Annotated in this window: 39 protein-coding genes (2 of these 39 running past the window's edge); 23 read left to right on the top strand and 16 right to left on the bottom strand. The window is 56.4% G+C overall.

The genetic code is table 11. The annotated features are described in order from the left end of the window. Positions 1-231: the 5' portion of a type 1 glutamine amidotransferase domain-containing protein gene (locus OSO_RS0115820; RefSeq protein WP_010584221.1), read on the bottom strand. 306 nt of this gene lie to the left of the window's left edge; the window shows 231 of its 537 coding nt (coding positions 1-231); it begins with the start codon at positions 229-231; its stop codon lies beyond the left edge, outside the window. Between the two features lie 418 nt (positions 232-649). Here OSO_RS0115820 and OSO_RS0115810 point away from each other — a divergent pair, with 418 nt between their 5' ends. Then, a complete protein-coding gene (locus OSO_RS0115810; protein WP_237729290.1) occupies positions 650-1,984 on the top strand; it encodes a neutral/alkaline non-lysosomal ceramidase N-terminal domain-containing protein in 1,335 nt (444 codons plus the stop codon). Positions 1,985-2,104: 120 nt separating this feature from the next. Here the strand turns inward: OSO_RS0115810 and OSO_RS0115805 are convergent, their stop codons facing one another. After that, on the bottom strand, positions 2,105-4,192 hold the full coding sequence (locus OSO_RS0115805; RefSeq protein ID WP_029247071.1) for a hypothetical protein: 2,088 nt from the start codon (positions 4,190-4,192) through the stop codon (positions 2,105-2,107). 576 nt (positions 4,193-4,768) lie between these two features. Here OSO_RS0115805 and OSO_RS0115795 point away from each other — a divergent pair. Continuing rightward, positions 4,769-5,398 carry an esterase/lipase family protein gene (locus OSO_RS0115795; protein WP_040591690.1) on the top strand — a complete coding sequence of 210 codons (630 nt, stop codon included), beginning with the start codon at positions 4,769-4,771 and terminating at the stop codon, positions 5,396-5,398. A gap of 11 nt (positions 5,399-5,409) precedes the next feature. On the opposite strand, the gene glgX is transcribed toward OSO_RS0115795, so the two are convergent. After that, on the bottom strand, positions 5,410-7,572 hold the full coding sequence (gene glgX, locus OSO_RS43735) for a glycogen debranching protein GlgX (protein WP_010584215.1): 2,163 nt from the start codon (positions 7,570-7,572) through the stop codon (positions 5,410-5,412). A gap of 859 nt (positions 7,573-8,431) precedes the next feature. After that, the gene (locus OSO_RS0115785) at positions 8,432-10,036 is read right to left on the bottom strand and encodes an NAD(P)/FAD-dependent oxidoreductase (protein ID WP_010584214.1); all 1,605 of its coding nucleotides are present in this window, start codon (positions 10,034-10,036) and stop codon (positions 8,432-8,434) included. A 255-nt stretch (positions 10,037-10,291) separates the two neighbouring features. Here OSO_RS0115785 and OSO_RS0115780 point away from each other — a divergent pair, with 255 nt between their 5' ends. From OSO_RS0115780 to OSO_RS0115765, 3 genes are all read left to right on the top strand, one after another. After that, positions 10,292-11,311 (top strand): DHH family phosphoesterase, encoded by a 1,020-nt coding sequence (locus OSO_RS0115780; protein ID WP_010584213.1) that lies wholly within the window; start codon positions 10,292-10,294, stop codon positions 11,309-11,311. Positions 11,312-11,606: 295 nt separating this feature from the next. After that, positions 11,607-12,176, top strand: coding sequence for a QcrA and Rieske domain-containing protein (locus OSO_RS43730; protein ID WP_010584212.1), 570 nt, complete (start codon positions 11,607-11,609; stop codon positions 12,174-12,176). Further along, complete coding sequence (locus OSO_RS0115765) at positions 12,173-14,050, top strand: cytochrome b N-terminal domain-containing protein (protein ID WP_010584211.1); 1,878 nt, start codon at positions 12,173-12,175, stop codon at positions 14,048-14,050. The genes OSO_RS43730 and OSO_RS0115765 overlap by 4 nt, the downstream gene beginning before the upstream one ends. 205 nt (positions 14,051-14,255) lie before the next feature. Here the strand turns inward: OSO_RS0115765 and mnmA are convergent, their stop codons facing one another. After that, on the bottom strand, positions 14,256-15,413 hold the full coding sequence (mnmA, locus tag OSO_RS0115760) for a tRNA 2-thiouridine(34) synthase MnmA (RefSeq protein WP_010584210.1): 1,158 nt from the start codon (positions 15,411-15,413) through the stop codon (positions 14,256-14,258). Positions 15,414-15,682: 269 nt separating this feature from the next. Continuing rightward, positions 15,683-16,120, bottom strand: a complete 438-nt coding sequence (locus OSO_RS0115755) for a Fur family transcriptional regulator (protein WP_010584209.1) — start codon at positions 16,118-16,120, stop codon at positions 15,683-15,685. 1,087 nt (positions 16,121-17,207) lie between these two features. Here OSO_RS0115755 and OSO_RS0115745 point away from each other — a divergent pair. Next, the gene (locus tag OSO_RS0115745) at positions 17,208-19,805 is read left to right on the top strand and encodes an FHA domain-containing protein (RefSeq protein WP_157605206.1); all 2,598 of its coding nucleotides are present in this window, start codon (positions 17,208-17,210) and stop codon (positions 19,803-19,805) included. 80 nt (positions 19,806-19,885) lie between these two features. On the opposite strand, the gene OSO_RS43725 is transcribed toward OSO_RS0115745, so the two are convergent. After that, positions 19,886-21,349, bottom strand: coding sequence for a trypsin-like peptidase domain-containing protein (locus OSO_RS43725; RefSeq protein ID WP_010584206.1), 1,464 nt, complete (start codon positions 21,347-21,349; stop codon positions 19,886-19,888). 662 nt (positions 21,350-22,011) lie between these two features. On the opposite strand from OSO_RS43725, the gene OSO_RS0115735 reads away from it, so the two are divergent. The 3 genes from OSO_RS0115735 (at position 22,012) to lptB (ending at position 25,637) form a co-directional block, all read left to right on the top strand. After that, on the top strand, positions 22,012-22,470 hold the full coding sequence (locus tag OSO_RS0115735; protein ID WP_029247066.1) for a response regulator: 459 nt from the start codon (positions 22,012-22,014) through the stop codon (positions 22,468-22,470). A 443-nt stretch (positions 22,471-22,913) separates the two neighbouring features. Further along, positions 22,914-24,755, top strand: a complete 1,842-nt coding sequence (gene lepB, locus OSO_RS0115725; RefSeq protein WP_010584204.1) for a signal peptidase I — start codon at positions 22,914-22,916, stop codon at positions 24,753-24,755. A gap of 96 nt (positions 24,756-24,851) precedes the next feature. Further along, positions 24,852-25,637, top strand: coding sequence for an LPS export ABC transporter ATP-binding protein (gene lptB / locus OSO_RS0115720; protein ID WP_010584203.1), 786 nt, complete (start codon positions 24,852-24,854; stop codon positions 25,635-25,637). A gap of 36 nt (positions 25,638-25,673) precedes the next feature. Here lptB and OSO_RS0115715 read toward each other — a convergent pair whose 3' ends face one another. Next, positions 25,674-26,546 (bottom strand): HAD family hydrolase, encoded by an 873-nt coding sequence (locus OSO_RS0115715; protein ID WP_010584202.1) that lies wholly within the window; start codon positions 26,544-26,546, stop codon positions 25,674-25,676. 241 nt (positions 26,547-26,787) lie between these two features. Here OSO_RS0115715 and OSO_RS0115705 point away from each other — a divergent pair, with 241 nt between their 5' ends. Both OSO_RS0115705 and OSO_RS0115700 read left to right on the top strand, forming a co-directional pair. Continuing rightward, positions 26,788-27,756, top strand: a complete 969-nt coding sequence (locus OSO_RS0115705) for a nucleoside hydrolase (RefSeq protein WP_010584201.1) — start codon at positions 26,788-26,790, stop codon at positions 27,754-27,756. Positions 27,757-27,859: 103 nt separating this feature from the next. After that, the gene (locus OSO_RS0115700; protein WP_010584200.1) at positions 27,860-28,987 is read left to right on the top strand and encodes a hypothetical protein; all 1,128 of its coding nucleotides are present in this window, start codon (positions 27,860-27,862) and stop codon (positions 28,985-28,987) included. Positions 28,988-29,128: 141 nt separating this feature from the next. Here the strand turns inward: OSO_RS0115700 and pstS are convergent, their stop codons facing one another. Next, positions 29,129-31,717, bottom strand: a complete 2,589-nt coding sequence (gene pstS / locus OSO_RS49890) for a phosphate ABC transporter substrate-binding protein PstS (protein WP_010584199.1) — start codon at positions 31,715-31,717, stop codon at positions 29,129-29,131. Positions 31,718-32,442: 725 nt separating this feature from the next. Here pstS and OSO_RS43710 point away from each other — a divergent pair. From OSO_RS43710 to OSO_RS0115670, 4 genes are all read left to right on the top strand, one after another. Next, positions 32,443-32,832 carry a BlaI/MecI/CopY family transcriptional regulator gene (locus tag OSO_RS43710; protein ID WP_010584197.1) on the top strand — a complete coding sequence of 130 codons (390 nt, stop codon included), beginning with the start codon at positions 32,443-32,445 and terminating at the stop codon, positions 32,830-32,832. Then, entirely contained in the window at positions 32,822-34,426 is a 1,605-nt protein-coding gene (locus OSO_RS0115680; protein WP_010584196.1) for a M56 family metallopeptidase, read from the top strand. The genes OSO_RS43710 and OSO_RS0115680 overlap by 11 nt, the downstream gene beginning before the upstream one ends. 101 nt (positions 34,427-34,527) lie before the next feature. Further along, positions 34,528-36,174 (top strand): thioredoxin family protein, encoded by a 1,647-nt coding sequence (locus tag OSO_RS48060; RefSeq protein WP_010584195.1) that lies wholly within the window; start codon positions 34,528-34,530, stop codon positions 36,172-36,174. Positions 36,175-36,354: 180 nt separating this feature from the next. Continuing rightward, positions 36,355-37,680 carry a hypothetical protein gene (locus tag OSO_RS0115670; protein WP_010584194.1) on the top strand — a complete coding sequence of 442 codons (1,326 nt, stop codon included), beginning with the start codon at positions 36,355-36,357 and terminating at the stop codon, positions 37,678-37,680. A 114-nt stretch (positions 37,681-37,794) separates the two neighbouring features. On the opposite strand, the gene modA is transcribed toward OSO_RS0115670, so the two are convergent. The 3 genes from modA to OSO_RS0115655 form a co-directional block, all read right to left on the bottom strand. Next, positions 37,795-38,616: a molybdate ABC transporter substrate-binding protein gene (modA, locus tag OSO_RS0115665; RefSeq protein ID WP_010584193.1), complete on the bottom strand. Its 822-nt coding sequence runs from the start codon at positions 38,614-38,616 to the stop codon at positions 37,795-37,797. 110 nt (positions 38,617-38,726) lie between these two features. Continuing rightward, the gene (locus OSO_RS43700; protein WP_040592442.1) at positions 38,727-39,785 is read right to left on the bottom strand and encodes a substrate-binding domain-containing protein; all 1,059 of its coding nucleotides are present in this window, start codon (positions 39,783-39,785) and stop codon (positions 38,727-38,729) included. Between the two features lie 139 nt (positions 39,786-39,924). Then, a complete protein-coding gene (locus OSO_RS0115655) occupies positions 39,925-40,953 on the bottom strand; it encodes a DUF1559 family PulG-like putative transporter (RefSeq protein ID WP_010584191.1) in 1,029 nt (342 codons plus the stop codon). 1,569 nt (positions 40,954-42,522) lie between these two features. Between OSO_RS0115655 and OSO_RS0115635 the strand changes: the two genes are divergently transcribed. From OSO_RS0115635 to OSO_RS0115600, 8 genes are all read left to right on the top strand, one after another. Then, positions 42,523-43,512 carry an AAA family ATPase gene (locus tag OSO_RS0115635; protein ID WP_010584187.1) on the top strand — a complete coding sequence of 330 codons (990 nt, stop codon included), beginning with the start codon at positions 42,523-42,525 and terminating at the stop codon, positions 43,510-43,512. A 131-nt stretch (positions 43,513-43,643) separates the two neighbouring features. Then, on the top strand, positions 43,644-44,528 hold the full coding sequence (locus OSO_RS0115630) for a DUF58 domain-containing protein (protein WP_010584186.1): 885 nt from the start codon (positions 43,644-43,646) through the stop codon (positions 44,526-44,528). A 278-nt stretch (positions 44,529-44,806) separates the two neighbouring features. Beyond that, positions 44,807-45,853: a hypothetical protein gene (locus OSO_RS0115625; RefSeq protein ID WP_010584185.1), complete on the top strand. Its 1,047-nt coding sequence runs from the start codon at positions 44,807-44,809 to the stop codon at positions 45,851-45,853. A 127-nt stretch (positions 45,854-45,980) separates the two neighbouring features. Beyond that, positions 45,981-47,057, top strand: a complete 1,077-nt coding sequence (locus OSO_RS0115620; protein WP_010584184.1) for a vWA domain-containing protein — start codon at positions 45,981-45,983, stop codon at positions 47,055-47,057. Positions 47,058-47,109: 52 nt separating this feature from the next. After that, positions 47,110-50,001 carry a VWA domain-containing protein gene (locus tag OSO_RS48055; protein ID WP_010584183.1) on the top strand — a complete coding sequence of 964 codons (2,892 nt, stop codon included), beginning with the start codon at positions 47,110-47,112 and terminating at the stop codon, positions 49,999-50,001. Next, complete coding sequence (locus tag OSO_RS0115610) at positions 50,001-51,938, top strand: BatD family protein (protein ID WP_010584182.1); 1,938 nt, start codon at positions 50,001-50,003, stop codon at positions 51,936-51,938. Before OSO_RS48055 ends, OSO_RS0115610 begins: the two co-directional genes overlap by 1 nt. A 3-nt stretch (positions 51,939-51,941) precedes the next feature. Beyond that, positions 51,942-52,709, top strand: coding sequence for a tetratricopeptide repeat protein (locus OSO_RS48050; protein WP_010584181.1), 768 nt, complete (start codon positions 51,942-51,944; stop codon positions 52,707-52,709). A 154-nt stretch (positions 52,710-52,863) separates the two neighbouring features. Beyond that, complete coding sequence (locus OSO_RS0115600; protein ID WP_010584180.1) at positions 52,864-53,808, top strand: aldo/keto reductase; 945 nt, start codon at positions 52,864-52,866, stop codon at positions 53,806-53,808. 25 nt (positions 53,809-53,833) lie between these two features. On the opposite strand, the gene lptE is transcribed toward OSO_RS0115600, so the two are convergent. The 4 genes from lptE to OSO_RS0115580 all read right to left on the bottom strand — a co-directional run. Next, complete coding sequence (lptE, locus tag OSO_RS43685) at positions 53,834-54,463, bottom strand: LPS assembly lipoprotein LptE (protein ID WP_010584179.1); 630 nt, start codon at positions 54,461-54,463, stop codon at positions 53,834-53,836. A 15-nt stretch (positions 54,464-54,478) separates the two neighbouring features. Further along, positions 54,479-56,062 (bottom strand): tetratricopeptide repeat protein, encoded by a 1,584-nt coding sequence (locus OSO_RS0115590; RefSeq protein ID WP_010584178.1) that lies wholly within the window; start codon positions 56,060-56,062, stop codon positions 54,479-54,481. A 37-nt stretch (positions 56,063-56,099) separates the two neighbouring features. Next, a complete protein-coding gene (recO, locus tag OSO_RS0115585) occupies positions 56,100-56,846 on the bottom strand; it encodes a DNA repair protein RecO (RefSeq protein WP_010584177.1) in 747 nt (248 codons plus the stop codon). Between the two features lie 80 nt (positions 56,847-56,926). Continuing rightward, positions 56,927-57,671 carry the 3' portion of a serine/threonine-protein kinase gene (locus OSO_RS0115580; protein ID WP_010584176.1) on the bottom strand. It continues 458 nt past the right edge of the window, so only the last 745 of its 1,203 coding nucleotides appear in the window; the start codon falls outside the window, past its right edge — the gene reads right to left on this strand; it ends in the stop codon at positions 56,927-56,929.

The raw sequence follows: 57,671 nt of genomic DNA, 5'->3' as shown, positions 1-57,671 counted from the left end.
GCAGATCAGTCCATGAAAATCGGTCGACTTGACCTCTTCGATCGCCGCATCAGAGAGACACGGATAACCGTTCTTCCCTTGGTACACAGCCTTGGCGTTCGCACCGGCAACGGTCACTCGGCACCCGGCTTCGATCAGCCGGAGCTTTGGATACCAAAGTTCCAGGTCCTCATAGTCGTCTCCCACAAAAATCAGAATCCGTGGCCCCGATGGTGAAGAGGATGTGGTCATCCGAAACTCCTGTTGAATGCGATTCGTTGAAATGGGATTCCTCGGACGTCGGCTGACTCGAAGCCAGCAGGTCCGACGGGAATTGACGATTCTCGTCGTTGGGCGAACCACTGCTTGCATTGTTCGCCATCGACAAACGCACATCGTTAGTCGGTACCACCTCACGCGTCAATTCTCGCGACCCGTTTGAAATCGGGATCGGGAGGTTTGGAGTGGCCGTGCTCGTCAACGGCGCCGTCACGTGGCAGAATGGCGGTGGCTTCAGTTCGCGATCCAATCAAGAACTCACACCGTCCAGAATGCGAGAACCAAGGACATCATGTATCGACACGACCCTGAATGCGTGCGCCGTTGTTCCGGACGATTTCTGATCACGACGTTTGTCATGATGCTCATGGCGAACTTGTGGAGCGGGGCGATGTCTGGTCTCGTTGGCGCGAGTAACGCGGCGGATGCCCCAACATGGAAGGCGGGTGTGGCCAAGACCGAGATCACTCCAGAACAGTCGGTGTGGCTCGCCGGCTACGGATCAAAGCGTGCCCCAGACGGGAAGTTGCATGAGTTATGGATGAAGGCGTTGGCACTTGAGGATCAGAACGGCCAACGCGTGGTGTTGATCACCAGCGATTTTCAGGGTGTCCCCAAGGTGATGAGCGACGTCGCATTTGCCAAGATCAAGGAAAAATATGGACTGGATCGTCGTCAACTGATGTTCACGTTTTCGCACAATCATTGCGGGCCGCGACTGGGTGACGACTTGATCGACTACTATCCGGTTGATGACGAACAAGAAAAGCTCGTGGCGGAATATACGTCACTAATGATCGAGCGGACGGTCGAGCTGGTGGGCGAAGCGCTCTCAAAACTTGCTCCTGCGACGTTGCAGACCGGAATGGGCAAGGCGACGTTCGCGGTCAACCGCCGCAACAATCGCGAGCCCGAGATTCCCGCCATGATCGAAAAAGGGATTCCATTCGTCGGTCCCGTCGATCATTCAGTGCCGGTGCTGAAGGTTTCGCGGAGCGATGGCAAGGTGGACGCAATTCTCTTTGGTTACGCCTGCCATCCGACCACACTGAGCTTTATGACCTGGTGCGGTGACTATCCCGGATTTGCTCAGATTGAAATTGAACACGCGTACCCAGGTGCGATGGCGATGTTCGTGAATACCTGTGGCGGAGATCAGAACCCTTTGCCGCGCCGTTCGGTCGAACTGTGTCAGAAATATGGGCACATGTTGGCTGTTGGTGTTCAAGAAGGGTTGGCAGGGCCGCTGACGACCGTTTCGCCTGGCCTCAAGACCGCCTTCGAACTGGTTGATCTCGCCTATCTGAAGAATGTCACGCGCGAAGAACTGGGAGAGTATGCCAAGGGCAACAACGGCGTTCGTGGCCGGTGGGCCGTGCGGATGTTGAAGCAACTCGACGACGGGAAAACGTTCTCACCGTCGTATCCCTACCCTGTACACGCCTGGCAACTGGGGAAAGAGATGCTGGTGATTGGGCAGGGAGCGGAAACTGTCGTCGACTATGCGTTGCGATTCAAAAAGGAGTTTGGTCCTGGAACATGGGTGTGCGGTTATGTCGACGACATGATTTCGTACATCCCTTCTCGCCGCGTGTGGGAAGAGGGCGGTTATGAAGGAGGTTCGAACCTTTACGAGTATGGTCGCCCCGCTTTGAGGTGGGCTGGTGACGTCGAAGACCGAATTTGTACTTCAGTGCATAGGCTGGTGAAAGAAGTTCGCGACTAGTCGCAAGACCCATTTTCTCCGGAACGTGGGCTCATGCTTGCGAGTGTGTTGCGGGGTGTCACGCGTCTTCTGCGATGAAAAGAGGCAATCCCCGACTCGAGAATGGTTTTGGATCGCGGATTAATCTTCGGGCACCGGCTGGTTCTTGGGAATCGCTTCAATTTCCATCGACTCGGCGTCCAGCATCTTCTTTGAAAGGATCCCTGTCGCTTCGGCAAGGGTTCTCAACGCCTGCCTTGGGACGACCAAACGAAGTCGGCTCACCCCGGGCTCGAGTTTCAACGAGCAACCGATCATGGCATGTGTTGAGCCAATTTTCTCGATTTCCTTCACCTCAAACTTGGGCACCTGAGTTTCGAAATCGGCGACTTTGATCACTTGCTGAACTGCGATTGGTATGTCGACAGTATCATCGATGGCGATCTCTTGATCGACGATTGGTTCGAGAGGTTTTGCATCCAACTTCGCCGGTGCAGCCGCGTCGGTGGGCATTGCCTCTTCCATCTCGCCATCGATTCTCATGGGCGCCAAGACAATGTCGACCTCGTCCAGTTCCGCATCCTCCATCATCACGCTGACAGCGGAATTCCAGGCATGCATCGCCGATACCGTCAACACACCCGTATCCACCATCAAGAGGAAATTCGGCCGATCATGCAACCTCTTTCGCAGTTTCGTGAACTCACGATCTGGCGCTGACGACCGATCGGATGATTCCGCAACGCGACGGAATGCGGCGGCGGCTCGGACTTTCGATCCGCCCACAGATTCCACGATTCGATCTTTGAGGTAAATCGTGCGAGTTGTCAGGTGCCCTGTCCCGTACAGAATGTTGCTCAGATTGAAAGTGATCTCCGCTGGACCTGCATCGAAGGCTGGATCTGGCGAGGTCACGATGTCTGCAATCAGCGAACCGTACTTTTCTGTGGTCCGAATGGGCTGAATTGATCCCGTCGAATTCGAGGCCAAGAGGATGGTTGCGTCTTTCAGTCGTTGAGCCGCGACCTCGCGAGCAAGCTCTGGAGAGTTTGCCTCCTTGATCGTTACCGATCTGAGAAGCCCCTGATCAAACGGATGCATCGGGTACGCGATCGAAATCGTTCCATAGTTCAGTTGCTGTTCCTGCTCGAGCAGGCTCTGCTTTTCTACGGCGAGACTTGCCGTGAGTTCGGCCTCTGCGTCGGCGATTTTTTGCAGACTTTCAGCCGAGAAAAATTTTGACTTCCAGTCACCATGCAGACCCAGATAGATCGCGCTTGAGGCGGGCAGGTCGCATAGAGCCTTCATCTCTGCCCCTGGATTGCTCTTAAAGAACGTAGCCGTCGCACTATCCGGCTTCACAGTCAGACACTGTTCGATCTGAATCAATTCGTCATCAATGGTGAGGCACACGGCGAATCGCTCACTGTCTGCAAGCACTTGTGCCAAAGCGATCGCGGCTCGAACATAAATGTTCATGATCGCGTTCTCGTTACCTGCTTGCCAATTGATCCCTCCGAAGAAGTCCGAAAACAGTTCGGACGCAAGTTCGAATGGGATGCTCACGAGTTCCAGGCTGATCTCGCTGGGGTCTTTCTTAAGCTCCGTTGCCGCTGCCACGATCGCGTGACTATCGACAAAAAAACCGAGGTCTCCCCGGCAGAATGTTTCCAACGATGTGTCATCAAACCGGCTCAGAATTGAGGGTTTTCTTCCGGCAAGGCACTGTCGGACGGCTTCAATAGCCGGCGTCGATCCTTTGACGACCCAGTTCTTGTAGACGATCGAATCGGACGACATATCCTGTTTCTGTTCTCGCCGTCGGACATCCCTGGCTTGGTATTCGTCGGGATTGGACGTGGGTATGAGCAGGACGAAGCATGCATCGGGGCCGCACACGTTCCAACCGTAGAACCACCAGTCCTGTTCCAGATCGGGACGCGACTCAATCGAATCTTCTTCTTCGATGCCTGACTCTTTCAACAAGCCATCGATGAGCCATGACAGGCTCACGTCTTCCACGTCCGTGATTTGTGTTTCAGGCCGCAACCCGCTCAGCACGCTTTCGACCTTGCCTGCTGTGGTGGTGAAATTGGAGACTCGGAGTACCAGCTCAGCCCCGACAGGAATGGCGGGCAGCGGAGTCTCGGCGGCACCAAGCAGGCATTGCCAGCAGAGAGCGGTGGCGAGGACTGAGACCCATGCGGAGGAGCGTAACGTCAACATCATCGGATCCTTTCGCTGATGATTCCTACGCAGTCAGATCGTGAACGACGATGTCGATTTCATGGACCATCGGGTGTGGTTACGGTGAAGAATTGTGTGCCCCGTGTAAAAGCTGTTCCCACGCTTGAGAGTGCAGTCATCTCAATGCCAAGACCGGACGTCTGATCGCAACCCTGCTTGTCCGTTCTTGTCAGAGCACTGTCACCATACCGTTTCGCTCAAGACAATTGAACTTAGGTTCCTGAAAAACTTGCCAGAAGTCTGGGCGCCCGTCCTTCCGTCGACACTGATTCTGAGACTGATCGGTTCGTATGCCCAAGTGTCGAAGAGCCCAAGTGCGAGAAAAACTTCTCAGAATTCGAAGGCACGAGCGAGACATCATCGCGTCAATCCAAATTGTTGTCGCGGCGTCGAATGGAGCGAAAGTTTCGGCTTTCCAGGGTGATTGACAATTCGTCGCATCTCCGAAGACGCGCCGTACATCCGTTGACCACGGGGGTTTGTGCCCAGAGAATCCATGACAACGCAACTGAATTTGTGAATGCGCATCGGCGGTCGCAGGGATGAGGTGGGTTTGTCATGCAGGTGGTATTCGTTCATGGAATGGGAAGAACACCTTTGTCGGCGTGGCCCCTGCTGTGGCGACTTCGGCAGCGCCACGTGTCCGTGACGACATTTTTCTACTCCGTCACATTCCAGAGTTTTGCGTCGATTGAAGCCCGTTTGCGTGGCCATCTGATCCAGGTCGCCAGCCAAGGTGAGTATGCATTGATTGGCCATTCTCTGGGTGGAGTCCTCATTCGCAGTGCGATTGCGTCCCTGCCGCCAGAGACGCGGTTGCCGGCTCGCGTTTTCCTTTTGGGATCACCCGTACAACCTTCTCGAATTGCGAAGTACCTCAGTCGTAACGTGCTGTTCCGACTGGCAACTCATGATTGCGGACAACTGCTTGCCTCTGACGATCGGATGGGACAAGTGGCCCCGAGCTGCGTTCCCACGACGAGTATCATCGGTACACGTGGCCTACATGGTTCCATCAGTCCGTTCGGTGATGAGCCCAATGACGGTGTCGTCTCCGAATCAGAAGTCGCCGCCGACTGGATCACCGAGGAACTACGCGTCCCTGTGGTTCATTCTTTTCTGCCATCGAACAGGCTGGTGACGGAGTTGATTCTCGAACGGATCGAACCCGTCGCATCGACGCTATAGCCGAGATCATGTCAGGCTTTTCGAGTGGCACGCTTGAAGATGCCGCGGCGCGATCGCGACAGCCGCAAGACCGCCAGCGAATGTCCTTGGAGCGGATATCGTTCGCCCGCATGCATCCGTCGGGCCGTCGTCGTGGTTGCAGTATCGAGTAGTGGTTGCCAGTGTTCGCCATTGGCGTGTGGCGGCATCATGAACTGGATCATGTCGTAGTGCGAATTGAACAGGATCAGCAGCGTGTCGCCTGTAATGTGTCGCCCGCGCTCGTCGATCTCGTCATCCATCTGGCCTTCGAGACGCATCCCCAGGCAACGCGTATAGTGTTTGTTCCAGTCTTCATCGGTCATCTGCTCACCCAAAGGAGTCAGCCAGACGACGTCGCGGATCAGCTCACCCCGAATGAGGCGACCTTGGAAAAACTTTCGTCGCTGCAGGACTGGCTGACTCTTCCAGAGCTGAATCGCCTGCTGCGTGAATTCCAGCAGGCTTTGCTCTTCGTCCGTCAGCTTCCAACGTATCCAACTGATCGGGTTGTCCTGGCAGTACGCGTTATTGTTGCCACCTTGTGTCTGGCTGAACTCATCCCCGCTGCGCAGCATGGCGACGCCTTGCGAGAATAAGAGTGTCGCGATGAAGTTCCGCTTCTGCCGCGCCCGTCGCGCGTTTACGGCCGGGTCGTTTGTCGGTCCTTCGGCACCACAATTCCAACTGATGTTGTGATTGTCACCGTCGTTGTTGTTCTCGCCATTGGCTTCGTTGTGCTTGTGGTTGTAGCTGACGAGATCATTCAGCGAAAAACCGTCGTGCGATGTCACGAAGTTGATGCTAGCGTAAGGGCGTCGTCCGGTCCCTTCGTACAGATCGCTGCTGCCGCACAGACGTGTGGCAAACTCGCTCGCCGTGTTCCCGTCGCCGCGCCAGAACTTGCGAACGCAGTCCCGATATTTGCCGTTCCATTCGGTCCAAAGAACCGGAAAGTTTCCGACCTGATATCCGCCCGGTCCGACGTCCCAGGGCTCGGCGATGAGCTTGACCTGCGACAGCACGGGATCTTGGTGAATGATATCGAAAAATGCTCCCAATTTGTCGACGTCGTGCAGTTCGCGGGCAAGGGCTGCCGCGAGATCGAAACGGAACCCGTCGACATGCATCTCGAGCACCCAATACCGCAGGCTATCCATGATCAACTGCAGCACCCGGGGTGACTGCATATTGAGTGTATTCCCGCAGCCGGTGTAGTCCTTGTAATAGCGAGGTGGATCGGCCAGGCGGTAGTAAGAGGTGTTGTCGAGCCCCTTTAAGGACAGCGTTGGTCCGAGTTGATTCCCTTCGCAGGTGTGGTTGTAGACCACATCGAGAATCACTTCGAACCCATTGCGATGAAGTTGGCGGACCATCCGCTTGAACTCGTTGACGGTCCGTTGCGGGTCTCGTTGTGAGGCGAAGCGAACATCGGGGGCAAAGTAACCGAGTGTGTTGTAGCCCCAGTAGTTTGTCAGCCCACGCTCGCCCAGAAACCGCTCGTCCACATGGTGATGAACGGGCATCAGTTCCACGGCAGTGATCCCGAGTGCGCGCAAATGACGTAATGATCCCTCACATGCGACACCGGCGTATTTGCCGCGCCATTCACGCGGCACCCAGGGGCTTTTGTGAGTGAATCCTTTTACGTGCATTTCATAGATCAGTGTCTTGTGCCACGGCGTGCGCAATGGCTGATCCCCCATCCAGCGAAACGAGGGATTGATGACGGCCGCCAGCGCGGCGGTCTCGGCATTGTCACGCTCATCAAAGCTGAGATCGAATGCCGGATCACCGACGCGATATCCAAATGCGGCATCGCTCCACGTTAAATCGCGTCCGATGGCCTTCGCATAAGGGTCGAGCAAGACCTTGTGCGGGTTGAATCGAAAGCCTTGCTCCGGAGCGTACGGTCCATGCGCACGGAAGCCATAGAGTTGCCCCGGTTTGATTCCGGGCAGATAGCCATTCCAGACGTAGTCCGTCTGATCTGGCAAAGGGATTCGATGCGTTTCCTTCGTGGCAAACGGAGAATCGAACAGGCAGAGGTCAACTTGAGTGGCGTGTTCAGAGAACACGGCAAAGTTGACACCCTTTCCGTCCCAAGTTGCTCCCAAAGGAGCCGGCCGACCCGGCCAAACTCGTAAAACGTGCATCCTGACGAAGTTCTCCGAACGGTCAAAGCACGCGTGCGATGCGAGGGGAAAATCTGCCCCTCGCAAGCGACCGTACGAATGAGCGTTAACTTTCGAAAACCAGTCGGTTGAGTGGTCCGTAACTCAATGCCATCAAGCTCGATCCCAAACTGACCGCAGATCGTGTCGAAACCGGAGTTGCCTGTCGAGGCCGTAAAAGACGCAATCTGGGTATTTCGGGAAGGCGAAGCGTGACTTGGTTGCCGTTTTAGCAAATACGGATCAGATCGAGAATATCACCACGCGAACTGAACATGACGACAGTGTCGCTTGGGCTTTGGGGCGATTGTCAGAATTGCAACTTTTTCAATCGTTCGTGCTTGTAAGCCTTACAAACGCGGGGAGGGAAAATGAGCGCCGTGGAGTTTCGGAAAATTCGAGAGCGTCTCAAAAGCCTATTTTTGAGGGGTTTTTGAATCGCTTCGAAAATTTCCAGGCTCACGTCGCGTGGTCTGGCACGCTGGCTGCTTAAGGGGAAACCATGGAGTGACAAATCACACCTCGATGATTCACGAAATCACCCTTCGGTATTTCGAGACTCATATATCCTGCCGGCCTGAGGGAGACAGGCCAAGCACCTGCCTACAGCACACCTCGAATTTCCGCCTTTTCAGGCCGGAACGTTACCCGCAACGTTCCGGCCTCTCGCCTTCTTTGGGGCTGAGTTTCCTGTCGTCAAAATTTGATTCTCTCCGTATGTCTCGCACGTCCGCTGAGTCCAGTTGAACGCAACGCGTCCCTCGGGCGCACATTGGTGGATTGAGAGACACGGAGCCACAGGGGCGCAGGGAGAAGGCATCACGCGGATGTCGGAACGCGCTCAACCGGGGATTCGGTACTGCTGGACGATGTGGCGAGCGGAACGAAGTCCGTCGACGGCGGCGCTTACGATTCCTCCGGCGTAACCGGCCCCTTCTCCGACGGGGTAGAGGCCTGCGATATTCGGGCACTGGCGCGTTACCAGATCACGGTCGATACGTATCGGTGAACTACCGCGCATCTCGGGGCCAACGAGGATGGCGTGCTTAAGCAGTGCCCCGCGCATCTTCTTATCCATGATGGGCAAGCTTTGACGAATGGCCTGCGCGACGACAGGGGGCAGAACATGATCAAGCTGTGCGGATTGCACGCCTCGCTGATACGAACAGTTGAACTTTGCGGAAAGGTCGGCGGGGCGCCCCTTGACGAAATCGTGGGCCGTTTGAATCGGTGAAAAGTAGTTCCCGCGGCCAATCTCATACGCCAGGGCCTCGTACCGCTGTTGAAGGTGCATGCCGGCCAATGGATGCGTTCCGCCGAACTCTTGCGGTTCCAGGGTGACCATGACGCCGCTGTTGGCGAATGGTGTATCGTGTCGCGAGTTGCTCATTCCGTTTGAGCAAAACATTCTGGGTTCGCTGATGCTGGGCATGATGATGCCACCCGCGCACATGCAGAAGGTGAAGACATCTTTTTCCCCGCGGGCCTGCAGGGTGTAGTCGGCCGCGCCGAGCAGTGATTCGTACTCGGGGCGCCCGTACTTGTGGTGATTGATCTGTACTTGTGGCTGTTCGATGCGTAGTCCCAGTTGAAAGGACTTCTGCACCATGGGTACACCCAAGTCGTACAACATCTGGTACGTGTCGCGGGCGCTGTGTCCGATTCCCAGAATCAATTGATGGCACGCCATGGGCCCGGATGACGTTTCAATTCCGATCACCTGGCCATTGCGAATCTGGAGCCCCTCGAATCGGCAGCCGAATTTGTATTCGCCGCCGAGTGCTTCGATTTTGCGTCGATAGTTGCGGCAGATCATGGGCAGTTTGTTGCTGCCAAGGTGCGGTCGATTCTCGTAGACGAGCGATGGTCTGCCGCCGCATTCCACAAAACTCTGAAGGACCCATTCGACGTCCGGGCCTTCCAGGCGACAGGTCAGCTTGCCATCACTGAAGCATCCCGCCCCGCCCTCACCGAACAGATAGTTGTTTTCGCGATCGAATTCGCCGCCACGATCAAATTCACGTACGGTCGGGACCCGGTTCTTTACCGCTTCGCCGCGTTCCAGAATGATGGGCCGATATCCTTTTAACGCCAGGTAGTAACCCGCGAGCAATCCTGCCGGCCCTGAACCGACGATAATTGGTCGTTCGGACATCGGCTCTGAGCCTGGATCGGCGTCTTCGAACTGCGGCGGCTCGTAGACTTGCACGTCGCTCGGGCGGCTTGCGCTGGCACAAGTCACCTCGGCCGAGGCGTCAGCAAGTTCGACCAACGTGGTATAGACGAATTGAAGATCCGACGACGAACGGGCGTCGAGACTCTTCTTGAGGATTCGCCATCGCTGCAGATCAGTGGAGTTGAGTCCAAGTCGTCGCGCAAGGTGTCTCGGCAGCTCCGTTTCGGGAACCGCGACGGATAGTCGAAGATTGGAAATGCGAATAGGCATTCGATTCAGTCAGCAATGGATTCAAATCCGCTCGATAGCATGCCAGGCGATGGAAGACAAGAGATTCGATGAACCTGGCCCACGTTCATCGCATTCTGTCACGCGATGGTTTGGATTGTGGTCACCCAGAGTGGACTTTTTACCACGACGGTGTACGTGCCCCTTGCGACGAGCGAATGACGGGTTCACGAAACGTTTTGCAACGAGTCTTCATTCGCCTTGCCAATTGGTATTCAACGAACTTACGATGCAGATATGAACATTAATTGGCAACCATTGATTCAGATAATTCACGCTCACCAGCGATTCGTTCTTTCGAGCCATGTTCGGCCCGATGCCGATGCCCTCGGATCGGAAATCGGGCTTGCGAGAATCCTGGAATCGCTCGGGAAGACCGTCTCGATTGTCAATTCATCGGCGACGCCTGGGAATATCCAGTTTCTGGATCCCACTCGGCAGGCCAGGCAACTGGGGACGGCAGCCAAGCCCGAAGAAGTACTGCAGGCGGAAGTTCACATCGTGGTTGACACGAGTTCGTGGACGCAGCTTTCGGATGTCGGGAAATTAATGCGTGAGTCGTCGGCCAAGCGGGTCGTGATTGATCATCATGTCAGTTCGGATGATCTTGGCGCGGCAGAGTTTAAGGATACGACGAGCGAGGCAACTGGTGCGCTGATCGTTAAGCTGGCCGAGGCACTTGGCGTTCGAATCGAGGCCGAAGCGGCCACAGCGCTTTTCGCCGCAATTGCGACGGACACGGGGTGGTTTCGGTTCGCGGCGGTGTCTGCCAGTACGATGCGGATTGCCGGGTATCTGATCGAATGCGGTGCCTCGCCACAGGCGATCTTTCGCGAACTGTACGAGCAAGGGACATTGGCGAAAATGCGTCTGGTCGGCCGCGCACTTGATCGCATGAAAGTCGACTGCGATGGGGAGCTGGCTTACACGACAATCGAATGGAACGAATTCGTCGAGTTGGGTGCCGTTCCCGCGGATACTGAAGACCTTGTGAATGAGTGTCTGAAGGTCTCGGGGACCAAAGGCGCATTCATCGCCATCGAACAGCAGAACCGTCAAGTCAAAGTGAGTTTCCGCAGTCGCCTGGATGCCCTGAACGTGGCCGCCGTCGCGGAAAAGTTCTCGGGCGGCGGACATCGCCTGGCTGCCGGCGCAACCTTGCCGGGTCCGTTCGCCACCGCCGTTCAGCGGGCACTCGATGCCATGAAAGACGGAATTGCGATTGCCCGAAGTTCGCAGCCGAAAAGCGAGGGTTGACCGCAGTGAACGGTGGTAATTTGTGACCGTTTTGCGGCACAATACCGAAGGTTGGGAGAATCGCGGCCCGATCTCTGCGAAGTTTTACGCCCAGAAGACCTGGGGACGTCATCGAAATGGAGTTGTTCGAGGTTTTCCTTCCAGGCAATCGAAACGCGATTTTTCGAATGTCTGATGCAGCCCGCCTGCCTGCCCGCCGACACGACGATGAAATCGTCACCCACCTGGTTCGCCTGCCTTAGAATCGACGCCAATCACTTGTTGGCTTTTCCCGCCCTTTCTCGAGGATCGATCTGTGGAAACCGCTTCTACTCCGACTGACCCTGGGACGCCCCCGCGAAGAACGTTTCTCGCTGCGATCAGTTCGGTCGTCATCGGTGGCTTCATCACGCTCACGCCGCTCGTTTCTGGACTCGCCTTCTTTCTCGATCCCGTCTTGCGGACGCGAACCAAGTTCAAGGGGGGAGATTCCGAAGGTTTCTTGTTCGTCGCCAATTTAAGCGATCTGCCAGACGACGGCACACCGTTGCGATTCCAGATGCGCGCAGACAAGCAGGACGCCTGGAACGTGGTTGCGAACCAGACCATCGGCACGATCTATTTGAGGAAGATGCCTGGCAACCAGATTATCGCCTTCAACGACACCTGCCCTCACCTGGGTTGCAAGGTTGACTACCAAGAGAACAGCAAATCGTTCTTGTGCCCCTGTCATGCCAGCGCCTTTAAATTGGATGGCGAGCGGACCAACAAGATTCCTCCTCGAGGCCTCGACACGCTGGACTCCAAGACGGACACGAGCGGTCGCGTCTGGGTGAAGTACCAGGAATTCCAGTGCGGGGTCACGCAGAAGGGAGCTGTTTCGTGAACAAGATTCTCAACTGGCTGGATGATCGAACCGGCTACAAATTGTTGATGCACGAAGCCCTCAACGAACCGATTCCCGGCGGCGCGAAATGGAAATACGTCTGGGGTAGTACCCTGACGTTCGTGTTTGCCGTGCAGGTCATCACAGGATTCTTTCTGTGGTCGGCATATAGCCCCAGCACAATGACGGCATGGGAAAGTGTCTATTACATCCAGCACGTGATGAGTTATGGTTGGCTCGTTCGCGGCATCCATCACTTCGCCGCACAAGCGATGATGATTTTGATGGGACTGCACTTCATGCAGGTCGTCATCGCGGGGGCCTACAAAGCTCCGCGTGAAATCAACTTCTGGCTCGGCCTGGTCCTGATGCAGGTAGTGCTCGGGTTGTCGTTGACGGGGTATCTGCTGCCGTGGGATCAGAAGGGCTACTATGCCACGAAAGTCGCCACGAACATCATGGGTGTGACACCGATGATCGGCCCGCAACTGCAGCAGATTGCTCAGGGCGGTACATCATACGGACACCAGACATTGACTCGATTTTTCGCGCTGCATGCCGGTGTCTTGCCGGCGACGATGGTCGCGTTCCTTGCTTTGCATATCTATGTCTTCCGCCGTCATGGCATCACAGTTTCAAAGAAGGATGAATCGAAGCCCGTTGGAACATTCTGGCCCGATCAAGTCCTGATGGACGTCGTCGCGTGTCTGGGAGTGCTGACCACGATTCTGTTCTTCACGGTCTGGAAAGGGGCCGAACTGGCTGGTCCCGCTGATCCTTCGGAAGCCTTTTCGGCGGCACGTCCAGAATGGTACTTCCTGTTCCTGTTCCGCTTCCTGAAGTTTGAAGCGGTTGACGAGCTTGGACTGGCTTTCGGGGCAATCTATGTTCCGGGCGCCATCATGGGTGTGATTGCTCTGATGCCGTTTATCGGGAATTGGAAGCTGGGACGAGGGTTCAATATTGGGTTCACGCTGGCGCTGCTCGGCGGAGCCACCTATTTGACGGTCTTGGCGCTGCGGGAGGATGCGGCTGACAAGAACTACGTCGCTGCCGTCAAGGCGGCCGAGTTTGAGGGGCACCGCGCCGCCGAACTTGCACGTGAATTTGGTATTCCCCAAGCAGGGGCGCTCAGTCTGCTCAAAGAAGATGCGTTGGTGCAAGGTCCGAAGCTGTTCAAGCGACATTGTTCCAGTTGCCATCGCTACAACGGCCACGATGGACTCGAACAGGTTCCGATGAAAGAAGTTGATGAGAACGGTTCGAAGAAGATGGTCGAAGAGGTGGCCACGGCGGCGGACTTGGGGAACTTCGGTTCTCGTGAGTGGGTTGGTAATCTGCTGGCGGACTATCACAACGTCTTCGCGCCACTCGCCAATGCCGGCGAAAAAGGCAATCGTTTCTTAAGCGGAGAAATGGCGGCATGGTCGAAAGAGAACGCCGATACGCTCAAGAAGCCGGAGAACGCCGAAGCCGTGAAGGCCCTGACGGAATTCGTGGTCGCACAAAGCGAGCGAGCCGACTTCGGCCCCTACAATGCGGCGCTGGTTGCCACTGGAAAAGAATTGTTCAAGGGCGGGCCACTCGCAGCAGGTTCGTTCACGGCAAGCTGTGCTGATTGCCATGCCTTGAAGATCGCGGGAGAGACAGATTTGTTTGCGGAGGGGGCGGGCGCCGGGTATCCCACGCTTACCGGTTACGCGAGCAAATCATGGCTCAAGGGGTTTGTGAAGAACCCCGCCCACGACACGTTCTATGGGGCCGAGCATAACTTGATGCCGTCGTTCGATTCGAAGGTCAGCGAGAAGGAGCTGAACCTATTGGTGGACTGGCTAGTTGGCGAGTACTACCGACCGAAGTCCGCGAGTCATTAATGTTGCACGAACTGGAATTCGCAGGTCAATGAACGCGATGCCCGCAGGCGAACTCGCCCGCGGGCATCTCTTGTAAACCTGTCTGGACCAAGTGGCTCGGCCACCCGCAGCTTGTTGAAAAAGCGGGGGGCTGGCTCCGGACCGATTCGAAAACGCCATAGCAATGTGAACGTGAGGTGCCTGTCCCAGTTCTTTCAACAGATTTTTAGGCTGGCTGCTGCCGAATCCATCCGCCGCCGAGCACTCGGTCACCATCGTAAAGCACAAGGGCCTGGCCCGGTGCGACCCCGAACTGCGGTTCTTCGAACACGACACGTACGCGATCAGAAGCCTGGCGTTCGATCCGTGCGGTCGCCGCAGTGTGTTGGTAGCGAATCTGCGCCAGCGCGGTGAAGTTGCCCTGAACGTCATCCGTCAGCCAACTGAATCCATCCGCCTCCAACTCGCGGCAAGCCAGGTCGTCGTGCGTGCCCAGCACGACTCGACGTGTCTCGGGTTCGATGCGGATCACAAATCTCGGCTCACCAAAGGTGATTCCCAATCCTCGGCGCTGACCAATTGTGAATTGATCATAGCCGGTGTGTTGTCCAAGAACTCGACCGCGTGGGTCCACAAAATCGCCCGACATGTCCGGCCGGCCACGGTAGCGTTCCAGGAAGCCGACATAGTCATTATCGGGGATAAAACAGATTTCCTGGCTGTCGGGCTTGGTTGCCACTCGCAGTCCTGCCTGGGCCGCCAGCTCGCGAATCTCGGGCTTGTTATGGCCGCCAACCGGAAACAGGATGCGGTCGAGAATCTCGCGATTAATTCCCGCGAGGACGTAAGACTGGTCTTTGGATCGATCTCGTCCGCGGACGAGTGCGGGGCGCCCAGTGAAGGACTCGATCTGTGCGTAGTGTCCGGTTGCGATGCGATCGGCTCCGACGCTGACGGCAAAATCCCAGAGTTTGCCAAACTTCAGCCAATTGTTGCACATCACGCAGGGGTTCGGCGTTCGGCCTGACAGGTACTCGTCGACGAAGTAGTCCTTGATGCGACCGAAGGCATCCTGAAAGTTTAACGCATGAAATGGAATGTCCAGCAGGTCCGCGACACGGCGGGCATCGGCCGCGTCCGACGCACTGCAGCATCCTTGCTTATTGGGTTTGACAGAGATGATGGGCAGCGCGGGCAAAGCGGCGGCGGTCGCCGGTGCCGCACCTGTGGGGCTTGCGTTCGTTGTGGATTCCACGCGGCAGGCTGTCTCTTCGACCGCTCCCGATCGCATGAACAGGCCGATGACGTCATAGCCTTGCTGTTTCAGCAGCACGGCCGCCGCCGAACTATCCACTCCGCCACTCATCGCCAATACGACGCGCATGGTCACTTTTCAATCTATTCTTTGATTCGTTTTTCGGCAGTCGACTGTCAGGAAGACCGCGGCCGGTGCCGAGTTCGATGCCGCGGCCCATTGAACGTGTGAGCGCGACAAGCCAATAGTCTAGCACGAGGCCCGGTCGATCACACAGGGTGAGTTTGGTGGCCTGATTCGGGAGGATTTCAGGGTCATTCGGAAGGGGCAAGTCGCATCACAAAGGTAGTGATGGCATTCCGATGGCCGGGCCCTTCCCATCTTTTCGCGACGCAGCACTACTGGCACAGCTGGCAGTGTCCGCGGATTAAGACCTCGGTGATCTTGCCGACCGAAGCGATCGACTTCATTGAAGACTTCGGCAACTCAAACTTGTGCAGACAGGTCACACTGCCGCAATCGACACAAATGAAGTGCGGATGTTCACATCCGTCCGGATGTGAATCGTCGCGCAACTCAAAACGCCAGACGTGGTCGCCCAGCTCCTTTCGAGTCACCAGCCCTGCTTCAACGAGATCAGTGAGGTTCCGCAAAACAGTGGCTTTATCGAAGCCGAGCGGGACCAGGCTGGCAGCGATGTCGGCGTGCGTTGCGGGAGATTTCGCGCGTCCTAGCCAGTGCATCACGGCCAAGCGTGCCGCGGTTGTTCTCAACCCCCGATCGGACAAGAGCTCGCGTGTTCTCGCAACGGCATCCGCCTCAGATCGCTGTGACATGTTCAACCGTTCATGCTGTCGTCGACTTAGTCTCAATATTCCTGTACCAGCATACATTCTGGCTGCGCGCGATGGCAAATCAATGGTCCGCATCGACCATTGCCATCAAAGCGGATGTGGTGCCAGCCATTCGTGATTGTCCGCAGCGTGACCTCGGATCGATTCGGCAAAGCCTGTCGAACTCCGTTTCGAGTCACCGGTATGATGCTAGATCACATCGGCGTCGACCCCATTCGATGCTCGAAATCAACGTCCGTGCAGAATCGAATTGACCAACACTGTCGCCCAAACGAGACGATCCGAACAGTCTGTCGAGTTCGGCCCAGCCGGCAGGATTCGTTGGGGTTGCGTGAGTGACATCGTTGTCTGTGGTGAAGCTTCTGGACCGCCTTACGCCCGATGATGTCGAGTGTAACAACGAGGCTGGGCGAGCCTGGGTCCTGTGTTGCCTAATAGGTGTGCCCTTTTGTACACTTTTGACTTGCGATACTGACGGCTTCTTAAGTCAGGATCTCTGTTTTCCTTAGGTCTTCAATTGATACATCAGTGCAGTCATGGCACGCCAAGTCGCGAAGCGTGATTGGCAGGTTTGTGAGGAAGTTTGAAGATTTGACGAGAGATTTATGAATGAGAATTTAGGTAGAATTTATGGGAATTTCCTGCCGCATCGCGTCAATTTCCTGCTAAATTCTATCGTACGGCGGTGCTGATGGAATGTCGAGAAGTCCAGGTCCCGCACGCCGAAGGACTCGACCAGCAAGGAACGCGACAGATTCATGAAGAGTGGCGCAGCAATTGCCATCTAACTTGTTCCGTCCCGAATAGGGTTGGATCGGGCGACTTCATGGACACTCGACACGTGTCAGTCTCTGTGAAGACATGAAATGGATGTCAGGTCGGTTGCTTGCTGCTCGAAGGCAATCTGTGATTTAAGGATTTCCCTGTGGGATTTGTGAAGTCTGATCATCGGCGCCGGCGCATGCGGCTGATTCAAAGTTCTCAAGATCGAACCACTAAACTGCGAGGTGGGTCTCGACTGCTTGAGTTCGAAGATCAAGAATTGGCGCGTGCGGAAGCATCCGCCCTCATGAATCAGCTGTTTGAAGAATGCCAAGGCAATCCGTCCGCAAAACTGCGGGTCGAGCATCCCGATGGATCAACAACATTCCTGGGATTGGATCGTCCCTTTCTGACGGCGGGGCGGAGTGCAAGCTGTGATCTCCGGTTGGATCACGACGAGATCAGCCCGTTTCAATCGCTGTTTCTTTGGATCGAAGGCGCCCTATTTTGCTGCGATGCTGCGCCACGCACCAGTTTTTCCCCAGAGCGTTTCTCGTCGGGAAACGGTCAATGGGTGACGCATCAGCCGATCGACATTGGTCCGTACCGCGTCGCCTTGGAAGACAATGGCGACGTTGTCGTTCCCAAGCAATTTCCGCTCAATCGTTCTGCGCGACTGGCCGCTGACTATCCCTACATCGGATTGCAGTTTGAAGGGGTGAAAGAGTCCGAAAATTTGTGGCCAGTGAATCGCACGCTCACCCTGATCGGTCGGTCGCCACTTTGCAAATTGCGATTGAATCACAAAAGCGTTGCCGCCGTGCAGGCCGGATTGATGCGCACGGCCGAGGGTTGTTGGCTGTTTGATCTGGCGAAGGATCGTAAGACCGGCGTCAATGGATATGCGATCGACCTTTATCCGGTTGATGTCGGAGATGTGCTTCAGCTTGGAGCATTTCAGATTGATGTCGTGACCGTTGGAGTTCAGTCCACCTCGACGCGCGATCGTGCCGAGGACGGTGAGGCTGCAGGCCGTCCATCGACCCCAGTGGCGCGCACCTCGTCGAGAGAACTGCAGATTCCGACAGAGCCGTCAGTGCCGCCTGCTCAAGAGAAGCTGGCGTTCGTAAACCCTGACTCCGTTGGATTGTCGAGCCCCGTCGCCGAATCACGAATTGCGAGTGCCCGGGCCGAGTCACCGCCAATTACTGAAAACGCGCATCCTGACGAGGCCAATTTGGCTGGCTCACTGGAATCGCATCATGAGCATCAAGAAGCCGTCGCACCAGCGATTCTGAATAGCACAGAGGCCATCGTTCTTGAGACGATCGTTGTCGAACCTTTTCGCAGCGCCATCGTCGATTTCAGCGTAGCATCCGCCGCTATTGAATCAAGCGACGTCGCGGGGGGCGCTATCGCGGTGGCTGCTTCCGAATCGGTGACGAGTTCCACTTTGGCGTCGCTGGATCAGCTTGAGGCTGCGTGTGTCGCTCTTCAGTCGGATGAAATTGTGGCGATCGCGGACACCTGGCCGATCGCTGCAGGGCAGATTGGGGTTGAGTCTGAGCAGGTTGCTCAAGCGGTCCCTGCTGACATCGCGACGCCTGTATCGGACGAATCGGTACTGGACGAAGTCTTCGCTCCAACATCGTCTCAAGAATTGGCGTGTCCGCTCGATCCGGTTGGCGAGATCCAGCCAGCGGACGCGCTACCAATGGCGATCGTCACTGATGTTCCCATGTTGGAACCGCAAGCGGATAACGAAACCGCGAATGAGTCTGTCATTTCGGATCTCCTGGTTGCAGCCAACGATTCCGTTGCGAACTCATCACTGCAGGATTCTGTCGCTGAGCTTGAAGTCGTTTCCGCAGAACTTGTGTGTGACGAAACGTTGGTCGCGGTTGATGAAGTCAATCCGGTCGTTATTGACAGTCCTCTATCCGCCGACGATGTTCGAGATGAGATCGAAACGTCGATCGAATCATGGCTTTCGGACGTGGTGGCAGTTCCCGCTGTGGGATCGGATTCCATCACAACGCAGAAATCGTCTGCCGAGATCGAAGCGATTCCTGATCTGATGAGATTGGACGAATCCTCGACCACTGGTCTTCCTGACCTGACGTCAGCGGGTGGCAACCCGCCGGCATTGTCGGACAACACTGTTTCGGACGATGCTGTTTCAAGTATCGAACCTCATTCTGCTCCGCCAGCCGCAGTTCTCCAGGCGGTGACGGCAACGTTGCTAGATCAGCAACCAACGTTGAAGAATGAACCCGACCAGCCGCGGTTCGTTGGCAAGACGTTCAGTCAGGAGTTCGTAAGCAACCCAGTGACGATGTCGACGGGCGACCGTTGTCCACTTCCGCGACGCACGCCAAGTGGTATGTTGCTGCCACGAAAAGCCCAGCACAAAGATTTTGATCCGTCGAAGTATGTTGCCGAAGCCGCGCCGAATCGAATTCCTGTTTCATTCGTCGAAGCACCGTCCCCCGCCGTGACTGCTCAAACTGCGATGCCGTTGAATCTGCCCGTGGAGTCGAATCAGGTGTCCACGGAGCACACCAATGGGTTCGGCACGAACGGTCACCGAAATGGTTTGGGTGTGAATCGTGCGCGTGCGCGAAAGCGAAATCCGACGGGCCAATTACGAAACACGGTCGACCAGTCCTCGAAATCCGCTGCAGATGTTCAGGTGATCGCTGAGTTTATCCAGCTCCAGCAGGCCCAACTTTCCCAGTTGAAGGCGCAGCTCGCGGAGTTGGAAAACACGTATAACAGTGCTGCCGGCAGCGTCATTTCGTACCGGATGCGGGATTCCCTGGCCAAGCCGGTCAGTGAAACGCTGCGCTGCCACGACGCGATGCAAGAGTCGCTTGAGCAACTTCTGAAGAGAATCGAACACTGATTTCGCGAGCATGTGAATCAATCCAACCCAGTGCCAGTCCCGGCACTGGGTTGCCGCTTGCCTGACTGAGGTGGCAGGCGTCACTTGTGCCAGACGACCAGTTGATTGTGTCCTTCGCGCTGCGCGGTCCGTTGAATCTTCAAGATCACGGATTCACTGTGCGCGCTCGCTTCGAGTGCTTGATTCAATTCATCAAGCGTCGTGACGGGGGTCCGACCGACGGCTTCGATCACATCGTAGACTTGAACGTCGGATTTCAAAGGACTGCCACCTTCGACGCGCAGCACGAGCAAGCCTTTTGCGGAGCGTTGGTACCCCAATTGTTCGGCAAGATCTCCATCAAGCGGATGGATGATCAAGCCCATTGGTCGAATGTTTGATCCTGTTCCGGGCTTCGACGAAGGTTCGGTATTTCTCGGCATGGCGACACTACGGTCTGCCAGCACGATCGAAAGCGGAATCTTCTTCTGGGCACGCCAGACCGTCATCCGAATCTGTTTTCCGATTGGTGACAGGCTGACCAGGTTGATCAAGTGGTCGTGGTCCTGAACGTCGGTTCCGTCGAAGTTCAGAACGACATCGTCGTACTGCAGACCCGCACGCGCTGCGGGTGAGTTCGGATAAACATCGTTGACACGCGCCCCATGCAGGCGATCGAGCTTAAGCTTGGTAGCCACTTTCGAATCGAAGTTGTCATCGAGTTTGACGCCGATGTAGGCACGGGGGACCACGCCGAATTCCAGCAATTGATCCATCACTCGCTGTGCCAGATGGCTGGGGATGCTGAAGCCGATCCCTTCATTTCCTCCACTTGACGATGCAATCGCCGTGTTGATTCCAATCACGCGTCCTTGGAGATCGACCAGGGGGCCGCCGCTGTTGCCCGGGTTGATGGCGGCATCGGTTTGCAGGAAGTCCTGATTGATGACTTCCGACTTACCGAGTTTTAGTTGTCGGCGGCTTCTGGCGCTGATAATCCCAAACGTGACAGATCGGCTCAGGCCGAAGGGGCTGCCCATCGCCAGTACCATATGTCCAATATCGACCTTTCGGCTGTCGCCCCACTTTGCAGCGGTAAGATTCGGGCCATCGATTTTCAAGACCGCGATATCCGATGCTTCATCCGTCCACACACGCTCGGGTTGCAGCACGCGACCGTCGTACAGGTGGATCGAGATGGAATCCAGAGGAGTCTTGTCGATCACATGTCCGTTGGTAACGACGAAGTAGCCGCTCGCTTTTGAGCTGGTCAAAATCACGCCGGAGCCGGTTTCTTCTTCTTTCCGGCCCTGAACTTTTCGTTCGCTCTGAATATGAACGACGCTGGGGGTCGTGACGGTTGCAACCTTGGCCAGCAGCATGCTGCCATCTTGGAGAGACGATCCCTCGGTACTTAATTCACGATAGACTCGTTCGGAGTTCGCCCCGTCGAGATTGTCAGCATGGACGGATCGGTTCGTCGGAAATGCGACAAAACCGGCTCCGATTAAGATCCCAACGACCAGAAATCCCGCATAAAGCACAAGGGTCGAAGGTTGGCGCATGGAGTTTCAATTCATCGGAGGGCGCGTTGAATCATCAAGAGTCTCAGCGCAAAACCCGGCCCATTGAACATCCTGTCCCGGCCTCTCAATGCGAATCTTCCGACGAATCGGAAACAGCTAAAACTTGGCGGAATTTTACTCGATCAAGGATTGACTCGGCAGAAGGGAAGTTGGAATTCATTCTATTTTCTGCAATTCGACCTGGTCGGAAGGTATGGGTTCCGGTTGATGTGTGTTCCCCCGCGCGATCGTCGTTTCCGCTCTATTCTTTCCAGAGGCGGTCGCCCGGCAAGTGGAAGGCGTTCGAATTGTTTTCCGGCCGACACGGACGATCGTCCGAGGCGCTGATTCCGCGAATGCGATCCCGCGATTTGAGGGCGTCGCCCGATTCCGCTGGGCACCGGAAGTAGCTATAGTTCCGGCGGGTGGGCCTGTTGCGAAAAGTCGTCCCAAGTCTCAGGATGTTGCATCTTGAATCCCTCGGGGCGATGACCGTCGCATGCAGGCTAATGCCTGAATTTCACAAGGACGCCCCCAGGCTGATCTTGGGGGATTTCTCGCAGTTCGACGAGGCTCGTCCTTCGTTGGCGAGGCAGCTCGCGAACTCAAAACTCGCGAGATCAAAACAATCAGTCACGTTTCTTTCACGTACGGTGAGTGAGATGACCACGACATCGAAAATCCTCATTGCCGACGACAACTTGCAAAACTGCGAATTGCTCGACGCTTACCTGGCGGACGAAGATTATGAGATTGCGATGGCGCATGACGGTCGCGATACGCTGAACAAGGTTGCTGAATTTCAGCCAGACTTGATTCTGCTGGACATCATGATGCCAAAGCTCAGCGGTTACGAGGTTTGCAAGCAACTGCGTGCCGATGAGAAGACTCGCAATATTCCGGTTCTGATGGTCACGGCCCTGGCGGAAATGGGGGATATCGAGCGCGCGGTTCAGGCCGGTGCGGATGATTTCTTGACCAAGCCCGTTAATCGGCTGGAACTGACGACGCGCGTCAAATCTTTGTTGCGCGTCCGGCACCTGACGAGCCAACGGGATCGCCTGCTCGCCTACCTCGAAGAAGTGGACGCCTCGGCCGTTAAGACCTTGGGATTAAAGTAAGGCCATCAGTCCCCGTGACTTCAAAAGGCTACGCAAAAAGGCTACGCAGCCTGTGGACCAGCGTGGCATCCAAGTTCGTGGCTGGGGAGCGGATTCCCTGATTGGCGTGGACTTTTTGCCCTTGGAATCGTGTGGGGCCTTCCCGCAAGTGTTGGTGTCCGAGTCCCCATTTTCGGAAATCTTTGTATAAGTTACACTCCCGGTCGACTGCGGCGGCAGTCATTGTCCCGCTGCTTGGTATGGTTTGAGCGATTCCGTTGGGACTGTTTAATCGAGACGAGCAGGCTACGAACAGGAAACATGACTTTGGCAACGATCCCCGATTTGTGCGGCACGAAATTGCTGTTGGGCACGCATCAGATTGAGAATTGTCTTGTCTTAGTTCAAGTGAGTCTTCCTGAACTCCTCCGCACCCGCGTCACCAATGTTGCCTAGAAGAGCGCATGAGCAAATCCAGTTCGAACGCTGCTGTTGGAGCGAAACCTGCTGAGGCGGCGGCTGCGACCTTCAGAAAGTCGCCTCACGGCCCTCACCATGATGCGTCGCGTGAGACATTTGAATCCATCGCCTTTGCGTTTGTGCTGGCCTTGCTGTTTCGCACCTTCGTGGCAGAAGCGTTCGTGATCCCGACCGGATCGATGGCGCCCACGCTGTTCGGGCGTAACAAAGATGTTGTCTGCGAAGAATGCCACTATCACTACCAGGTCGGGGCTAGCGATGAGCTGAATGACGATGGATACCTGGTTCGACGGATCGATGATTCAATTTGTCCGAACTGCCGGCATCAAAATAAGATCCGCGATCTGCTGGCGTTCAAGGGCGATCGAATTCTGGTCAACAAGTTTCCCTATCAATTGGGCGAACCCCAGCGTTGGGACGTCATTGTTTTTCGCTATCCCGAAGATCCGCAAAAGAACTACATCAAGCGCCTGGTGGGGCTACCCGGCGAAGCCATTAAGATTTCTCGCGGTGATGTCTATGCCCGGAAAGATGATCAAGGTGAGTACCAGATTCTGCGAAAGCAGAATCCGGACAAACAGAAGGTGCTACAGCAACTCGTCTATGACGATCGATATCCGCCGGTCGACCTTCTGGCCAAAGGGTGGCCCGAACGCTGGGCGGCAATGACCCCTTCCGCAAATGGTGCGTCAACCGACAAATGGGTGTCCGATGAACAAAGCTGGCGCCATGATGCGAAGGCGCGATCGTTCTCGATCGAATCGGGTGAAGAGAAGAAATGGGTGCGTTATCAGCACCTGATTCCGCAGCGTGGTGACTGGACGTCGGCGGGCGAAACGAATGAGCCGCACGAACCGCGACCGGAACTGATCACCGATTTCTGCGGATACAACGCCTATTCAGGCGGACGTGGTCCCAATTTTGAAGACGACCGGTTTTGGGTCGGCGATTTGACGCTGAACTGCACGGTCGAGATCACTGCCGTTAAGGGCCCGAACGCGGAACTCGTCTTGGAACTGGTTGAAGGCGTGCGACGCTATCGTTGCCAGGTTGACGTAAATACCGGGACGGCAACGCTGTTGCGAAACGACGAACTGTCGGCTGACCCGTACTTGACCGATGTTGTGATGGCCTCGGCACCGACACCCATTCGAGGTGCGGGAAAGTACACGCTCACATTTGCCAATGTCGACGATCGTCTGTGTTTCTGGGTGAATGGTGGTTGGTTGCGAAGCGGTTTGATTCCCTTTGGAGAGGGGGCGGAATTCATGGCCCCGGCGAACCGGAATCCTCAGCCTGCCGATTTGAATCCCGCCGGATTCGCCGTGTCAGGGATGACGGCGAATGTGTCGAATCTCTTGCTGCAACGAGATATTTACTACCGGGCGGAGAGTGTTCCAAACAATGATTACGACGCACACGAACAAGAACTCTCCGAGTCAGTGCGCATCCGCGACAGCCTGACAAATCCGGCGGAGTACGGCGATCTGTATTCCCGGAAATCGCGCGAAGCCACGTTTCGTGCGCTCAGTTCCGATGAGTTCTTCGTCATGGGGGACAATAGCCCTCGCAGTCAGGATAGTCGGCTCTGGCCGAACAGCCGACATGCCCTCAATCGGCATGCGGTGCCGCGTCAGGCCCTGCTTGGCAAAGCGTTCTTCATCTATTGGCCACACGGGGTTCCGTTCTTGAACAATGGCAAAGGGTTCAAGATTCTGAATCACAGCCCCTATCAGGATCAAATGGGTAAGCCGTATGTTGATACGTACCCCGAGTATGTCTTTCCGTTTTACCCGCAGTGGTGGCGTTGGATGCGAATTCGATAACCGCTTTGAATCGGAACGCGACAAGGTTGTTGCGCTCCTTCAATGAAATGCACCAGAGCGAGCCGATCGTTTGTCATTCGTAATGGAGTACGAATCATGTCCTTGCTGGAATGCCATGGATTGGTGAAGCAGTATCCCGGAAAACGTGCGGTCGACGGCGTTTCTTTTCACGTTGAACCCGGTGAAGTTGTGGGCCTACTGGGGCCCAACGGCGCCGGGAAATCCACCAGCTTCAGTATGGCGGTTGGTCTGGTGACGCCCACTGCCGGACGGGTGATCTTCAATGGCGTCGATGTGACGCGTTGGCCCCTCTACAAGCGAGCCCAGAACGGGATGGGGTACCTGCCGCAAAACGACAGCGTCTTCGGAAAGCTGACCGTCGAGCAAAACCTGTTCGCCGTTCTCGAATTCCAACCACTCTCATACCGCCCGCGGATGGCCCGCGCCGACGAACTGCTCGGCATGTTCGGGCTTCTGGAGAAGCGCAAGCAGATCGCGAAAACGTTGTCGGGGGGGGAACGGCGGCGCTTGGAAATTGCCCGTTGTCTGGCCAGCCGCCCCAAGCTGATTCTGCTGGACGAACCGTTCACGGGGATCGACCCCGTCACGATTCACAGTATCCAGGACATCATCGCCGACCTACGGCGGACGGGGATTTCGATCCTGCTGACCGATCACCGCGAACGCGAAACGTTGACGATCACCGATCGCAGTTACATCGTTTTTTCCGGACGCATCCTCGTCAGTGGTGACGCTGCGACGGTGCTGGGTGACGAAAACGCGCAGAAGTACTACTTCGGAAAACGCTTCGATGCGACCTCGATTATCGAAAGCAAGGGTGCGTTCCAAAACCAACACGATGCGACGAAGCACGCCGCGTAAACCCGAACGACCGGCGCGACACGCAACGCCGATGGCTCAGATCAATCCCACGGTTTGAAGCCATCGTTCCGGCTCACTCAGGTCTGTGAGGAGCAGGTCCGGCTGGTGCGGCTCCAGTTCGGTGGTCGAGAAAATTCCGGTGGTCACGGCAAGGACCTTCGCCCCGATTGCCCGCGCACATCGGATGTCGGAAGGAGTGTCGCCGATCACCCAGACTCGATCGGGACTGAGTTCCGGGTGGTGGTCTTTCGCAGCGCAAAGTGCCGCACGCGCGACGTCGTCGCGGTCGAGGTGCAGGTCGCCGTATCCACCGAGTCTGAAGTGGTCGGCCAGTCCATAGTGGGTCAACTTCAGCTTTGCACCTTCCGCGAAATTGCCCGTCAGCAACCCGAGCAGGACATCGTCTCGCTGGCTCAGTCGTTCTAGCAACGGAATGACCCCCGGCAAAATCCTGCCGGACTGAGTCTTCAGCGAGTCGGGCAGCAGTCGAAAGTAAGACTTCAGATATCGTGACCAGTGGTCGTCGCTCAGTTCCACCTGATGGAAGCGAAACAAGTCGACGGCAATGGCTCGATCTGTTCTTCCCGCTGTCGAAATCCCCGAAACCGGTCCGCGGGCTCCAAACTCTTCCGCGAGTGCGCCCTCCATCGCAGCCTGACCCGCTCCTCCTGCATCAATCAACGTACCATCGATATCAAACAACAAGACATTCATTGACGGACTGCGCCCTTCGGGGAAACGGATCGAACCTTCTGGTGCTGAAAACGGCATCAAATAAATTGTAGCAGGCAGACGTACTTCCTCGTCGAAAATGTGAAGCCGTAAGCCACCGAGCGCGGCATTCACAACCAAGTCACCCGTTGCCGATGAAGTTGGGGCCGTGTGCGTCTCTGGCGTGTGAACGTTCATGAACGATTGCGATTACTTGTCGACACCCCTGAGAACGGGATTGAAGGACAGGCGGTGACGATCTACGATCTCTATTGTCACGCACTTAAACCAAATTTTGCGGCGACGACTGGCAGCGACGACGCCAGTCTGTCCATTTCAATGTTTTGTCGCGATACGGTCAACGAACACAAGTACCGCTCGCCCGACGCGCGCGTCGGACATTTCGAATGGCGCACTCACGGATGCGAGAAGATCATTCATGCCACAAAAACTGATTATCGATGCGGACCCGGGAATTGGCGATGCACTGGCGATTGCGATCGCACTCGCCGATCCAGAATTGGACGTCATTGCGTTAACGGCCGTCGGGGGTGCGGTCTCTGCAGTGCAAGCCGGCCGCAATCTGCAGGCATTGGTTGAGGCGATTGATCCACCGAAATGGCCGCGGATCGGACAGGCGGAGGCTTCACAGCGGATGCACGATGCAGAGTCGTCGATTTCCTCGCCGGAGTGGCAGAATCAATTGCGATCGCTGAATGGGCCGGATGGACTGGGGGACTGGTCTGTTGCCGTCGCGGATCTGCATCACCCGCGCGATGCGGCAAAGTTGATGACCGAGCTGGCGCGTGAGTATCCCGATGAAATCACCGTACTGACGCTGGGGCCGCTCAGCAATGTGGCGCTGGCTGCTGACCTTGACGCAGGGTTTCTGAGCAATCTCGGCAGCCTGGTCTGCCTGGCGGGGACCATCGCGAGTGAGGGCGATGTCACGGCTGCCGCAGAATTCAATGTCTACCACCATCCCGAAGCGGCACGCGTCGTTCTGAAGTCTCCCACGATGAAGTGCATCGTTTCCCGCGATGTTAGCCATCGCGCCATCTTGACGTTTGATCAACTGGATCGCCTGGGGCTTTCAGAAGCCACCCGCTCATGTGCCCTGCTGCGTCAGCTGCTGCCCTTTGCCTTGCGAGCTCATCGCCAGCATTTGGGTGTCGAAGGGATCTGGTTGCCAGAACTGACCGCATTGGCAGCCGTCTCACGGCCTCGTCTCTTCAAGCGATCGCCCCTTTCTGTGGACGTTGAGACCGAAGGGCATCTGACGCGTGGGATGACTGTGTTTGACCGTCGTCAGCGGCCCGCCTGGCACAACAACGTCGATGCGCTGGTGGATGTCGACGCACAGGGAGTCTTGGACTATCTGGTTCAAATGCTGCGCCGGGCATGTTGATCGCTGCTGCCTATGCCTGCACCGATCCCCGCCCATTCGATATTCTGCTGTTTCCAACTGACCTTGCTTTGTTCGACCCACAGCGACTGCCGAAAGACCGTGAATGCCAGACGATGAGCCCGACTACCGACTTCCGGCCTCGTTTCCATCCGCGGTCTATCGCATCTTTGATGCCGCCCGAACGGCGCTTTCTCCTGGCTCGATCCTGGTCGCGTGGATGGTTGTGCTTGGACTCGATCTGACGGGGCAGCTTGTCGACGAAATTCTTCCCAGCGAAGGCGTCAGAACACGACCTCTGTTGACCACATGGCTCAGTCGGTTCGGACCTGGACAGAATTTGCTGATCGCTGATCTGGAGATTGGTGACATTCTGCTAAGCCCCTGGAGGAGTGTCATCAATCCGGCCATGGTGGCGCTGCAGACCGGCAGTTCGACGTTGGCTCGCTTCAATGGTTTGCTGCTGTTTGTCGTCGCTCTTGCCGCGTGGTCGCTTGTCGGCGTGGTGCTCTGTCGCCGCGCCGCGATGCTGCTGAATCAACATGATCAGTCCACTTTCATTTCGGCAATACGGTATGCCATTCGGCGCTGGATGAGGGTGTTGCGGGCTCCCTTGATTCCGCTCGGGGCGGCACTTGTGATCGGGTGCCTGATCGCGGTGTTGGGCATGCCCGGGCGCCTGCCTGCAATGGGGGCTGTCTGGCTGCAGGTCACTGCGCCAATCGTGACGGCGCTGGGATTCGGAATTGCTGTACTTGTGTTGGCCACTGCCATCGGCTGGCCACTGATGGTGGCCGCGATTTCGACGGACGACTGCGATAGTTTTGGTGGTCTTAGCCGTGCCTATAGCGGACTGACAGGCCGACCGTGGCACGCTGCGGTGTATGTAATCCTGGGTGGAATCGCCGGATGCGGCGTAATGTTGCTCGTCGCGGCCATCGCACGAACGACGATTTGGTGTTGTTTGTCGGCGACCTCATTTGGAAGTGGGTCGGCCACCGCCTTTTCGGGCCTGAAGCCCGTGCTGACGCGACTGGTCGAAGATCTGGTGCGCGGGGTCGGTGCCAGTTGCTTCTGGTCGATTGCCACCGTGATCTCGCTGTTGCTTCGACGTGAGATCGACGGCGTTCCTATTGATCGTGTGGCACTCGATGATGATCAGCGGCCCGAACGTGTGCCACTGCCCGTCGTGGGGATTCCCGCCACGGACGCCGCCGTCAAACCGGCTGATTAAGTTTTGCGGCGACACCCTGCCCGCGGCATCGTCTTGCCATTGGAAATCACGAAGGTGGGCTTCGCCCGAATTCAGAAACGCCAAGGTATCGTGATTAATAAGGGGCCCGCCCCAGCGGAATTTCAAAGGCGCTGCGGTGGATTATCTGGACGTGACAACCTTCTCGAGCAGTGCAGAGCCCTTTTCTGCCAGTTCCTTGGGTAACCGCCCGTACTGCAGGTGAGCAAGTTCGTTCTGCCCTTCCGCTGTGATCCAGCGCAGAAAGTGAACGATATCTTCACCTCGTTCGCTGGGTTGGTTGATTCGCATGATGGCCCAGCAGGTTCCAACAATCGGATAGGCCTCGGTTCCCGGCGCGTCGACAAGCGAGAACCGTAGATCGGCTGGAAATTCTGCCATCGATGCGGCGGCGGCCGAGATTCCATCGACCGAAGGGCCAATGAAGACTCCGGATTTGTTTTTGACCTGCCCGACGGACAGATCATTGGCCAGGGCATAGCTCAGTTCAACATAACCAATCGCCCCGGCCGTGCGGCTGACCGCGTCGGCGACACCGTCATTCTTTTCCGCCGCGATCCCTGCTGGCCAGTTGACGACAACTCCTTCGCCGATCTGACTCTTCCAGGCTGAACTGACCTTGCTCAGGTAGCTGGTCCAAATGGCCGTTGTTCCACTGCCGTCGCTACGGTGAACGACGGTGATGTCCAGATTGGGCAATTCACGACCTGGATTGCTGACGGCAATTCCCGGATCATTCCAGGTTTTGATCTTGCCCAGGTAAATATTGGCGAGGACTGCACCGGTAAAGCGAATCGAGATCGGCTCGCCCGCCTCGTTTGTGACATTGCAAACAGGTGCGACCGCGCCCAATGCCAATGGGACGTGGACGATCGGCGAACCGGCACTGGCGAGCTGGTCGGCGGTCAGCGGGGCATCGGTACAACTGAAGTCAAGAAAGTTGGAAATCATTCCGTCGACCCCTTTGCTGGAGCCGACGGCCGAGTATTCAATCTTGATTCCGGTCTGTTGCTCGTAAACGCGCGACCACTGCTCCATCGCGGGGCGAATGAACGTCGAACCTCCGCCTCGCAGTACAATGGCACTGGTGGGAGTGACGATGGGACCCGTGGTCGTGGAGTTTGATTGCGGTCGCTGAGCTGGCGTGTTTCGCGAGGGCGTCCTCGTCACACGATAGTTTTTCCATGGCGGCGCCGAGATCCACCAATACGTTGTCCATCCGCCGATTCCAAATGCGATGATCATTCCCAACAGCGCCAGAAGGTAGCGCAACATCCGCCCTTCGGGACTTTTCGATTCGTGGAGACTGCGAATGTATGAAGATTCGGATGTTGAAACCGTTTCAGCGGATGCCGACATCACGTCATTCGTTTTGGCCGCACGAATCGTCGAACCCGTTGGCATCGCGGCCTCGGAATCCAAAGGATTCACAATTCCGATTCGCGAAGCCGAGTTTCCGTGGATCGTAAAAGGAAGTCGGGTTCTTGTGCTGTCGGTGACGGAATGCGAACTTGGTGCAGGCGGTCTGGTCGAAATCGAACCCGATGAATTTGAGCCTGATGACGAGGAATTCATACTCGCCATTTTCGACTGATCGGGCGGCGGACAAAGCCCCAGTCGATATGCCGATGCGCGTGTTTTCGGCATTTCTTCGTCCGTCGGTGGGCTGATCGGTTCGGTGACCCAGGGCGCAAGCGCGGCGACGACTTCGGCCGGGGTCTGATAGCGTTCCTCGGGCTTCTTCATCGTCATCCGTTCGATGACGGCGGCCATTCCTTCAGGAACTTCAGGGCGAAGGGTGCGAATTGGCTCGGGATGTCGCGTTTGATGCCAGAGTAGTTTTCGCATTACCGGTCCGTCACCGGCGGGCAAAACTCGAGTGAGCAAAAAGTACATCGAGTAACCGAGGCTATAAATGTCGGCGCGGATGTCGGCCGAGCTGGATTCCATCACTTGTTCCGGCGCAATGTAGTCTGCCGTCCCAATGATGCTTGAAGCGTCGATCTGCTGGGTCAGGTTGTCGGAACGCTTGGGGTCGAAAAATCGTGCCAGGCCGAGATCGAGCAGCTTGACGGTTCCTGTTCGATCCAGCATCAGATTCGCGGGCTTGATGTCGCGATGGACCAGCCCCACCAGATGCGCCTGCTGCAACCCGATCGCGGCCTGACTGATGTAGTGCGCGACGCGATTGACCGCGAGCAACTCTCGTTTGACGGCCATCTCGTGCAGGTTAGTGCCGTCGACATACTCCATGACAATGCATGGCCCCAGCCCGGTCCGATCAACGTCAAAGACGCGGGCGATATGAGGATGATCCATGGACGCGGCAGCGCGGGCTTCGCGCAGGAACCGCTCGGCTGCACCCGGGAATTTGTCGAGTGACTTATTCAGGATTTTGACCGCCACCAACCGCTGCAGCATCATGTGCTCGCACAGCAGTACGCGACTCATGCCACCTTGGCCGAGGAAATCGAGGATCTTGTACTTGTCGGAAAGAAAGAATCCGCGATGTCGGCGTTCGCCCAATTGCCGGGCCTGAAACGGCGTCAGCAGATGTTCCGCCAACATCTGAGCGATAATCGATTTCGGATCGTGGTCGTTTCCTTCGAATCGCTGTTTCAGCGTTTGGAACAGTCCCTCATTCAGCAGTCCGCTGCGCGCAAGCAGATTGAAGAAATCTTCCGTCGTAAATGTTGTGGTCGATTCAGTCATCCGCTCGTTCCGCACACCCGATCCCGGACAGGACCGGCTGCGCTCAATTGTGATAAGCGAACCGCAATCCGCCGTGAGCGGATCAGGCATTCAGCGAATTGAGTACAGTGGAAATATTCGTCAAGACTTGCCGCGCGTCGTTTATGCTCCCATGCAGTCGGAGAACATTCAACCGAACAGTTTGTTCGAAGGACAATTTCTCCGGCTTGTACACCTTCGGCGAAGTGAAGTGGTTTCAATACCCTGCCAGCCCGTTCATTCGGATTTGGTTCTTCGCGCTGGTTCTCCCTGCGCAGAAATCGTTCAAAACGCTCGGGCATCAGGCCCGGCCGATTCAAATCGTCTGCCTGCGCTGTTGAGCAAAAATCGGACTGAGCCCCCTTACGTTTCGAACACCTCGTTTCTTAATACATTTCTCGTCAGCGACTTGCGACGAACCCGTGTCGCAGATGCGTTGAGTCCCTTGAGAACCGTCTCTACGTGATTTTTCAGGAGGTTGTTGGCAATCCCACGGACCCCCCAAGTCTTTTGCGGACCTCTTCGTGCTCTGTCGTTTGAATTACGGAATGGATGCGAAAGATCGTCAGGACGCAATTGACAATGCTCCTACTGCGGTAGTAGAACTCTCCTACTCAAGTAGGAGCCGTCCTCTGCCGGCTACTGCGAACGACCGTTCACGTCCGCCGCGCTGAACGGATCAAACGAAACTCAGGGAGGATCATCTGGTGACAAAACACCGATTGGCCGATTTGCAGTTGGCCATCATGCACATCCTGTGGGACAAGGGTGAAGCCACCGTGAGTGACGTACAAAAGGCGCTGGCACCGGGCCGTCCGCTGGCCTACACCACCGTCGGGACGATGCTGTCCAAGATGGAAGCAAATGGTCAGGTATCGCATCGAGTTGATCGGCGAATCAACGTCTATCGCGCGGTCCTGCAACAGGAAAACGTGTCGCGGTCGATGATCTCGGATCTGGCTCAACGACTGTGTGCGGGCGACGTGACGAAACTTGTCTGTCATTTGCTCGATGAATGCGACGTCTCGCGTGAAGAACTCAGCGTGCTCAAAAAGCTGATCCGCCAAAAGGAGCAGGAGCTGAATCATGACGAATGAGATCGCGCATGTCGTCAACAAGCTCGGTTTGAGGGATCCACTGGAAAGCCTGTTGCCCTTCGTTGTTGAACTCACCGCGACGTATCTGGCTCATTCGACACTGTTCCTTACGGCAGCATGGCTGATCCTGATCTGGTTGCCTGCGCGTCTCAAGATCATGGATTCCATGCGACCCACACTGGTCGAAACCGGATGGAAACTGGCCTCGGTCCTGCCAATCATCACGTCGATTTTGTGTCTTGCAGCGGACCTGTCGCCCTCATCCCTTCGTTGGTCCTGCATCCTGACGCCAACACGAATCGACGAATCGGATCATTTGGGGCTGAATGCAAATCACGCCGCCATTGAACCGATGACTTCGACCGAGTCTTCGACAGTTTTATCATCGAAGCGAACGCCGGAGCAGTCTTTAGGGGGCGATTGTATGATGAGCCCGTCATCTTCGGGATCGATTCGGTCGATGTTGCCTGTCGCCCGATTGGAGCCTGATGTTGACGAGATCCTTCAGCAGATTGATCAGGCGCACCTGCCGCTTTCCAGTGTTCCATTCGTGTCCAAATTGCCCGCGTCTCTCGAGCGAATCGGTGAGAGACGACGTTCGTTTGGGCTCATTGTCTGGCTGGGGGCCGTCATCGTCGTTTGGGTGGCAATCTGTCTTGTCAGGCTCGCGCGTCGGGGGCTGGGTCTGTCCCTATTACTGAGTCGATGTGCGCCGCTGGAAATGCTTGATCGGCGCGAGCTGGATCGGTTTGTGCCGCGTGGGTTTCGAATCCGCTTTCTGCGTCTGACGGAGAGACCTGGTTTCGCGCCAGACGGGGCGGTTTCTGCCGACTTGGCGATCCAAAATCGGAACAGGCGTTGTTCGCAACCGTTCGCGTGCGGTGTGATTCATCCAACGGTCGTGTTGCCGCAAGGAATTGAAGACACTTTGACGACTGACGAACTGCGTGCGCTTTTGGCGCATGAGGTCGCGCATCTCGTGCGACGTGATCCGATCTGGCAATGGATTGTCGAAATCCTGTGCACCTGCCTGGCGTTCCAGCCGCTCAATTTTCTCGCTCGTTGCCATTGGCAGTGGGCGACGGAATTGCTTTGCGACGACTGGGCCGTGGACCGTCGCATTCCTCCGACCCTACTGGCGACATGCCTGACCAAAGTCGCCGAGTGGCGATTGGATCAAATTGCAGGTTCTTCATTTCGGGGTGGATTGGGTCTGCCCGCCGTTGGGCCTGACGGTTCGTTGACCTACCGCATGCACTGGTTGCTACGTTCGCGGCGAAATGTGCCACCTTCGGGTCCCGTCAGGCGGAAGATGGTTCGCACAGTCTTGGTCACGACAGGTCTGTTGATCGGAACTTATGGTCCGCGGCTTGTCATTGATTCATCCGCGCAGGCCGCGCGAAACGAGGACCGCGAAATGGCCATTGAAGATGATCGCGCCGTTTTGGCACGTGAATTGAAAGAGATGTTCGACGAGTTTCAACGTCTGAAATCACGTTTGGAACGACTTCATGAACCCGAGATCTCGGAAGTGGCAAATGCCCTCTTTCAGCGATTTTCCCTGATGGCGCCGCAGGTGATCGAAAGGGAATGAATTCGAGCAGATGTTTTGATTCGTTCGGCCCATACTCGTCGGGCGAGTCTGATTGGTGACGTGCGATCTTGAATCACAGTCTTCACGAAAGGAATCGTTCAATGAGTCGGAACACGAATTGGTCAAAGCGATTGAAGTCCGTGTTTGCTGTCATCGGCCTCGTCGGTTTGGCATGGTCGCACGACGGATCTCGTGTCTGTTCCGCACAGACGTCGGAAGTTTTGTCTGCCAAGGAAGAACCTACGTCTGACACGAAACAGTTGATTGAAGACGTGCGAAAACTCCGCGAAGAGATGCGTCAATTATCGGACGTGGTGGAACGGCACCTGGCTCGAACTCCAGCAAAACCGATCGAGAGTCCTTTGCCGCAAACGAGTCCTGCTACGGCTGCCATGGGACAAAAATCAATCTTGCTCTTTACGGCGACCTGGTGCGGGCCATGTCAGCAGCAGCAGCCAATCATTGCGAAACTAAAACGCGAAGGATTTCCCATACGAGTGATCGACATTGATTTGGAGGGTCAACTAACCCGTCAGTACAACATCATGTCGATTCCCTGCGTCGTCGTCGAAGACGATGGGAAAGAAACACTGCGGTTTGTCGGTCAGATGAGCGACGATGCTTGGCGCAATTTGATAGAAAAACAGGGGTTTTCAGCCACTGCGAAGCAGGAGGAGATGCACCAACGACTTTCGAAGCCCGTGTCCGTTGTCTGCGCGAATCAAGCAATCAGTGAAGGGCTTCGGCAGATCAAGCAACAGGCCGAGATTGACATCGTGATCGACGAAGTGAGTCTGGAAAAAGCGGGCGTCAGTCCGCACAGGCCGATCTACTTTGCCGCAATGAGATGTTCGGCACGCTCCGCATTGCAGATGTTGCTGAGTCCTCGCAAGCTGGATTTTGCCGTGTATGACAATGTCGTCGTCGTCACGGGCAAGTCGACGATCGACGTCCAGAGCCAATCCCCCTTGCCCAGCGACAAGGTGCGTGAGCCATTCGTGATCGAGGCTTATTCCATCGCGGATTTGGTGAATCCCGCAGTGATTTCGTCTGATCCCTCTGAACTGGGGCGTCCCGCCGAATGGCTCAAGTTAATCGAACATATGAAGGACTCGGTAGATCCTGGAATGTGGGAGGAAAATGGTGGTCAATGCACGATCAAGCCGTATCCAGGCACGAATTCTCTGATCGTGCGGGCCACGGGCTCCGTGCATGATCAACTTCATGAATCCCTTGAAAGACTTCGGCGGGGGCGATTCGTGATGTTCGAGACTCGGTTCTTGACGGTTCCAGAAAAGTTCGCCATCGATCAAGCGGGCCTTAAGGCGAACAGTGATGGAGTTCAACTTGATGGTGACGAGCTGCTGGAAATCACAAGCTATGCAGAGCAACATGGAGGAACTTGGTTCGTCCAGCCCGCGATCACGATTCCCAATGGCGAGGTGTCTGAGCTATTAGGGCCACGCTCCTCCAATTTGCAAATGCATTTTCGGGGACTCATCCTCCGCGACAAAGATGCATTTCGGTTGAGTTTTTCAACGGACTCAAAGCAAATCCTCTCGCAGTTGATGGAACGCTCCTACGAGGTCTCAAATGGAAAAACTTTGTTGATACCTCTGAATCGCACGGACGGTACGGAGAATCGCGACGAGCCCGCTGACGTGCAATATCTGCTGATCCGGCCACGTCGCTTGGAAGACGTTGAGAGATCGGAATGCCTGATCAAAAAACAAGATCTCAGTAAGTAGAAGGCTGCAGCAATTTGTTCGCCGCCGAGATTTGCGAAACCGAGGTTGTGTGTGCAAGGGTAAAGAGCCGGGACTTGCGTATTCTTGTGAGCGGGCGATCATCTTCTCTGTTGGTCCGATTGCTGCTGACGCGTATCGCTTGTCTTTGCTCTTCTCCTCGTTCATTTCTCGGAGTTCTTGATGTCACCTGCGGTCTGTCGAGAATCGGTTCTTTGTGCGCTGCGGACTTTGCTCGTCGCGCTTGCGCTTTTGCCGGGCAGTTCGATCTCGGGCTGGGCGGACGAATTCAAAGTCGGGACCGGACGGCGCATCATCACTCCTGATCCTCTGTTGCCGGTCTCGGGCGGATTGGGGCTACCGGCACCAACGCGTGAAAAGCGGGGCGAACTGACGGCTCGCGCGGTGGTCATTCAGAAAGGCGAAACGACACTTGCGATTGTGTCACTCGACCTCTTAGGGTTTCCGTCGGTACTGGGCGAGCGAGTTCGATCGAGGGTGCCGCGGATTCCGCCCAAGAACATCATGATCGGTTCGACCCACACCCACAGTGCACCCGATTGCTATGGCTTCGCCGATGGGCGCGGTGGACACACCGGTGATTTGAAATTCATGGAGATGGTCTGCGTCAAAACGGCGGAAGCGATCAACGACGCCATCGATCAGCTGCAGCCCGCCAAGTTGAAAATCGCCACCGGCGAAGCACGTGGGAAGATCGCTTACAACTACTATGCACCGGATCTTTACGATCGTCGAATGAGTGTCATTCAGGCGATTGGTGCTTCGGACAAGGCCATCGTTACGCTAGTGAACTATGCGGTTCATCCTGAAGTTCTGGGGAATCGGCTTGGGATCGTCAGTCCGGATCTAGTGGGGCCGCTCTGCGACAAGCTCGAAGAGCAAGCGGGCGGAATGGGCATCTTCATGAACGGCGCACAAGGCGGCATGATCACCGCCGACAATCGCGACCTGAAGCGCCCGAAAGACCCACAGCGCGGCGTCTGGGAAGATGAGCGGACATGGGAAGAATGCCTGCGGATCGGTCACACAATGGCGGACGAAGCACTGCGACTGGTGGGTGATGCGAAAGTACAGGCCGATCCCCAGTTGTACTGCGGGGCCGTCGATGTGAAGTTTCCCGTCGATTCGGATTTGCTTTGGAACGTCATTCTGGGCTCGCCTTTAAAGTATCCACGGAATGCGGACCGCACCGTGACGGGGCAGATCAACCTTGTGAATATCGGGACGGCCCAGATTCTGACGATTCCTGGCGAAGCACTGCCAAACATCGGCTTCTACCTGAAACGCAAGATGCACGGCGAACACAACCTGCTGTTTGGGCTGACGAATGATGCGTTCGGTTACATCCTGACGAAAGTCGACTTCGGAAGCTTCCCGCGCTACAAGTACGTGAGCGAAACGTCGCTGGGCGAAATGACCGGGGAAATCTTGATCGAGAAATCGCTGGAGTTCGTCGACAAGTCTCCCAAGCCTGACGCGAGCAAGTGACCACATTGGAACACTTCGTTTCGTCGTTCGCCTGTCTCGATCGGTGTGCCCACAAACGCAGATGGGCGTGGGTGATTTATGTTTGTTGCGGGCCGTTGCGCGATTGATATTGAGCTATTCAAGTCCGTAACGGCGCAACACCTCTCGGCCCTGTTCTGATAACAAGAACTGACGGAACTGTTCGCAAGCGGCGCGATCGTGTGCCCAGGTCAGCACGATGCCGCCTTGTTCGAGTTTTGGGTACGAATCGTCGGGAAATGGCCAGAATCGGCCTTTGTCGCGAAGTGCTGACGAGACCGCCAGTGATTGAGCGATCAGGCCGACTTCGGCAGCACCGGATTCCGCGAATTGGGCCGCCTGTGCGACGTTCTCGCCGAATACCAGTCGATCTTTGACGGCGTCGTAGATGTTGAGTGACTTGAGCGCCGCCTCGGCCGCGCGTCCATACGGCGCGTGTTTCGGATTGGCCAGCGCGATCTTCTGAACGGTTGGATCATTCAAGACCTCGACACCCTGTTTGTCTGGTGCCAGCATGGATTCGTTCCGAACCCAGATTCCGACGTGTCCCACGGCATACTGGAACTCGGAATTTGCTTCGGCCTGACCTTGCTCGATCAGTTTGCGTGGATAAGCCATGTCGGCTGAAAGGAACAGGTCGAACGGTGCCTGGTTCGAGAGCTGCGCGAAAAAGCTTCCTGATGAGCCGAAGTTGGCCTCGATTTGAACGTGCGGGTGCTCACGTTGAAATGCGGCGATCAGGTCGGGAAACGCAAACTTCAAGTCGGCTGCTGCTGCCACGCGCACGGTCGTTGCAGGCGGAGAGTTCGATTCTTTTGAGGGGCTTGGGGCCGTCATCGAGCCGCAACCGATCAGCAGGATCAGTCCACAGAAATGGCAGGCACGGAGTAAAAGACTTCGGTCGACGCACCGCATCATCAGACGTCCCACTTAAGGCCAATTGTCACTTCAGATCTCCGAGGTCGAACGCATCGCGCACGATTTTTCCGAATTGCCCCGGAATCTCCGTCCGTGATATCACCGGTCAACTAAACTCGGCCACCACACAGTTCGCCTGTCTCTTGTGTGTCATACCCAGGCAAATCGGCGAGAAGCCGTCGATAGGCCACCGAGCGGATCACGTTCAGAAAGGCTTTGACGCGGCGATCATCGGCGAGCGCCGTCGGAAAGCAGACATCGAACGCTTCTTCTTGCACGGGCAGGAATTTCAATCCCGCCTCGACACTCGCCAGTTGCACGCAGATTCCGGCGTCGGCCCATCCCGATCGAACGGCTTCGACCACGCCGTGATGATCACGTGCGGTGCGTCGTGGCCCCGGCCGATTCTCCAGCAGGCGATCGAGACATTGTCGTGCACCTGATCCTGGCTCTCGACCGACCCAGGTTAATTTTGAGGCCAGTACGGATCGAATCGAGCGACAACTGGACGAAGGTTCTAACGCAATTCCTTCTTGCCAATTGGCCAGTCGAATGGCTTGAAAGTCATCACCGAGGGTCGTCCGGACGAGATTCACATTGCGATCGGGTTTCTCGCGTGTGGAAAGGTGCAGACCCGCCAGATGCACCAGTCCGTCACGTAACATTTCGACCGCTTGACGGCTGGCGCGCGGAAGGACGAGTAGACGCAGGCCTGTCATGGCGGCGAACTGGCTCGCGAGCAGTCCCGCTGCAGGATCGCAACAGGCCATGACGAGTGTCTCGTCCGCCACCTTTGCGTCCGCCGCCCATTTGTTACGGAGTTGCCGATCGGGAAGCAGCGAAAGCATTGGCGATGAACTGGCGGGATAGTGAACTCGTCGACCGCCGATTTCGGCTTGCCAGCAGGGCGCTGATTCCATTGGCGGAGCCCACGCCCACACGTCCGTCGCGGGACCACCTTGTCCCTGTCCAAACAGTTCTTCGACAGAACTCTCGAGTGATCGGGCAATCGCCAACGCCGCGTCGACGGAAGGGGCCAGTCGCTCACCTTCGATCGCCGTCACGGCCGTGCGTGAGATGCCTGCCCGAGCTGCCAGCTCGGCCTGCGTCAGCCCCAGGGAAATTCGTCGCTGGCGAATGCGATTTGTCGAAGTCGGTTCGTCTGGCATGATCGTGACATCATACGGCACGACCGTGCCTCGTGATAGCGAAGGGCGTCGTCCCGGCGCTGAGTGTCATCAACGCGACGCGTCCATCAGTCTGTAGAGCGGTGATCGCAACGCTCCACGGACTTTGATGGTGACGTCACTAAAATTCACCGAGAACTTCTCCGCCCGCTTTGGATGCCAGTCCCTGCCAGATCGTGACGTCAATGTTGTCACCGACAAGGCGTGTCGAGCCGTCGCAGAGCAACACATGCACGCCGCCCGGGTGTCGGCTGCGTGCTGCAGTCAGACCAGCGTTGTGGCTGTTGTTTCCGCAATCGAAGGTCTTCGAGTTGGGCGTTAGTCCGTGGTTATACAGTGTGTCGCCAAAATGGCCGTTCAACCATTTGGCGCCCCGCGTGCCTGACCACGACCCAGCGGCGCCGACGACACAGTTTGCCAGGCTGGTGTCGGTGCCCGTGATCGTGTCGTTCTGGGCGGCGGTCAAATTGAGGACCTGCTGGGATGGGCTGACGGGCGTGGTGCTGGCCGGGATTGACCCGGACCCGTTACCACCAGCCGTGTATCCATTTCCCAGGGTTTGCTCGCTCGCGGCGACGGTGTTGGAAAGTCCGTCGAGAACATCACGAAACTTTGTCACCCCCAGCAGCTTTACATCCATCATGACGCCATCGCCGCGACGAATGTATCGTGCTGTAGGGGTTGCTCCACTACCGGTGCAGACCACGTAGTTGGTCGGCCCGTATGAGTTCCCTTGAACCGTTCCCAGGTCACTGGGGCAGAGGAATGTTGGAATGCGTGTCATGGCGGCAATGACGTTCTGGGAATAGGGCACCACAGGCGGTTCGACGAAAGTGGGGGCCGTATTGAAGTCGATCAGGTTGTAGAGGTTGCCTCCGTCATAGTACGGCAGCAATGCCGCATGGGCCGAGAACACCATGGGGAATCCCACGCGGCCCGGCGGAAAACTGGCGTGCGACGATTCGTAGTTGTGCATCGCCAGCCCGATTTGTTTCAGATTGTTCTTGCACTGGACGCGGCGTGCGGCTTCGCGGGCCTGTTGTACAGCGGGAAGCAGTAACGCGATGAGGATGGCAATGATGGCAATCACCACCAGCAATTCGATGAGCGTAAAGCCGCGCGAACGCAGACGCTTGAGCATTCGATTCATATGACGATTCCTGACAATGTTGGGATAAGCAAGAGCAAGATTGTTCCTGAACATCGGTTTCGGCGGTCCGCGATCGCGCGTTCACGAATCGGGTCGATTCACACTTGTGGAGAGCGAATCTCTGGCCAACTGTGAACGCGCGATCTCAGACCGCACCTGTGAGCATTCAGGACTGTTCGCATCCCGATTCGAAGCGGGGCGAACGATGCCGCGGGAAGACGTACGGGTGTCCGCCACTCATCTGCAGCGTGAGACCGCGCAGCCGGTCACTCATTGTTCTGCAAGCAAGATGCTTGCCGTGAACAACGGATCGGTGCATCAATCCGTGCAGGGCACGAATCGTCCGCTCCGGTTTTGACTCGGGCGGCTGGCCTTTGGGTACGTCAACGTGACGTGCGTGCTGAAGCGTGTGGTGTGCAAGCAACCGCTATGCAATGGCCAGGCGCGGCGGCGGAACGGGAGGCTCGGCAAATCGCCGTGCGTGGTATGATCCGCGAAGAACAAGTCGTTCGGTGACCAGCGCGCCAACGTCTTCATGCGAGAATGTCGCGGGAAGAACGAAGACGGCCTGACCGGAGAACGTCTGAGCGACTCCGTGACATTCTTGGGCCGTGATCAGCAGGACGAATTGTCGCTGTCGTTCCTTCGGTCTTGCTTTCGTGGGGTGGGCTGGTCTCGTTGAGCCTAGAGGCTTTGAGCAACAGCTTGCTTGCGAAGCTGTGTTGGCCCCCCACTTTGCAGAAACGTTCTGCGGCGTGATCTTTTCGTTTGAGCGGACCCGTTTCTGGCCTGATGGGAAGCAGCAGCATTGCTTGCGGCACTGTTCCGCAGTTCGGCAGCCGCACGGTCGATCCTGGCAGCGAAACGGTTGTGAACGATCTTTGCCAAGGGCGAAAACTGGCAGCGAGATTGGTATGGGGAACAGCGCAGCCACCACCGCGAGCAGCAACAAGCAACTTGTCGCTTGTCGGCGAGATGGGATCACGCGATTGAACCTCAGGAACCAATGCATCAGCGTTTGCCTTGCCCAAGTTGGGCCGCAAGCTGGCCACATCGACTCGCTCTCCACACGGCAGATCGTATCAAGTCTCGGATCGAACTCCACCGACCGCCGTTGTGAATGAACGTTTTTTTCATATTCGAGATGGAATCGTTGCTCTGATCGCCGTGACATGCGATCGGAGTTGTCATGCCGCCAAGGCGTTCATATCGGTGATCCACAAACGGGCCGTTCCAACATCTGGGATACAAACGCGATGAAAAACGGGGCTGCGGTGTCATGGTGGAGGCAACCGGAGGCATTGGAACGCGAGGGGCTCTTGCAATTCACGAATTTTTTTTGCATACACTGCCGGTGTGACAGGACCGCCTTCGATCGCAACTTGGTATCGTAGAACGCTCACGCGGCGAGACAGGGCGTTTATGTTGAGCTTCCTTATGACAGATTGTCATGACGAAGGGGCTGGATTATCTTGTCCGCGTTGCGGCTGAGTTGCGTTCGTCCACCGCCGCGACGAGTGTGGAACCCGTTCGAATCGAGCGAGTGATTGAGGGGAGTTTGTCGAAAACATGCACGTTGACATCCAACGGATCAAGGAACAGGTTCTTCAGCATTCGGACAAATTGGAGCAAGTCAGGGCCGAGGTTCGAAAAGTCCTCGTCGGCCAGGATGTGATGCTCTCGCGGTTGCTGATCGCGATGCTCACGGGCGGCCATGTGCTGCTTGAAGGACTTCCCGGGTTGGCCAAGACGACGGCGATCAAAGCCTTGGCCAGTGCCCTTCGCTGCCAGTTCAATCGCATCCAGTTTACACCCGATCTTCTGCCCGCCGACTTGATCGGGACGATGATTTACAACCCCCGCGAGGGCTCGTTTGGGACGCGCAAAGGGCCGATTTTTGCCAATTTGATTCTGGCGGATGAAATCAATCGAGCCCCTTCGAAGGTTCAGTCGGCGCTGCTCGAAGCGATGCAGGAACACCAGGTTACAATTGGCGATCAGTCGTACCGACTGGAAGAACCCTTTCTGGTGCTGGCGACGCAGAACCCGATTGAACAGGAAGGGACGTACCCGCTTCCTGAAGCGCAGGTCGATCGGTTCATGCTGAAGATTATCGTGGACTATCCGACAAAGGCCGAGGAACGGAAAGTCGTCGATGCGGTTCTGGACGATATTCGACGTGAAGTCCAGCCGGTCCTTGACCCAGCCCACCTGGCCGACATCAAACGCGTGGTCGGAACGCTGTACATGGACGACAAAGTGAAGGACTACGTCCTGGATGTCGTGGCGGCGACTCGTCGTCCCGAAGACTTTAAGTTGAGTGCACTCAAGCCGTTGATTGAGTTTGGTGCGTCACCGCGTGCATCGATCAATTTATGTCTGGCGGCGCGGGCGAATGCATTCCTGGCGGGCCGTGGATATGTGACGCCGCAAGATGTGAAAGATATTGCACTCGATGTGCTACGGCATCGCGTGATTTTGACGTACGAAGCGGAAGCGGAATCGATGACATCCGACGATGTTGTCCGAAAAGTGCTCGAATCAGTTCCTGTACCCTGACGCGGTTTTGCACTCGTGATCGATCGACTGAAACGCTCGTCTTTTGATCGATTGCAGTCGGGACTGTTGCGCAGGTCGGACGATCATGAGGTCTAGAAAAACGTTCATTCGGATCGGCGAGCAACAAAGAGATGGCTGCACGAGAACTTGAAGAAGTCCTGAAAGAAGTTCGCCGCATTCAAATCGTGGCAAAGCGCCAGGTCAATGATTTGCTTGCTGGCGAGTACCTCAGTGCCTTTCACGGCCGTGGCATGGAATTCAACGCCGTCCGTGAATACGTGCCGGGTGACGAAATCCGCTCGATTGACTGGAACGTGACGGCGCGGACCGGTGCCGCGTATGTGAAGACCTTTTGCGAAGAGCGTGAGCTGACCGTCATGTTGATGGTCGATATCTCGGCGTCAGGTGCATTTGGTTCGCAGCGACTGAGTAAGATGGATACGGCGATCGAAGTGGCTGCCGTGCTGATGTTCACCGCGCTCAAAAACAATGACAAAGTCGGATTGATGTTTTTCGCGGACGACGTGATCAGTTACATCCCGCCTCGCAAAGGACGCGGGAATGTGTTGCGCCTGATTCGTGAACTGCTGGCAACGGAACCGGTCAAGACGCAAACCGACATCACGAAAGCGTTGGAATTTCTGGGGCGTGTCCAGCGACGCAAGTGCGTCGTGTTCTTGATGAGTGACTTTCTGGGGCCCGATTGTTCACGGGCACTGGCGATTGCGAATCAACGTCACGATTGTATTGCCGTGACCCTGGAGGATCCTCGTGAATCGACCTTACCTGACGTGGGATTCGTCACGCTGCGCGATGCCGAGACAGACGAATTGATTGAACTCGATACGCGTCATCCCCGTGTGCGAACGTTGTTTGCGCAGGCGGCAAGGTCCCGCGAGCAGACGTTGATCGGCTGGCTGAGGCGGGCCAATGTGGATCGGTTGACGATTCGAACGGATCAGCCCTATGCACATAGCCTGCAGCGATTCTTCCGAGCCCGGGAGCGACAGCGATGAGCGGGCAATGGCAACGGCACACAACGCAGGCCTGCATTTCAGATTGCGGCAGAGACGAAACAGGTCGATCCGTTGAGCCTTCGACTATCTCGCCAATTTCCTCGTTCCCAAGCTCCTGCTTGGGGACGCCTCTTGCATTCTCGATTTCTGCCGAACGTGAATGCGACCGGAACCTCTCCTGCATACTTTTGGGCGTAGGAAGCGTTCCCAAGCGGGAGCTTGGGAACGAGGCATTCAGAAGCGAACGCGTCAGAACGATAGGATGCGGGCTGATTGCCGTGTGGGCTCTGTTGCTTTGCGCGGGGTGTGGTGTTGGACAAACCTCGGGACAGCGCCTGGCGAATGATCAGGATGCGATTGAACGCACGTCCGAGAAAGGCCCTGTGAAGCTGGTTGTTCGAGCGGCACCACGTGAACCCCGACTCTCGGATCTGGTGGAACTGCAGATCCAGGTGTCAGCGCCGGTCGGAGTCGAGCTGAAGGCCCCCGCATTCGGGCAGGCGGTCGGAGAGTTTGTTGTCCGCGACTATACCGAACGAAGCGACGCTAAGAACAAAGCGGCCAATACGGCGACGAATCAGGTTCGTACGTTCGTGTATCAGCTTGAGCCGATGCACGCCGGGCGGCATCTCATTCGAGCATTGGCGATTGAATTCATTGACACGCGTGCGACGTCGGAGCAGAAAGGCGTGACGGCATTCATCGAATCCGAGCCGTTAGAAGTCAACGTAACGTCTGAGTTGGGTGATCAGGTTCCGAATCTGGCTGATCTCGAGCCGATGTTGCCACCGCGCCCATTGCCCGCCACGTCACGATGGGGATGGTGGTTGCTGGCGTGCACAATCATCGTCGCGGGCGCACTGATCTACTGGTTGCGACGACGTAAGGAGATTGAGGTTGCCGAAGTTCGGTCGCTGACTCCCGAAGAGATTGCACACGCGGCGCTGGTGCAACTGCTTGCCGAGAATCTTCCGGAAAAGCAACTTTTCAAGGAGTTCTATTTGCGATTGACCGGCATCGTCCGGCAGTACATTGAAGGATCGACGGGGATTCGAGCACCAGAACAAACGACCGAAGAATTCCTGTCGGCGATTCGTTTCCGCGACCTGTTTACGGCAGAGCGTTCGTTACGACTCAAAGATTTTCTTGAGGCGGCCGACATGGTGAAGTACGCCGGACAGCAGCCCGATCAGGAGCAGATCGCGCTCTCGATCGATCGCGCGCATGAGTTCGTTGCATATCGCCCGGCAATCCTGTCCTCGGCCGTCGCGGAAATCGCTTCCACATCCCCTGAGGCAACCAACAACGCGGGGGGCTCTGCATGAAGTCGAATTCGTCGATACGCGGGCGCCACTTCGGTGGGGCAACACGGATCATTGTGACGCCATCGAGCGTTCGCCGGATCAGGCAGAGCGTTCGTATCACGTCCTGCTTTCGGAAGGGAGACCGCTAGTGGACGCCTTCCGCTTCCAATCGTGGTTCTGGCTACTTTTGATTCCGGCCGTATTGCTCGTTGCTCGGATGCGGATGAGTCCGCGCCGGCAGCCGGCGGTCATTTTTTCCAGTATCGCGGGATTGAAAGACCTCCCTGTTACCTGGCTTCAACGCGTGAAGCGTTTGTTGCCGATTTTGAACATTGTCGGCTTGTGCCTGGTGGTGGCGGGACTCGCGCGACCACAGTCTGGAAACTCCGAATCGCGAATCTCGAGCGAAGGGATCGCGATTGAGCTGGTGCTGGACGTGTCAGGGTCGATGGAGGCGCTCGATTTTCAGCTCGCTGGACGCGACGTCAGTCGGCTGGACGCCGTGAAACATGTGATCAATGAATTCTTGCTAGGCTCGCGTGCCAGTGGCCTCTCAGGGCGAAAGAATGACTTTGTCGGACTGGTCGCATTCGGGGGATTCGCCGACAGTAAGTGTCCGATCACCCTCGATCATGGGGCGCTCTCGGACATTGTCCGCGAACTCGAAGTTCCCAAACCGATTCGAGATCGCAATGGACGTGTGATCAATGAAGAGACGTTGAAGGAAGAGCTGGCGACTGCGATCGGTGATGGCGTGGCCATGGCCGTTGATCGACTAAGGAACTTGAAGGCGAAGAGCAAAGTCATCGTGCTGCTGACAGACGGTGACAACAATGCGGGAGTCGTCGACCCGCGTGAGGCGGCGACGATTGCGCATGAGTTGGGTATTAAGCTGTATACGATCGGAATTGGACACAATGGGGTCGTTCCCGTGCCGCAAGAAGATGCTTTCGGTAAGCGGGTGCTTGTTCCGCGGCAATTTCGCATCGACGAAGATCTGCTGAAGGAGATGGCGCGGACGGCGAATGGCGAATACTTCCATGCGTCCGATGCCGAAGGCCTGGCCAAGGTTTATTCGCAAATCGACAAAATGGAGAAGGCCGAGTTCGGTGAAACGAAGTATTCCGAATATACTGAACTGTATGCGTGGTTTGCCGGTCCGGGGCTTTTACTGACGCTGATCGTGGCCGTGCTGAACGAAACGCGTTTCCGTTCATTGCCCTGACAACGTCTCTGAATTGTCCTTGTTTGAGGTTTATTGGAAACAGCCGTTGACTATGGAATGGCAACATCCCGAAGCGCTCTATCTGATTCTGCCGCTGTGCGGAGCGTGGTTCGCATTGGTCTGGTATTCCAGCCAGCGTCGTCGCGTTGCGCGTCAAACGTTTGCAGCGAAGACGATGTGGTCGCGAATCTTTCCGGACGAGTCCGCAGTGCGGTCGTGGTCCAAGCTGGTTCTGCAGGAACTGGCGATCATTGCCGGATTGGCGGCGCTGGCGCAACCCCGTTTTGGTTTGCATCACGAACAGATCATACCGCGAGGCAGTGACCTTTATGTGCTGATTGATGTCTCGCGTTCGATGCTGGCCGACGACGTGCAACCGACGCGTCTGGCCCGCGCGAAGGCCGACGTTTCATCCCTGATCAATCGGTTGAGCGGTGATCGAGTCGGTTTGATTGCGTTTGCTGGCCAGGCGGTGGTGAAGTGCCCGCTGACGGCGGACTACGATTCGTTTCGCAGAGCGCTTGAAGAACTAGATACCGATAGCGCACCTCGAGGTGGGACTGCGATCGGCGACGCAATTCGAAAGGCGATAGAGGTTTTCCGTGCCAAATCAGAGCGAGATCAGGCCGTCTTGCTGATTACCGACGGCGAGGATCAGTTGTCCTATCCACTTGAAGCCGCCGCCACCGCTGCGGAACGGCACGTCACGATTTTTACAATTGGCCTGGGCGATGCCGATCGCGGGGCGCGTGTGCCGCAGAAAAGCGACTCGCACTCGTTTGTCGAGTATCAAGGCGAGCAAATCTGGAGCAAACTTGACGGCAACCTGCTGCAGCAAATCGCGCTGAAGACATCTGGAGTTTATGTTCCTGCCGGTACGCGTTCGTATGATCTGGGTGAGCTCTACACAAACTATTTGCAGGGGCGGCGTGGCAGCGAGACGGCCAGCCAGGACCGAATTCGCAGGACCGAACGATTTCAGATCTTTCTGGGGCTTTCACTGCTGCTGCTGCTAATCGATCTGTGTATCGGCCGGTTCGGTCGTCCCGCCCTGTTCTCAAACGAAGGAGACAACGCGACGTCGATTCCCGCGAGCGGCACCAATCGGTCGGCCTCGCGTCGCCCATCCCTCTCAGTCAAAACCGGCCTATTGTTAATGGGATTCTTCGCTGGGGCGACGAATGCGTGCCATGCTGTCGAGCCGGCGGTTCAGGTTCGCGATGGAATGCGTTTGTTCGCAGAAGAAAAGTTTGACGAAGCGCTGGAAAAGTTCGCGTTGGCGAATCAGGAGCTCGACAAGCAAAAGGCGACGGCGGCCTCGGCCATTGCGGCGTTTGACGAAGCCTGTGCCGCACATCGCAAAGGGGACATCGATCGCGCACGCGAATGTTATCAGCGCGCAGGGCTTAGCCTTGATCGATCGATTGCGACTGCGGCTCATTTCAATCTGGGAACGCTTGCCGCCGAACAGGCGCGTCAGCTTTGCGGCGATCAACCCGAAGCCGTTCCCACGGAAAAGCGGCAAGCCATACTCGATCAACTTTCGCAAGCGATCGCCGCTTATCGTCACTGTCTGGAGTTGCGTCCCGATGATTCTGCGTCGCGACGCAACCTTGAGCTCGTTCGCCAATGGATCAAGTACTACTCCGATCGGTGGCGCGCGTACGACCGCCAGAAGCGTCGCGATGAATCCAATTTGATTCAGTTTCTCGAGTTTCTGATTCAATCACAAACGACACTCCGAAAGACGGTGGATGATCTTTCTGACACAGCGACGTCCGACGCATTCGCGGAATCGAAGGTGGCTCAAGACGAGCTTCGGGAAGAGATTCCGACGCTGCGCGGAAAGATTGACGATGAGTTGCGGCCACCGGCCGACCCGAGCGCGCCCGCGGCTCAGACAAGTACGAAAGAGATCGACGAAGGGATCAGCCTGCTTCAGGGCTGGGCGGATACCGCCGGCAGTCGGATGGCGGCGGCCGGGCGGCATTTAGGAGCACGCGATGCCGGCAAATCGACGAAAGAACAACAGACGGCGATTGAGGAACTGGAAAAGATCTGGGAAGCGGTGATTCCATTTCATCCGCTGCTGGCCGCCGAATTGTCCGCACAGACTTCGATCGCGCGGACTCTATCGCCGCGTGGTGATCGTGATGAACGTGCCGGTGAAAATGCAGATCCGACTTCGGAGCCCGCCGATCCACTCGATCTTCTCAACACTTCTGATCCTGTCACCTCACCAGCCACAACTTCCGATCCAAAGTCGGTCGCAGAGAAATTTTTTATCGAGGACTTTTCGCAGCTCGAAGAGAAGCAGCTACAGGTCCTCAAGCGAGCCCGGCTGCTTGGTCCAAAGGCGGAAGCCGAATTGAGTCGTGTTGAGGAATCCACGGCCGCGGGAACAGCTGCCGGAGCCAGCACCGAAAAACCTGGGCAAGCTGGCGAACACCCCGCATCGGCCCAGGTCGATCCGGAGCAGTTGAAGGCGGGCTATCGCAAGGCAATGGAGCTTGCACCTCAGGCTGTGGAACAAATGGATGCGGCCGTCCAGTCGCTGCGTCAGAAGGATCCCGCTTCGGCCGCGCAGCAGGCGGAAACGGCCCGAAAGATCCTGGAAGAGATCCAGCAGGCGCAACCCAAGAATCCACAGCAACAAAACCCTGATGATCAGGAGCAGAAAAACAAGGACGAGGACGAACAGGAACAGAACAACAAGAACGAGCAGAAGAAGCCTGGCGAGCAGAAGAAGGATCACGATTCGGGAGGTACGGGAGCCGAGAAGAAAGAGCGGCCCGATCAGGGAACGCAGCAGGAACCCGTTTCGAACGATCGCATTGAAGATGCGTTGCGAAAAGTTCGCGAACGGCAAAAGGATAAACGGGAGCGAGATCGGAAGCTGCATGCACGATTCCTTGAACGCGCGCCTGTGGACAAGGATTGGTAATGACTGTGTTTGGTTCTGTCTTGTTTCGTCGCCACGTCATCGCGGGAATCACGCTCGCCTGGTTCTGGTGCGCCCAGTGTGGGATTTCGATTGCCGATGATCCCGAGATTCACGTCGCAGCCAGTGCCGAAGAAATCTTCAGTGGTGAAAGCGTGGAGTTTCAGGTCGAGATTCGCAACTCCAAGAATCCCACTGCTCCCGACATGTCGCCGCTGAAGAAGCAGTTCGACTTCGTGTCGCAGGGAGACGAGTCTCGCAATCAATCTTCGACGTTCATCATCAATGGACGAGTCAGTCAACAGAATGTGTTCAGTCATCTCTACCGGTACCAGTTGACGCCCAAACTTGCGGGAGACCTGTCGATTCCCTCGGTTTCAGTTGAAATTGATGGGAAGACTCTATCGAGTACCCCCCTGCCGCTACGAGTGATCGAAGCGGAAAAACAAGATCTGGTACTGGTGGAACTGGCGGCCACCCCCCCGCGTGTCTACCCCACGCAGCCGTTCACGGTGACGGCTCGAATTCTCGTGAGGCCACTGCCGAACGATGCGAATCTCGATCCGTTAAGTCCGGTCCGACGGCGTCCACCGCACCTTCAGGTCAATCTGGTCGAACCACATAGCGGTCTGGAGTCCGACGACCTGAACCAGTGGTTGCGGCCTCAGGTTGCCGATGACGGAATTGGTTTCACCTTGAACAATGTCGGATCACAATCGATTTTCGATTCCGCGCGGGCCTATGTGTTTGGGTGGCTGAAGGGGCGGGAAACGCGGAACGGATTGGACGGGACGCCGATTCGATATTTTGTGTATGAACTTTCGCGGACATTCACACCGGCGAAGACAGGTTCGTATTCATTCGGCCCGGCGGTTGTTAAAGGAACTTTCGTCGCAGGGCAAGAACGCGGTGAGTACGCAGGTCGGCGTCTGGTCGCGAGTGCGGCACCGATCTCGGTCGAGGTCCTCGAAATTCCAACCGCGGCTCGTCCATCGACCTACTGCGGTGGGATTGGCGAATACACAGCGCGGGCTTATGCGAGCCCCACAAAGCTGCGCGTCGGCGATCCATTGACGCTGACGGTGGAGTTCGAGCGCGGCGAACGAAGCGGGGCGCTGTCCTTGATCTCGGCACCTGACTTGTCGGCGGTACCGGGACTGACGGATGACTTCGAGCTCATCGACAAGAATCCGACGGGACGCGTCGAAGGTTCAACAAAACACTTCGCCTACGGTCTTCGTCCACGACATGCAGGCGTCAGCATTCCGGCATTGAAGTTTGCGACGTTCGATCCCAAGTCAGAGACATTCCTCGAAAAGGAAACCGCCCCCGTTCCTCTCGACGTCAGTCACGCATCCCAAGTCTCTGCGGAGGAACTTGTGGGCAGTCCCTCATCGGCCTCGTCGTCAAGCATCAAGACGCGCACCGAAGGGATTTTCCAGAACGTGACGGATCCCTCAGAGTTGCGAAACCAACGTGTCAATTTTGTCGGCTGGATCACGACGACTGCGGCAATTTGGGGTGTCGCGGGGTGTCTGATGGCGTTCGTGACCTACTATCGGCATAAATCATCGGACGCGGGTTGGATGCGCCGACAGCGAGCCCGTCGTCATGCCCAGCAACGGCTGGCAGCGGCGCGACAAGCGCTGGCACAACATCAGACGCGCGACGCTTTCGTGCAGGTTCGTGCGGCGCTGATTGGGTTTGTGGCGGATATGCAAAATCGAATTGCTGAAGGGCTCACCTCGACGGACGTCGACGCGGCACTTACCAACGCCTCGGTTCCTGCGGACGTGGGGCAGGCGGTTCGACAGCTTTTGGAGGCGATCGAAGCCGCTGAATATGGTGCAGGGGGATCCGTCAACGATCCGCGGGTCACGATTGAAACGGCCGAAGCAGTCATTGCCAAGCTGACGCCCTATCTTGAGCGAGGGGTTTGAGCCGTGAATCGACATTTCCTCGTGGCGATATGTGCGGTGATTGTCTGCTCGACCCGTTCGTGGGCACTTGAATCGGGTGACCGCGAACGGGCGTTCGTCAAAGCGCTCGAGCGGTTCGATACCGCCACGTCACCCGATGACTACCGAGAATCGGCTCACATCCTTGAGTCGATCCTGGCGGATGGATACGTCAACGGGGCGGTCTACTACAACCTCGGCAATGCCTATTATCGTACTGGCGAATTCGGACGAGCCATCCTGAACTATCGAAAGGCGGTGCCTTATCGCCCGCGCGATCCGTACTTGACCGCAAATCTCGAGCAGGCCCTGATTGCCGCGCCGGGCCGTCTTCATGAGCCTGAGAGAATGTGGTGGTCACACGTCCTCTTCTGGACGGATTGGATATCGTTCCCGGCGAAAGTTCGCTGGTTGTTCGGTGGATTGATTCTGGCCGCGGTGACGGCGTGCGCGGCGGTGTTGCTGCGCCGTCCTCGTCTGCAGATCATCACGGCCGTGCTTTTGTTTTGCTCCGCTGCGATCGGTGTCGACACGTGGCTTTGCTACGATCAGGTGGTGAATTCCACCAGAGCGGTCATTACCGGCGAGACCATTGCGCGGAAAGGAATGGGCCAGTCGTACGACGCCGCCTTTGATCAACCGCTACGCGACGGGGCAGAATTCCGAGTGCTCAGCGAAGTCTCGGGATGGGTCTTCGGACACTTTGAATCAATTGGCGATGGTTGGGTACAAAGTGAGTTCGTGGCGCGGTAAGACACTCCTCACAAAAATGGAAAACCGTGCCCTGGGCCGAGAGAACCGGCCGGAACAGCCGAATGCGATTCGTTGATCACCCCGCAGATCGCATCAATGTTGATTTGATTTCAGAGATAAGAGCGGGCGCTACCCCTTCAAGAAAGTCGTGAGCATGGAACTGCGTTCGCTAGGGAAAACGGGGCTCAAGTTGCCGGCCTTGAGTTTTGGTGCGTCGTCGCTTGGTGCCGAGTTTCGTCCGGTGGATATCAACGAAGCGATTGCAGCCGTGCCTGCGGCGCTCGACGTCGGAATGAACTTTATCGATACCTCGCCCTTCTACGGACGCGGCATGTCGGAAGTGCTGCTGGGAACGGCTCTGCGAGGGATTCCGCGAGATCGGTATCTGCTCGGGACAAAACTGGGACGCTACGACAAATCCCATTTTGATTTCTCGGCCCGCCGCGTGGTGGAAAGCGTCGATGTCAGTCTGCATCGGATGGGGGTTGAGTACCTCGATATTTGCCTTTGCCATGACATTGAGTTTGTCGAGATGCAACAAATCGTCGACGAAACCCTGCCAGCACTCAGAGAGGTTCAGAAGCAAGGCAAAGTTCGCTTCGTCGGGATCTCGGGCTATCCGATGAAGATTTTCAAATTCGTGCTGGATCAGACCGACTTGGATGTCGTCCTGTCATACAATCATTACACGCTTCAGAACACGATGTTCGGCGATCTCGTTCCCTATTTGAAATCCAAGAACGTGGGGATCATGAATGCCGCGCCGTTTTCCGCTCGGCTGCTGACGAACGATCCATTGCCCCCCTGGCACAAGGCAACACCCGAAGTCCGGCGCATTGCGAAGCAGGCCGCCGATCACTGCGCCAAGCACGGCAGCGATCTCGCAAAACTCGCCCTGCAGTTCTCGATTGCCAACCCTGATATGACGACCTGCGTCACAGGATCGGCCCGACCGGAACGCATCCGCGAATGGGCCAAGTGGGCCGCTGAACCACTCGATCAACAACTGTTGAAGGACGTTCAAGCGATCCTGCAGCCGATCCACAACTGGTTCTACGTGGAAGGCCGGCCGGAGAACAACGATCCCAATTCGGCGTAATAACTCGCTACAAATCACTCGGTGATCACAGCGACGGCAGTTCCATCAGATTGACGATCTTGCGGGCCAACGACTGATTCGCGTCGTCGAGTGCCGTTGCCAGTGATTGGCCAACTTCGGGTGAAAATTCGGCCTGTGACGTCATCGGGATCGCCTCGGGAGACAGCGGGATTTCTTGCTGAGCCAAAACCTGGCCGGACCTTAAATCTTCCCACTGAACTTTGACCATCAGCGAAATCTGCAGTTCGCGCCCGTCGTCGAAACGCGTTTCCCCCAGCACATCCTTGCGGAAGCTGACGATTGTTCCCGTCAGGCGGGTATCGGCCTGCGTCCCTTTCGCCAGACGATACGGTGAACGTTTGGTGATTTCCTTCTGAACGGCCTCGGTCAGTTGGAACTCAAGCCCTCGGCGATTCGTTTTGTTGTCGAAAATCGGCACCGCAACCGTCTGAATATCGCGACTGAAGTTGTTACCGACCGTGTATCCGCATCCCGTCAAAGACAGCGAAAGGACCAGTCCGCAGAAGTGGCAAAGGCGTACGGCCGCGGCGCGACGCGACGGTCGGCTGCAGTTGATTTCCGCCTGCGCAACGCGGGCCACTGAAACCTGATCGACGATTGTCGCAGACGCGAAGGAAGTGTGTGCCGTATTCATCCGGATTGCCCGTCGTTATCGGATTCGAGCTCGGCCGCTGGTCTCAGGACTAAGTTCTTTGGCGTCCGAGTCGGAATCTTCGGGTAATTTTTCTGGCGGCGAACCGAACGGCCAGCGTCGGCGTGACTTGGGGGCAGGTTCGACGCGTGTTTTCGTGGGACGCTCGTCTTCCACCATCGTTTCGTCGTCCTCGTCCGCATCACGCTCGACGACCTGAGTGGGGCGGCGAGGTGGAGTTGACGGTGTGTTCGTGGCCACGTTGGTCTTCGATTTGCGTTTCGCACCTTTTGCGGCAGGGGCGTACGGATTTTCGCGTTCGGGCCCGACCAGCGGATATCGCTTGAGATGGAAGGATGGTGGCGCTTCGAGAATCTGTTCAAGCGACCCAGGCTTTTTGTCGTCGATGGACGTCAGGAAGGCAGCACCGCTGACGTACTCGGGGCCCAACTGCAACAACATCTCCCGGGCTTCGTTCGCATACCGCGACTTGGGATATTGAGTGATGACTTCGTGACAAAAGATGGCGGCCGAGCGTTTTTTTCCCTTTTTCAAGTAGAACTTGGCATTCACCCAGGTTCGCAAGGCTTCCTCATCCTGGATCATCGCAAGTTCTTCTTTTAACCGCTCCTGATCAGGCAGGTTGGGATAGAGCTTCAGTGTGCTCTCTTTCAACAGTTGTGCTTCTTGAAGCGTCCGACCGTCATAGGCGGGGCCTTGATAGGACATCAATTTCACATGTGAACCCAGCACGAACGCATTCTGGACGTGGGGGCTACTCGGAAATGTCTCGCGCAGCATCTGGAAATAACGATCGGCTTCGACGTAGTTCCCTTTGCGGGCGTGATAACTAGCCACCAGCATCATTGCGTCGTCGGCCAACGGGCCCGTGGGGTCATTCATCCACACGGCAGAGAGTGCGGCGACGCCGTTGCCTGGAGTATCAAATAGCGGTTTCGATTTGTCGCTGAAATTTGGGACGAAGATCGGTGGCGCTTTTGGAACCTTGGGTGGTTCTTCCGAGGGAAGGGCCTTCGTGGGATCGTCGAAGTTCACACGCTGGATCTCGCCTAGATTCGCCACTTCCGGGAAGTCGAGCCACATCCGGCCGAGTTTGAACATCCGTTCGCTGACGACGTTTAAATGGCGTGTGGACGGATATTCCTTCAGCAACACGGCATAGGCATCGTGTGCCGTCGCATAGTGTTCACGTTTCCAGGCCGCTTCGGCTTCCATGAAGAGCGCATCTTCGCGGATTTCACTCTTTTTGAATTTCTTCGCGACCTTTTTGAATGCGGCCTGCGCTTCGTCGTATTTCTCGGCTTTGAAGAGCTCGGTTGCCTCGAGGTACTCAGGCGTGCCCTTGATCGGCTTAAGTGAATCTCCGTCCATCAGGCCTTCTTCGTCTTGCTTCTTTCTGAAGACGTTGGCCAACGAACGCTGGGTCGGTCCCTGGATTCGACTGATGTCCGGCGTGGAGTCCTTGAGAAGTGCCGACTTTTCCCACGGAGACGCACACCCCACCGCAAAATGCGATGCGGACAAGACCCAGATTGCGAGTCTTTTTCTGGTCGCAGATTGTTGTGTTAGCAAATTGTGCATGGTCATCCATGACCGGAACAACGTGGTCTGACGTGGGTCAGGTATCGAGATACTTCAACATTTTCGGGCGACGGCCAAGGACGTGGCTAATGGCAGATGTCGTGACGTGTTTGACTTCTTTCAACTGCTGTGGTGCAAGGTTCAGCCGCTTCCAGGCTTGCTCGCTTTCACCGGCCAGCAACCGCAATGCAGCGGCCGTACCGGCATGTATCGAAATTTGCGTGTATTCTTCTCGCTGGCAATCAGGGCAAATCAGTCCGCCTTCGGAAACCCAGAAGCCAAACGTTCGCCCTTCGGTCAGCTCTGCGCCGCAGGCGGCACAGTTCTCAAAATCAGGTAACTGTCCAATCTCTCTTAATAAGACCAGTTCAAACCGCACAACACCTAACATCGTTGATTCGGTGTTTCGAAACATTTCGAGCGCATCTTGAGCTGCAACATACAGCGCGAGATGGGGGTCGTAATCTTCTGTCAGTCCCAGCAATAATTCAGCAACGTAATAGCCTGCATACAGGCAGACCAAGTCCCGTTCCTGCGGATGGAACCGAGAAACAAGCTTGGCTTCTGTCAGCAAATCAAGGCCGGATGAACTCTTACGTAGGAACACTATCTGACATGTCGCGAGAAGGTCAAGAGCGGATTCAAACGGTCCCTTCAGCTTGCGTCCACCCTTCGCCAACCCCGAAATCTTCCCAAATTCGCGCGTGAAAAGCACGACGATCCGACTCGTTTCACTGAAGTCGGTGACACGCAGAATCAGTCCCTCGGCCTTTTCGCTCGACATGATCAGTTCTCAAGACCAGCGGACAAACTTCATCAGGAACGGACGTGATTGGGCATTCGCAATTGGACGTGCACCGAACATCATCTTCGGCTTCGAAACCAGTCAACCAGACGTCGAACGAGGCCTTTGTCCGTCGCCTTGATCGGACGTCGGTCGATAAAGCGACGCAGGTCTTCAGCCATCTCTGTGGCGGAGGTGTAGCGATCCCGCGCGTCTTTTGCCATCGCTTTCAAAATGATCCGTTCTAATTGTTCGGGGACATCGGGGCGGCGGCGGCGCGGGTTGAGTGGTTCGTGCTTCAGGATTGCGTTCACCAGTTGTGACCGCCGCGCGAGATCGAACAGAGGTGTCTGCGTGACCAATTCATAAAGGGTGACTCCCAGCGAATAGACATCGCTGCGTGGAGTTCCCGGACCATTCCAGCGTTCGGGGGCCATGTACATCAACGTACGGATCTCGCGGTCGTCTCCATCGGCAAGCTCGCTGTGATCGAGGCGGCCGATTCCAAAATCGGTCACGATGACCTGTCCATTCGCTTGCACTAAAAGGTTTGATGGCTTGATGTCATTGTGCACGACGCCCTGCTGATGCGCGTACGCCAGTGCCTTCGCGACTTCTTCGGCGAGCTTCGCAAATCCACGCCATGAATCGTGGGCCAAGTTGGCGTGGACGGGGCGCGCGAAACTGCTGACTCGTCTGGCGGTGTGCTGTTTCATTCGAGATCGCTTCAGGTCCTGAATGACTTTGTCGAGTCCCGCGCCGTCGACGAACTGCATGACATAATAGTAGTAGCCCTGGTCCTCAGAGAAAGAGTAGATCGGGACG

It is taken from the genome of Schlesneria paludicola DSM 18645, from assembly GCF_000255655.1.
Taxonomy (GTDB): domain Bacteria; phylum Planctomycetota; class Planctomycetia; order Planctomycetales; family Planctomycetaceae; genus Schlesneria; species Schlesneria paludicola.
This window is presented reverse-complemented; position numbering and strand designations above follow the sequence as displayed.

Coding starts and splice junctions, on each gene's coding strand:
- OSO_RS0115715 (WP_010584202.1), bottom strand. CDS start 26,546: ATGAACGTTCACACGCCAGAGACGCACACGGCCCCAACTTCATCGGCA.
- OSO_RS0115745 (WP_157605206.1), top strand. CDS start 17,208: ATGAATCAGCTGTTTGAAGAATGCCAAGGCAATCCGTCCGCAAAACTG.
- OSO_RS0115635 (WP_010584187.1), top strand. CDS start 42,523: ATGCACGTTGACATCCAACGGATCAAGGAACAGGTTCTTCAGCATTCG.
- OSO_RS48060 (WP_010584195.1), top strand. CDS start 34,528: ATGAGTCGGAACACGAATTGGTCAAAGCGATTGAAGTCCGTGTTTGCT.
- lptB (WP_010584203.1), top strand. CDS start 24,852: ATGTCCTTGCTGGAATGCCATGGATTGGTGAAGCAGTATCCCGGAAAA.
- OSO_RS0115610 (WP_010584182.1), top strand. CDS start 50,001: ATGACTGTGTTTGGTTCTGTCTTGTTTCGTCGCCACGTCATCGCGGGA.
- mnmA (WP_010584210.1), bottom strand. CDS start 15,413: ATGCGCGTCGTATTGGCGATGAGTGGCGGAGTGGATAGTTCGGCGGCG.
- OSO_RS0115655 (WP_010584191.1), bottom strand. CDS start 40,953: ATGAATCGAATGCTCAAGCGTCTGCGTTCGCGCGGCTTTACGCTCATC.
- OSO_RS43725 (WP_010584206.1), bottom strand. CDS start 21,349: ATGCGCCAACCTTCGACCCTTGTGCTTTATGCGGGATTTCTGGTCGTT.
- OSO_RS0115670 (WP_010584194.1), top strand. CDS start 36,355: ATGTCACCTGCGGTCTGTCGAGAATCGGTTCTTTGTGCGCTGCGGACT.
- OSO_RS0115600 (WP_010584180.1), top strand. CDS start 52,864: ATGGAACTGCGTTCGCTAGGGAAAACGGGGCTCAAGTTGCCGGCCTTG.
- OSO_RS0115810 (WP_237729290.1), top strand. CDS start 650: ATGTCTGGTCTCGTTGGCGCGAGTAACGCGGCGGATGCCCCAACATGG.
- OSO_RS0115630 (WP_010584186.1), top strand. CDS start 43,644: ATGGCTGCACGAGAACTTGAAGAAGTCCTGAAAGAAGTTCGCCGCATT.
- OSO_RS43700 (WP_040592442.1), bottom strand. CDS start 39,785: ATGCCAGACGAACCGACTTCGACAAATCGCATTCGCCAGCGACGAATT.
- OSO_RS0115705 (WP_010584201.1), top strand. CDS start 26,788: ATGCCACAAAAACTGATTATCGATGCGGACCCGGGAATTGGCGATGCA.
- glgX (WP_010584215.1), bottom strand. CDS start 7,572: ATGCACGTTTTACGAGTTTGGCCGGGTCGGCCGGCTCCTTTGGGAGCA.
- OSO_RS48055 (WP_010584183.1), top strand. CDS start 47,110: ATGGAATGGCAACATCCCGAAGCGCTCTATCTGATTCTGCCGCTGTGC.
- OSO_RS0115700 (WP_010584200.1), top strand. CDS start 27,860: ATGCCAGACGATGAGCCCGACTACCGACTTCCGGCCTCGTTTCCATCC.
- OSO_RS0115590 (WP_010584178.1), bottom strand. CDS start 56,062: ATGCACAATTTGCTAACACAACAATCTGCGACCAGAAAAAGACTCGCA.
- OSO_RS0115780 (WP_010584213.1), top strand. CDS start 10,292: ATGAACATTAATTGGCAACCATTGATTCAGATAATTCACGCTCACCAG.
- OSO_RS0115785 (WP_010584214.1), bottom strand. CDS start 10,036: ATGCCTATTCGCATTTCCAATCTTCGACTATCCGTCGCGGTTCCCGAA.
- modA (WP_010584193.1), bottom strand. CDS start 38,616: ATGATGCGGTGCGTCGACCGAAGTCTTTTACTCCGTGCCTGCCATTTC.
- lptE (WP_010584179.1), bottom strand. CDS start 54,463: ATGAATACGGCACACACTTCCTTCGCGTCTGCGACAATCGTCGATCAG.
- OSO_RS0115680 (WP_010584196.1), top strand. CDS start 32,822: ATGACGAATGAGATCGCGCATGTCGTCAACAAGCTCGGTTTGAGGGAT.
- pstS (WP_010584199.1), bottom strand. CDS start 31,717: ATGACTGAATCGACCACAACATTTACGACGGAAGATTTCTTCAATCTG.
- OSO_RS0115795 (WP_040591690.1), top strand. CDS start 4,769: ATGCAGGTGGTATTCGTTCATGGAATGGGAAGAACACCTTTGTCGGCG.
- OSO_RS0115735 (WP_029247066.1), top strand. CDS start 22,012: ATGACCACGACATCGAAAATCCTCATTGCCGACGACAACTTGCAAAAC.
- OSO_RS0115755 (WP_010584209.1), bottom strand. CDS start 16,120: ATGTCACAGCGATCTGAGGCGGATGCCGTTGCGAGAACACGCGAGCTC.
- lepB (WP_010584204.1), top strand. CDS start 22,914: ATGAGCAAATCCAGTTCGAACGCTGCTGTTGGAGCGAAACCTGCTGAG.
- recO (WP_010584177.1), bottom strand. CDS start 56,846: ATGTCGAGCGAAAAGGCCGAGGGACTGATTCTGCGTGTCACCGACTTC.
- OSO_RS0115805 (WP_029247071.1), bottom strand. CDS start 4,192: ATGATGTTGACGTTACGCTCCTCCGCATGGGTCTCAGTCCTCGCCACC.